The organism is Enterobacter sp. AN-K1, from assembly GCF_020971765.1.
Taxonomy (GTDB): Bacteria; Pseudomonadota; Gammaproteobacteria; order Enterobacterales; family Enterobacteriaceae; genus Enterobacter; species Enterobacter hormaechei_C.
Window position 1 is genome coordinate 1,547,319 of the sequence record NZ_CP087390.1, and the last position, 56,211, is coordinate 1,603,529.

The following is a 56,211-nucleotide window of genomic DNA, read 5'->3' on the forward strand; positions in this document are numbered from 1 at the left end:
GGCGGTCTGCGGCGTGATGATGTTTAAGACTGAAAATCGCCTGCTGCTGGCGGTGCCAGCCCTGGCGATGTTCCACGGCTGGGCGCACGGCGTGGAGATGTCCGGCCACAGCTTCTGGCTCTTTACAAGCGGGTTTATGTTAGCCAGCGCCACGGTGCTGTGCGCCAGCTTCGCGGCAGGGCTGCTGCTGCGCCGTCACGACGGCCTGCGTAAAACCTTCGGCGGCGGGCTGATCGTCTCCGCCCTGCTGGCGCTGATGAGCTGATGGAGCACGCCCGCCAGCGGCTGCGCCTGATGCAGCTCTCCAGCAGTAGCCTGCCGGTCGGATCGTTTACCTGGTCGCAGGGGCTGGAGTGGGCCGTTGAGGCCGGGTGGGTCACGGACGCTGAGGCCTTCAGGCGCTGGCAGATCCAGCAGATGGAGCAGAGCTTTTTCTGCGTCGACCTGCCGCTGTTTATCCGCCTGTATCGTGCCTGCGAGAAGCAGGACGTCGCGACAGCAAAACGCTGGACGGCATACCTGCTCGCCTGTCGGGAAACGCGCGAGCTGCGCGATGAAGAACGCAACCGTGGGGCGGCCTTTACGCGCCTGATTAAAAGCTGGGAACCCGCCTGCCCGCCAGAATGGCTGCCGCTGTTGATGCGAAGCCAGCTCGGCGGCATGGCGTGGCTCGGCGTGCGCTGGGGCATTAGCGCGCGCGAGCTGGCGCTGAGCCTGGGCTACAGCTGGATAGAGAGCGCGGTGATGGCGGGCGTCAAGCTGGTGCCGTTTGGGCAGCAAGCCGCACAACAGCTGATTATCGACCTGAGCGACCATTTTGCCGCCGGGTTTGAACAGGCATTTTTACGTGGCGACGACGCGCTGGGGGCCGCTACGCCGCTGTCGGCCATCGCCTCCGCGCGCCATGAAACCCAATATTCACGACTATTCCGTTCCTGAGGAGTCAACATGGCTGATTACAAACATCCCCTGCGCGTGGGCGTGGGCGGCCCGGTAGGGTCGGGCAAAACCGCCCTGCTGGAAGCGCTCTGCAAGGCGATGCGCGACACCTATCACCTGGCGGTGGTGACCAACGATATCTACACCAAAGAGGATCAGCGCATCCTGACCGAGGCGGGTGCGCTGGAGCCAGAGCGCATCGTGGGCGTGGAAACGGGCGGCTGCCCGCATACCGCCATCCGCGAAGATGCCTCAATGAACCTGGCGGCGGTGGAAGCGTTGAGCGAGAAGTTCGGCAATCTGGATCTGATCTTCGTGGAAAGCGGCGGGGATAACCTGAGCGCGACCTTCAGCCCGGAGCTGGCGGACCTCACCATCTACGTCATCGACGTGGCCGAAGGGGAAAAAATCCCGCGCAAGGGCGGGCCGGGGATCACCAAATCCGATTTTCTGGTGATCAACAAAACCGACCTCGCGCCGTACGTCGGTGCGTCGCTGGAGGTAATGGAGCGCGACACTAATCGCATGCGCGGCGAGCGTCCGTGGACGTTTACCAACCTGAAAGCGGGTGACGGGCTGGCGACGATCATTGCGTTTCTGGAAGAGAAAGGAATGTTGCGGGTGTAGAGCCATGATCCCCTCTCCCTGTGGGAGAGGGTTAGGGTGAGGGTTACGCCTCCGGCAGTTCCGCCAGCGGCCAGCGCGGACGCACAGACACGCTCAGGTCAGCCGTTGCGCCGGCGTTCAGACGCACCATCCCGGCGTAGGCGATCATCGCCCCGTTATCGGTACAGAACTCCGGACGCGCATAGAACACTTCCCCGCGACGCTTTTGCATCATCTCAGCAAGCTTCGCGCGCAGCGTGCGGTTAGCGCTGACGCCACCGGCCATCACCAGGCGCTTAAAGCCGGTCTGATCCAGCGCGCGCTTGCACTTGATCATCAGCGTATCCACCACCGCGTCTTCGAACGCACGGGCGATATCGGCACGGGTCTGCTCACTGTCGTCATTATTGCGGATAGTATTGGCCGCGAAAGTTTTCAGGCCAGAGAAACTAAAGTCCAGCCCCGGACGGTCGGTCATCGGCCGCGGGAAGACAAAGCGCCCTTCCGTTCCCTGCGACGCCATTTTCGACAGCATCGGGCCACCCGGGTAATCCAGCCCCAGCAGCTTGGCGGTTTTATCGAAGGCTTCACCGGCAGCATCGTCGATCGACTCGCCCAGCAGCGCGTACTTGCCAATGCCCGTTACGCTAATCAGCTGGGTATGCCCACCGGAAACCAGCAGCGCCACAAACGGGAACTCTGGCGGATTGTCTTCCAGCATCGGCGCCAGAAGGTGCCCTTCCATATGGTGAACCGGAATGGCCGGAACATCCCACGCGAAGGCCAGCGAACGCCCTACCGTTGCGCCGACCAGCAGCGCGCCGACCAGGCCCGGCCCTGCGGTATAGGCCACGGCATCAATATCTTTTGCACTCAACCCGGCCTCTTTAAGCGCCGCCTGAATCAGGGGAACCGTTTTACGCACGTGGTCACGAGAGGCCAGTTCAGGCACGACGCCGCCGTAGTCAGCGTGCAATTTCACCTGACTATACAGCTGGTTGGCCAGAAGCCCTTTTTTGTCGTCGTAAATCGCGATGCCGGTTTCATCGCAGGATGTTTCAATACCCAGTACACGCATGACTTGTTTTACCTCGTTTCAATACCGCGCAGTGTAGAGCCTGGGCGGATTGTTGTAAAACTTTGTTCGCCCCAGGAAGAAGCCTCGTGTATACTCCTCACCCTTATTAAAGTCCCTTTCAAAATCGCATCGGTGCTTTACAAAGCAGCAGCATTTGCAGTAAAATTCCGCACCATTTTGAAATAAGCTGGCGTTGATGCCAGCGGCAAACCGAATTTATTAAAGGTGAGAGTTACATGCCGGTAATTAAAGTACGTGAAAACGAGCCGTTCGACGTAGCACTGCGTCGCTTCAAACGTTCATGCGAGAAAGCAGGTGTTCTGGCTGAAGTTCGTCGTCGTGAGTTTTATGAAAAACCAACGACCGAACGTAAGCGCGCTAAAGCTTCCGCTGTGAAACGTCACGCGAAGAAACTGGCTCGCGAAAACGCACGCCGTACTCGTCTGTACTAATCTGTTGAGGGCCACAGCCCTCAATTGACAGACAGAGTTGTAGTCGTAAGGCCGTGCTTCCGGAAGGAATGCGCGGCTTGTTTTCGTTTATAAGTCGCTTAAATTTTTGGGGCATATGGCCGGAAGAATCCCACGCGTTTTCATCAATGACCTGCTTGCCAGAACCGACATCGTCGATCTCATCGACGCGCGGGTGAAGCTAAAAAAGCAGGGCAAGAACTACCATGCGTGCTGTCCGTTCCATAACGAAAAAACCCCCTCTTTCACCGTAAACGGTGAAAAACAGTTCTACCATTGCTTCGGCTGTGGCGCACACGGTAATGCCGTCGATTTTTTGATGAACTACGACAAGCTCGAGTTCGTTGAAACCGTCGAAGAGCTGGCGGCGATGCATAACCTTGAAGTGCCGTATGAAGCAGGCAGTGGGCCAAGTCAGATCGAGCGCCATCAGCGGCAAACGCTGTACCAACTGATGGATGGCCTGAATTCGTTTTACCAACAGTCTCTTAAGCACTCTGCGGCTGAGCCTGCGCGTCAGTATCTGAACAAGCGCGGACTGAGTGACGATGTGATTGCGCGTTTCGCTATTGGTTACGCCCCGCCCGGCTGGGACAACGTGTTAAAGCGTTTTGGCGGCAATAGCGAAGATCGTAAATCCCTCATCGACGCAGGCATGCTGGTCACCAACGACCAGGGACGAAGCTACGACCGCTTCCGTGAACGGGTGATGTTCCCGATCCGCGACAAGCGTGGCCGGGTGATAGGTTTTGGTGGTCGCGTGCTGGGTGATGCCCTGCCGAAATACCTTAACTCCCCGGAAACCGATATTTTCCATAAGGGCCGCCAGCTTTACGGCCTTTATGAGGCACAGCAGGATAATGCGGAACCTCCGCGTCTTCTGGTCGTCGAAGGCTATATGGATGTTGTTGCGCTGGCGCAGTACGACATTAACTATGCCGTTGCGTCGCTGGGAACGTCCACCACGGCGGACCATATCCAGCTGCTGTTCCGCGTCACCAACAACGTGATTTGCTGTTACGACGGTGACCGCGCAGGACGCGACGCCGCCTGGCGAGCGCTGGAAACCGCGTTGCCGTATATGACCGACGGGCGTCAGCTACGCTTTATGTTCCTGCCCGACGGTGAAGACCCGGATACGCTGGTGCGTAAAGAGGGCAAAGCGGCGTTTGAAGCGCGGATGGAGCAGGCTCAGCCGCTCTCCACGTTTCTGTTTAACAGCCTGATGCCGCAGGTTGATTTGAGTACCCCTGACGGGCGCGCGCAGCTCAGCACGCTGGCGCTGCCGTTAATCAGCCAGGTGCCCGGCGAAACGCTGCGCATCTATCTGCGTCAGGAGTTAGGCAACAAGCTCGGCATTCTGGATGACAGCCAGCTTGAACGTTTAATGCCGAAACAGGCTGAAAACGGTACGGTTCGCCCCGCGCCTCAGCTAAAACGCACAACCATGCGTATACTGATAGGGTTGCTGGTGCAAAACCCCGAACTTGCTCCGCAAGTGCCGTCGCTGGCGGGTTTGAACCACGAAAAATTGCCCGGGCTTGGCTTATTTTCAGAATTGGTCAACACTTGTTTGTCTCAGCCAGGTCTGACCACCGGACAACTTTTAGAGCATTATCGCGGCACAAAAGAGGCCGCAACCCTTGAAAAACTGTCGATGTGGGACGATATAGCAGATAAGGATATCGCAGAAAAAACGTTCACCGACTCACTCAACCATATGTTTGATTCGATGCTTGAGTTGCGCCAGGAAGAGTTGATAGCTCGCGAGCGCACCCATGGACTGAGCAGCGAAGAACGCCGGGAACTCTGGATGATTAACCAGGAACTGGCGAAGAAATAAGTCAAAGACAAAAGTATTTAACGGCTTAAGTGCCGAATATCGATCGGGAAGCCCCCGGCAGCCGCACTGAGAGGCAGCGGCAAAAATATAAGTACGCCCTCGCTTTAAAGGTTGGCAGCCCATCGCCGACACCAATCAAACGAATTAAGTGTGGATACCGTCTTATGGAGCAAAACCCGCAGTCACAGCTGAAACTTCTTGTCCAACGCGGTAAGGAGCAAGGCTATCTGACCTATGCCGAGGTCAATGACCATCTGCCGGAAGATATCGTCGATTCAGATCAGATCGAAGATATCATCCAAATGATCAATGACATGGGCATTCAGGTGATGGAAGAAGCACCGGATGCCGATGATCTGTTGCTGGCTGAAACCTCCAACAACACTGACGAAGATGCGGAAGAAGCTGCTGCACAGGTCCTGTCCAGCGTGGAATCTGAAATCGGGCGTACCACTGACCCGGTCCGCATGTACATGCGCGAAATGGGTACCGTTGAACTGTTGACCCGCGAAGGCGAAATTGACATCGCAAAACGCATCGAAGACGGGATCAACCAGGTTCAGTGCTCTGTTGCCGAATACCCGGAAGCGATTACCTATCTGCTGGAGCAGTACGATCGCGTCGAAGCGGAAGAAGCGCGTCTGTCCGATCTGATCACTGGCTTTGTCGACCCGAACGCTGAAGAAGATATGGCGCCAACCGCCACTCACGTCGGGTCTGAGCTGTCTCAGGAAGAGATGGATGACGACGAAGACGAAGATGAAGAAGAAGAGGACGACAGCAGCGACGATGACAATAGCATCGACCCTGAACTGGCGCGTGAGAAGTTTGCCGAGCTGCGTACCCAGTACGAAGTGACGCGTGACACCATCAAAGCGAAAGGCCGCAGCCATGCCGCCGCTCAGGAAGAGATCCTGAAGCTGTCTGAAGTGTTCAAACAGTTCCGCCTGGTGCCAAAACAGTTCGACTACCTGGTGAACAGCATGCGCGTGATGATGGATCGCGTACGTACCCAGGAACGTATCATCATGAAGCTGTGCGTTGAACAGTGCAAAATGCCGAAGAAGAACTTCATTACCCTCTTCACCGGCAATGAAACCAGCGAAACCTGGTTCAACGCCGCTATCGCGATGAACAAGCCGTGGTCTGAAAAGCTGCACGACGTGAAAGAAGACGTACAGCGCGGCCTGCAAAAACTGCATCAGATTGAAGAAGAGACCGGCCTGACCATCGAGCAGGTGAAAGACATCAACCGTCGTATGTCCATCGGTGAAGCGAAAGCCCGCCGTGCGAAGAAAGAGATGGTTGAAGCGAACTTACGTCTGGTTATCTCTATCGCCAAGAAATACACCAACCGTGGCCTGCAATTCCTGGATCTGATTCAGGAAGGCAACATCGGTCTGATGAAAGCGGTAGATAAGTTTGAATACCGTCGTGGTTACAAGTTCTCCACCTATGCTACCTGGTGGATCCGTCAGGCGATCACCCGCTCTATCGCAGACCAGGCGCGCACCATCCGTATTCCGGTGCATATGATTGAGACCATCAACAAACTCAACCGTATCTCTCGCCAGATGTTACAGGAGATGGGCCGCGAGCCGACGCCGGAAGAGCTGGCTGAACGCATGCTGATGCCGGAAGACAAGATCCGTAAAGTGCTGAAAATCGCTAAAGAGCCAATCTCCATGGAAACGCCAATCGGTGATGATGAAGATTCGCATCTGGGTGATTTCATCGAGGATACCACCCTCGAGCTGCCGCTGGACTCTGCCACCACCGAGAGCCTGCGTGCCGCTACGCACGACGTGCTGGCTGGCCTGACCGCCCGTGAAGCCAAAGTGCTGCGTATGCGTTTCGGTATCGACATGAACACCGACCACACGCTGGAAGAAGTGGGTAAACAGTTTGACGTTACCCGCGAACGTATCCGTCAGATCGAAGCGAAGGCGCTGCGTAAGCTGCGCCATCCGAGCCGCTCTGAAGTGCTGCGTAGCTTCCTGGACGATTAATCGGTCCTGAAATGAAAAAGCTCCCAATCGGGAGCTTTTTTTTTGTTTATTCCCTCTCCCTGTGGGAGAGGGTCAGGATGAGGGCATCAAGCCGCAGAGGAGCTAAAGCCCCCTCACCACCAGCGCCTCATCCAGTTCCCGATACGCCTCCACCAGCTTGTCCAGCGTCGCCCTGTTCAGCCCGCTCGGGTTTGGCAGCACCCACACCTGCGTTACGCCAATGGTAATGTTCTGCTTACCCCAGCTGGCGCCGCGCTGGCTGAACGCCTGCTCGTAGGCCTGCTTGCCGAGGATCGCCAGCGCCGCGGGCTGATAGTCTTCAATTTTCGCGATCAGCTCACGCCCGCCAGCGCGCAGCTCATGCAGATTCACTTCGCTTGCCTGTACCGTGGGTCGCTCGACCAGCATGGTGATGCCACAGCGCGTATCCAGCAGCTGCTGCTCTTCTTCCGGCTTAAGCTGTTTGTCGGTAAAACCGGCCTGGTGGATCACCTTCCAGAAGCGATTTCCCGGATGAGCAAAGTGAAAACCAGTGTGCGCCGATGACTTACCCGGATTGATACCGCAGAACACCACCCGCAGGCCAGGGGCCAGAATATCGTTGATCATCTCTACTCCTGTCTATGCATCTTAAGATAAGTATAAAGGATTGATTATGCATTGTTTATAAAAACAGCAGGCAGGTGTGAATGGCTGGATTGCTGAGGGGAGTTACTTTATAATTCACCGCCACGGCCCCTTAGCTCAGTGGTTAGAGCAGGCGACTCATAATCGCTTGGTCGCTGGTTCAAGTCCAGCAGGGGCCACCAAATTTTAGCTTTAGAATCATCCAGTTAAGCCACTCAATTGAGTGGCTTTTTTGTAAGTAATCCACCACACGTAGCCCGGCCTGTCGCTTCCCCTCACAAACCCTAAAAACTAAAGAAATCCCCCATCGCGCCGATCATCATCCGTGTGTATTATTTCCTGTAGCTTTTACAACAACTAACCTTAACTCAAATACTTAAGCGCCAGAGCGAAAGGCATCATGAGCACACCGATCAAACGGCTAGAAATCATTAAAAATGCCATTGAGCTGGAAGATGACGACATCATCCGGAGCCAGCTGAAACGTCTCAAAGAGGAAGCCTTTGACGATGAACTCCTGTCCATCGTCGCGGCGCTTGAGCAGAAAAACTACACCGCAGCCCTTCGCGCTATCACCGCCTGGCTGCAAAGCCAGCGCGCCGTTACCCCGTGGCGTGACCCACAGCTGGCGGCCAGCAAGCTGGAGCTGAAAGCCCTGGAAGAGCGTCTGCGCGATCTGATTGATCGCCGTAACGCCCGGGTACAGCAGCTAGATGAGTTCAACGATCTCTATTTCTCCCGCCTCGGGCCGTTGATGCAGCAGATCCTCGCCCTGCGTAAAACGCTGGCGGAGCTTAACCTGCGTCGTCAGCAGGCGGAGACGCGTCGTCGGGAAGAGGATTACCGCCGCTGCCAGGACTATATGGCGCAGGCCGTAGAGGTTCTGACAACGCTCACCCGGCGCTGGCGAGATCTGCCTGCGGATTCCGTTCAGGCGGCAGAGGCGCGCAAACATCTTCAGCAGCAAAGCAATCTGATTGCCAACCTGCTGGCCGAAGCAATGGAGCTGGAGACCGGTTTAACGCGTGAAGAAGAGCCGGCACGTCAGGCGCGCGATGAGGCCAACGAAGAGTACAAGAAGTATCGCGAACAGCATCATGATGCCGAAGTTCGCCTGCGTAAAGGCAAGGATCTCTCTGAAGAGGATCGGAACGAGCTGAAGCGGCTCTGGCGTCAGGCGAGCAAGCTATGCCACCCGGATCTGGTTGCCGATGATTTAAAAGAGGAAGCCAACAGGATGATGGTGCAACTCAACCAGGCCAAACAGCGCGGCGACGTGAAGGCCATTCGCTCGCTGGTCGCCCGTCTGCAACAAGGATTCGAACCGATGATGGCAAGCGACAGACTGAACGACCTTGAACGTATTCGAAAAAAGATGGCGCAGGTGCGTGAGCAAATCGACACCCTGGTGAACGAGCTGGCAGAGCTGGAGAAGGAAGAGTCCTGGCTGCTCGTCTCGTCGCTCAGCAATATGGAAGCCTACTTTGCCCAGCAGGAGAAAGCGCTGAAAGAGGTATGCGCCTCGCTCGAACATCAGGTGAGCGAAGCGCAGCTGGATCCCGCTGCCTGATTATTTGGCGTGCCAGTACGCGCTGGCACGCACCAGCTGCGGGTCAATTGCGTCGCTTTCAAACTGACGGCTCAGGCGTTTCACCACCTTCCCCTCCCCGGTCAGCCAGATAAAGTAATCCTCTTCCGGCACGGCCAGCGCGGCAAGATGGTCGGCCATCGCCTGCTCGTTGTGGCCGATAACCCAGGTGATGTTGAACCCGCTCAGGTGTGCCAGATAGTCCTGATACGCCGCATCGCCCACGGTGACGATGGCGTGGATCGCCGGGCGAACAGGCAGTTTTGCGATGCCTTCTAAACGGCGGCGCAGCGCGGGCATCCCCGACTCGTCGCACACGTACAGCTGCCAGGCGTAATCTTCCGGCACCACCAGCGAACCGCGCGGCCCGCCGATGGTCAGCTTGTCGCCCACCTTAGCCTCTACCGCCCAGTTGCTGGCAATGCCGCCATCATGAACGAAGAAATCGAGCGCCAGCTCATGTTTTTCGTCATCGTACAGCGGGGTATAGTCACGTGCCTGCGGACGCGTGCCGTCGCCCCAGTCGATGCCTTCATCGGTCACCACAGGCGGCACGAAAGTGGTGCCCGGTGCCGGGAAAAAGACTTTGGTATGGTCGTCAAAGCCGCGAGAGCTAAAGCCCTCCAGCGCCTCGCCGCCTAGCACAATGCGCTGAAATCCTGCGCTGACTCGCTCAGTGCGCAGCACGTTCAGCTCACGAAAACGCAGGTCATTGCGGACACGTTGAGGGTAACGGGTAGATGCCATGTTGATGCCCTTCTCAGGTGAATACGATATATCGGAATGAATTTTTAATGATAATGATTGCTATTAACTAAGAAATCAAGATTTTTTAGATTACATCTGAATATATCTTAGATATAGTTTAGATATATCAAATTGAGGGAAAAACATGCGACACGAACACGACGGCGGCGGACGCCGGCCACGATTTTTTGGTCATGGCGATTTGCGGCTGGTGATCCTGGATATCCTGACCCGCAACGCGAGCCATGGTTACGAGCTGATTAAAGAGATCGAAAACCTGACGCAGGGACATTACACGCCTAGCCCTGGCGTGATCTACCCGACGCTGGATTACTTGCAGGATCAGGCGCTTATCACTATTACCGAAGAAGAGAACGGCCGGAAGCGGATTGCGATTAATGCCGCCGGACAGCAATGGCTGGATGACAACCGGGAACAGCTGGAGCAGATCCAGACGCGTATCAAGGCGCGCTCCGTCGGGTTCCAGCTGCGCAAAAACCCGCAGATGAAGCGGGCGCTGGATAACTTCAAAGCGGTACTGGATCTGAAGGTTAATCAGGGAGAGCTCAGCGACGCGCAGTTGAAACAGATTATCGGCGTGATTGACCGCGCGGCGCTGGAGATCTCCCAGCTGGATTAAGCCAGCACGCCGTCGCTCACGCGGAACACCCGGACCAGCTCTTTCAGGTGCATCGCCTGTTCGTTAAGGGATGCCGCCGCCGCAACGGACTCCTCCACCAGCGCGGAGTTCTGCTGGGTGGTGGCGTCTATCAGGCCAATCGCGCTGTTGATCTGCGAGATGCCTTCCGTCTGTTCATGGCTGGCCTGGCGAATCTCACGCAGGATTACGTCCATCTCCTCCACGTTGCCGACCATGCCGTTGATAAGCCCGCTGGCTTTCTCCACAAGGTTCATGCCGTCCTGCGTCTGGCTTGTGGAGCTTTCAATCAGCTGGCGGATCTCACTCGCAGATGTTGCACTTTTCTGCGCGAGCTGGCGTACCTCGCCCGCCACCACCGCAAAGCCGCGACCATGCTCACCCGCGCGCGCCGCTTCGACCGCCGCGTTTAGCGCCAGAATATTAGTCTGGAAGGCAATGGCGTCGATCAGGTCGATAATGTCGGACATCCTGTTCGATGTTTCGTTAATCAGGCGCATCTTGCTGGTGACCTGCTTCATCATCTCGCCGTTGTTTTTGACCACGGCAGCCGCATCGGCAGACAGGTTCGTCGCTTCTCCGGTGTGGGACGCGGTGTTCTTCACCGTAGCGGTGATCTGCTCCATCGACGCGGCCGTTTGTTCAACGGAACTGGCCTGCTCCTCCGTGCGGGCAGCCAGATCCTGGTTTCCCGCGACAATCTGCGCGGCGGCGCTGGAGATGTTTTCCGATCCGGTTTGCACCTGCTGCACAATCTCCAGCAGGCGCGTTTTCATCTCCATCAGTGCGGTGAGTAGCAGTCCGGTTTCATCTTTACCGTGCGAGATAATGCTGCCGGTGAGATCGCCATCGGCAATGGCCTCCGCAAAATTCACCGCGTCGTTCAGCGGTCGGGTAATGGATCGCACAATGAACCAGCCAGTCAGGCTGGCTGCCGCGACGCTGAAAAGCGTAATCAGGACCAGCAGGAGACGATTGGTGCGGAAATCGCCTTCCACCTGCTCGCCCGCACTCTGCATTTCATGGTCCTGGATCGCAATCAGCGCCTGCACTTTCGCTTTATAGGACTGTTGCAGATTCAGGGTGTTGGTCATCATTTCGTTTATCGCGCCCGCACGGTCGTTATTCTGCACGGCCTGCAAAATGCGGTAGCGCGAGTCAAGATATTGCTGGCGTACGCCGTGGATATCGGCCAGCACCTGTTGGGATTTTTTATCCTTGAGAGCGTTGTCCAGCTCGCTCAGGATTGAGGAGATGCGCTCGCTGATCGCCTTCAGACGCTGCTCTGATTGCGCCGTGTACGTCCCCTGTTCGTCCAGCAGCATGAGCTGCTGCGTGCTTATAAATTCCTGGAAGTTGTCGATTAACTGGTTCGCTTTTACCGTCGTTGGATAGTCGCTGGTAAGGATGGTTTGCATTCCATTGTTTGCCCGATTCAGGCTCATCAGAGACAAGCTTGCGCTGACGACCATCAGGACAATAAATAATCCAAACGCCAGAAATAATTTCGTGCCGATCTTTACGTCATGTATGAACATATTTACCCCATCGATGTGATTATTTCTCAGACGATCGCTGTTATCGACAGGAAACACGCTAACTTTATGACTTTGATCGTTTTTTTATTTTTCACTCTCAATGAATCTGGATTGTAACAATTAAAAACCGGGCGCTTTTTTTAGTTACTTAATATTTCATTAACAACATAACTTATTCTGAAAAACAAAAAAGCCGTTTATCCCGGAGGAATAAACGGCTTTATCGAAGCATACATTTCTTAATGCAGCACGGTAACCGCATCTTCAAGGCGTCCGGCCCGGTGCTTAACCATCGCGGAAATCTGCGCGCTCTCTTCGACCAGGTCAGCATTTTTCTGCGTAATGCTGTCCAGCTCTGCCACAGCACGGGTCAGCTCTGTCAGGCCTGTCGCCTGCTCTGAGGTGGCGTGACTGATCTGCGCGATGAGCTGCGTGACGTTTTTCACCTGCTCGACAATATCATCCATAGTACGTCCCGCGGCGTGGACCTGATCGGCGCCCGACTGCACTTTGCTGGCGCTGGCGTCGATCAGCTTGCGAATATCGTTAGCCGCGTTCGCGCTGCGGCTGGCAAGATGACGCACTTCGCCCGCCACCACCGCAAAGCCTTTACCCTGCTCACCTGCGCGTGCCGCCTCAACCGCGGCGTTCAGCGCCAGAATATTGGTCTGGAAGGCGATGTCATTGATAAGCGAGGTAATAGAGCCAATGCGCTGGGTACTGTCGGCAATGTCATCCATGGTTTTCACCACGGTCTGCATCACGGTGCCCCCCTGCGTGGCCGCGCTGCTGGCGGCCATCGATAGCTTGTCGACTTCGGCTGCGGTCTCAGAGTTACTCTGCACCGACGCCGCCATCTGGTTCATTGTTGCCACGGTCTGCTGCACGTTAGCCACGGTCTGGCGCGTGCGGTCGTTGAGATCTTCATTGCCCTGCGCCAGCCTGTCGCTGCCGTCGCGCACGCTCACCACCTGGCTGGAGACGTCGTTGATCAGCCAGCGGCACATCAGCCCCAGCTGTCCGACGGCCCGCAGCGTTAGCCCCAGTTCATCGCTGCGGTTAAGATGCTGCACGCTGTTACGCTCTCCTGTAGCGACCCTGAGCGCCTGCCGTGCGACGTTTTCCACCGGGCGGACAATCTGTTGCTCAAACACCAGGGTGCCAAGCAGCATCACCACGGCTGCCGCCGCCAGCGAAGCCCAGCCCGCGGCACTGGCAACCAGCGTTGCGGCCATCACCGCGAAAAGTACCGCCATTACGCTACGCACGCGCCAGCGCAGCGGCATCGCCGGTAATTTGCCGAGCCAGCCTTTGCGCACCACCAGCCCTTTATGAATGCGTTTTTTGCAGCGTCCTTCGTTGAGCGCCTTATAAAGCGGCTCCACCGCGGCGACCTCGTCCTGCGTGGCGCGGGTACGAATGGACATATAGCCCGTCATCTGGCCGTTACGCACCATTGGTACCGCATTGGCACGTACCCAATAGTGATCGCCATTTTTACGTCGGTTTTTGACAATCCCGCTCCAGGGTTCGCCCTTTTGCAGCGTGTACCACATGTCGGCAAAAGCCGCTTTCGGCATATCCGGATGACGCACAATGTTGTGCGGTTGCCCGAGCAGCTCCTGGAGCGTAAAGCCGCTCACTTGCACAAAGGTGTCGTTAGTGTGGGTCATGTAGCTGTGGAGGTCGGTGGTCGACATAAGCGTGGTGTCATCGTCCAGCGGATATTCATTCTGGGTGACATAGTCAGGAGAGGACATAGTGAGCATCCCTTGCAGGTTATTTGAATGTTAATTTTGTGGCTTATGTTTTTTCGGCGATAAAAAATTTATCTTTAGTTGTTAAATATGATTGAGATCGCAAATCTCGGTTAAACCGCACTTTTCGTACGTTTTTCTAATTAATTGATTTAAAATACTTTCGGCATGAAACTACCTACAAAGCATGATACCCCGGTGCACACTTAAGGCGCATTCCCTGCCCTGGAGCAGTGCAATTGACGACACCCCATCCCCGGCTCGTTATCCCTTATCCCGTGCGGCGCGCAATGGCATGATTAAATATTGTGCAAATTTGATTTCACCTGGCGTTTATCCCGATTTTTGTTAAGGCATCTGAGGTGGCGTAATCCCTGCAATACTTAACTCAGTATCATGTGATACGCGATCCCCGGGAGCATATTTTGAACAGGTTACCTTCCAGCGCCTCGGCTCTTGCCTGTACCGCGCACGCACTGAATCTCATTGAGAAGCGAACGCTTGATCATGAGGAGATGAAACAACTTAACCGTGAGGTCATTGATTACTTTAAGGAGCATGTGAATCCAGGTTTTCTGGAGTATCGCAAATCTGTTACCGCCGGCGGGGATTACGGAGCCGTAGAGTGGCAAGCGGGCAGTCTGAATACGCTTGTCGACACCCAGGGACAGGAGTTTATCGATTGCCTGGGTGGTTTTGGTATTTTCAACGTGGGGCACCGTAATCCAGTTGTGGTTTCCGCCGTACAGAATCAACTTGCGAAACAACCTCTCCATAGCCAGGAACTGCTCGATCCGCTTCGCGCCATGCTCGCGAAAACGCTGGCAGCCTTAACGCCCGGTAAGCTGAAATACAGCTTCTTCAGCAACAGCGGCACCGAATCGGTCGAAGCGGCGCTCAAGCTCGCTAAGGCGTACCAGTCACCGCGCGGGAAATTTACCTTTATCGCCACCAGCGGCGCGTTCCACGGGAAATCCCTGGGCGCTCTGTCGGCGACCGCTAAATCTACCTTCCGCAAGCCGTTTATGCCGCTGCTGCCGGGCTTCCGCCACGTGCCGTTTGGCGACATCAACGCCATGCGCATCGTGCTGAGTGAATGCCGTAAAACCGGCGACGACGTGGCGGCGGTGATCCTGGAGCCGATTCAGGGTGAAGGCGGCGTGATCCTCCCGCCGCAGGGCTATCTGCCCGCCGTGCGTCAGCTGTGCGATGAGTTTGGCGCGCTGCTGATCTTCGACGAAGTGCAGACCGGGATGGGGCGCACCGGCAAGATGTTCGCCTGCGAGCACGAGAACGTTCAGCCGGACATTCTGTGCCTGGCGAAAGCGCTCGGTGGCGGCGTGATGCCGATTGGCGCAACGGTCGCCACTGAGGAGGTCTTCTCGGTGCTGTTCGATAACCCGTTCTTACATACCACCACCTTTGGCGGTAACCCGCTGGCCTGTGCGGCGGCGCTGGCCACCATCAACGTGCTGCTGGAGCAAAACCTGCCCGCGCAAGCGGAGCAGAAAGGCGACATGCTGCTGGACGGCTTCCGTCAGCTGGGCCGGGAATATCCGGATCTGGTACAGGATGCGCGCGGGAAAGGGATGCTGATGGCGATTGAGTTCGTTGATAACGAAACCGGTTATAGCTTCGCGAGCGAGATGTTCCGCCAGCGGGTACTGGTGGCGGGAACGCTTAACAACTCGAAAACCATCCGCATTGAGCCACCGTTGACGCTTACCATTGAGCAGTGTGAGCAAGTGCTGAAGGCGGCGCGTAAGGCGCTGGCGGCATTACGTATTGCCGTAACATCCGCCTGAGCATTTATTTTTCCTGCCCTTTTAGCAGTATCAGGGCGATATGCAAAGAAATCCCTGGGATACGCCAGGGATTTCTTTATGCAGTCAGACTGAGGAATAATGTGCATAAGTGCAAACACGGTTCATCATATAAATTTAAAATATTTCTTTATGTAATATCAGATTGTAAAAGCAGCCGGATAATAACACCAACGCATTCCCAACGCATGTCCGAATAATGACAGCCGTAACGTCTTGCATTATTAACAAAACCACGATGACATTCATCGCAGACATTAATAAAACCGACCAGCGAATAGAAAATGCGGTTCTGACGGCGTGCAATATCATTCAAACAAATAAATTATGAGTTAATTTTATATTTAGTAAAACTAATAAAACATCAACCCATTATCACATTGATATAATATTATTTAATCCGTAGAATCCCCTCATTCATCAGCGCAGTGGCGGATGATATAAAACCAGTAACAACGCCCTGGGTAAAAATAATATATTAATCTAAAAACATATCCTATACCACTGCCTCGAAAAAAGATTCACATGACATTGTGAATATATTATTTCAATTGACAGCATGATGTTTATCTAAAAAGGATTTGTATGAAAAAGCAAGTTATAGCAATGGCTGTTGCCGGCGCGCTGGCTGGTGGCATGGCAACTAATGCGCAGGCCGATACCGTTACCGTTTCCGGCGGGACCGTCAACTTTGTCGGCCAGGTGGTAAACGCCGCCTGTTCCGTCGCGGCTGACTCCGTAGACCAGACAGTTACCCTGAGCCAGGTGCGTACCGTCAAGCTGACAACGGTCGGCATGCAGGCCAACCAGAAAGAAGATTTTAAAATCGTTCTGGAAGATTGCGACGCCACCGTTAGCCAGAATGCCGCCGTGATCTTTAACGGCCAGCAGGACCCTGCTGTAGAAGGCAGCCTGGCGAACACCGCTGGCGCAGGCTCGGCCAAAAACGTTGCGCTGCAACTGTTCGGGCCGGACGGCCAGGCGCTGAACATTGGCGATACCTCCTCCAACGTAAAGCTGATCAACGGCGAAAACATCATCCCGCTGAGCGTGGATTACGTGGCCACAGGCGCGGCCGAGCCGGGCAACGTCTCCTCCGTCGCAACGTTCCAGATGGTTTATTCCTGATTCGTTAGCCGATCTCGCTTCTTCGCCTGCGGGCGGAGAAGCGTTGTCCGGCAAGCGTTAGAGAGTTCGCAATGCAGCAATCCATAAATCGGGCGCTGCTGATAGCCGGCACTGCGCTTTTTGCCGTATTGCCAGCCGCGGCAAAGGACGATGGAAGCGTGACCTTTCAGGGTCAGGTCGTCAATGCGGCCTGTTCCGTCAGCATGGATTCCCAGGATCAAATCGTGCATATGGGACAGGTACGCAATAGCCAGTTCATCGCCGCCGGTGACTGGGCCAAACCGGTACCCTTCTTCATCACGCTGGAAGCATGCGACACCAGCGTAAGCCAGCGCGCCGGGGTGCTGTTTAGCGGCGAGTCTGACAGCAACGATCCCCAGGTTTTTCGCGCGGGCTATGGGCCTGGCGCCGCCACCGGGATTGGTATCGGTCTATTCGATGCGATGGGGAACCTGGTAAAGCCAGACACCGCGCCCCCCTGGTACAGACCTTTGCAGGACGGTGAAAACCGGCTGAGCTATATCGCCAGGTATCGCGCCACCGAAGATAGCGTCAACGCTGGTACCGCGAACGCGCAGGTCTGGTTCATCGTTTTTTACCAATAACTGACTCACAGGCAAGAAGCCTGACACATGAGAAACTGAGGGAACAATGCGTATCATTACATCACGCTGTAAACTGACTTGTCTGATAGCTGGCGCGCTAACGGCTCTGTTCGCGATGGGGGTGGCCGGTTCTGCCAGCGCAGGCGGTATCGCGCTCGGGGGAACCCGGGTGATTTATCCCCAGGGTGATAAGCAGGCTTCATTAGCCATTATTAACTCTTCAACGAATACCACTTTTTTAATTCAGAGCTGGGTGTCCAATGCCGAAGGGGCAAAATCAGCGGATTTTGTCATTACGCCGCCGCTGTTTGTTATCCATCCTAAAAAAGAGAATACCCTGCGTATTATGTACGTGGGCCCCGATCTGCCTGTCGATCGTGAAAGCGTTTTTTATCTGAACAGCAAAGCCATTCCTTCCGTCGAGAAAAATAAGCTTTCCGGTAATACGCTACAAATTGCCACCCAGAGCGTTATTAAACTTTTTATCCGGCCGAAAAAATTGCCGTCGCTCTCTATTGATGCGCCCAAAACATTAACCTGCTCAGTCACCAATGGAAAAGTCACTATTACCAATCCATCGCCTTATTACGTTTCGTTGGTTCAGTTTTTCGTCGGCAGCACGCAACTGGCAAATAACATGGTAGCGCCCAAAAATAACCTGGTGGTGGAGATCCCCGGTGGCGGCACTGGCAGCGTGAGGTTTCAGACCGTTAATGACTTTGGTGCCAACACGCCCGTTCAGTCATGCGCGAAATAAGTCGTATACGGCGTTACGTATGACGTTTTGTCATTAAAAGCCTCGCAGGTAAGGGAAGACATGAAGCGTGTTCAGCCACGAAGATTTAACGCGCTCGTCAGAGCGTCGCTAACGCCGCTGGCGTTGACGATTGCGGGACTCCTTTCGTCCATCACCGTGCGCGCGGAGTATTTTTTTAACCCGGCATTTTTGTCGAGCGATCCTTCCGCCGTGGCGGATCTCTCCCGTTTTTCAACAAATGGCCAGGCGCCGGGCGTCTATCGCGTGGATCTCTGGCTGAATGGGACATTTGTCACCACCCGCGATATCAACTTTATCGCCAGAACCGTAACGGACGGAGCCGTACAGGGCGACGACACGGGGCTAATGGCCTGCCTGACGCCCAAAGCGTATGAAAACCTGGGCGTCAACGTTCAGGCATTCCCGGCGCTGGCCGCCGCGAAAGCCGACAGCTGCGTGGACATTGCCGCCATTATTCCGGCCGCTGCCACTCTCTTTAATTTCGAACAGCAGCGTCTGGAAATCAGCATTCCGCAGGCCGCATTACGCAACAACGCGCGCGGCTATATCCCGCCAGAGCAGTGGGATGAAGGTATTAACGCTCTGCTGCTGAACTATAACTTTAGCGGCTCATACAGCCGCGATCGCAGCGAAAACGGCACACCCCACAAAAGCTATTTCCTCGGCCTGAACAGCGGGGTGAATCTTGGTGCGTGGCGTCTGCGGGACTACTCGACGTGGAACTACTATAACAGCGACGAGAACCGCCATAGCGAATGGGAACATATCAACACCTATCTTGAGCGGACGGTGATTCCGCTAAAGGGCAGACTGACGGTGGGCGATAGCTATACCTCGTCGGAAATCTTTGACAGCCTTCCCTTTCGCGGCGCGCAGATCGCCTCGGACGACAACATGCTGCCAGACAGCATGAAAGGCTTTGCGCCCACCATTCGCGGAATTGCCAAAAGCAACGCGCAGGTCACCATCAAGCAGAACGGCTATAGTCTTTACCAGAGCTACGTTCCGCCCGGCGCCTTCGCCATTAACGATCTCTTCCCAACCTCCTCCAGCGGCGACCTCACGGTAGAAGTGAAGGAGACGGACGGCAGTATCTCCCGCTATTCCGTTCCTTACTCCGCCGTACCGCTCCTCCAGCGCGAAGGGCGGGTGAAGTATGCCCTGACGGCGGCACAGTACCGCAGCAATAACGGTCAGCAGGACGAGGTGAATTTTGCCCAGGGCACGCTGATTTGGGGGCTACCGCAGGGCGTAACCGTCTATGGCGGCTCACAGCTTTCCGGCGATTATTACGCGCTGGCTCTTGGCGCTGGCCTCAATATGGGCAACTTTGGCGCCGTCTCTTTCGACGTTACCCACGCGCGCAGTACGCTGGCCGACGACACCAGCCATACGGGGCAGTCTCTTCGTTTCCTGTATGCCAAATCCCTCAACAAGATGGGTACGAACTTCCAGCTGCTGGGCTACCGCTACTCCACGTCCGGGTTCTATAACCTGGATGAGACAACCTACACACATATGCAGGGCTATACGGGCGATGCGGAACAGGATGACGCGAATGAGGCCACTAACTGGCTGGACTACTACAACCTCAACTGGACTAAACGCGGCAAGCTTCAATTCAATATTTCGCAGCAGCTAGGCGGGCTCGGCTCGCTGTTCGTGACCGGAAGCCAGCAGAGCTACTGGCACACGGACGACAAAAACACGCTCGTCCAGGTGGGATACAGCGGTACCTGGGCCGGGATCTCATACAGCCTGACCTACAACTACAACAAATCGCCGGGCATGTCGGATAGCGATGAGATTTATGCGATTAACCTTTCCTTCCCGCTTAGCCAGTGGCTTTCACCTGCCAATGACGTCAGTCAGAAGCGGAACTACGCCTATGCCACCTACGGCATGAGCGCCAATAAACATGGAGAAACATCTCAGAACGCGGGGATTAACGGCACGCTGCTGGCGGAGAACAACCTTAACTACAACGTGCAGGAAGGTTATGCCAGCCAGGGGGCTGGCTCGCAAGGTTCCGCCAGTCTGGAATACGATGCCGCCTACGGCAACGCCAGCCTGGGCTACAACTACAGCGATAACGGCGATTATCGGGAAGTAACCTACGGCCTGAGCGGAGGCGTGGTAGCCCACCGCAACGGCATCACCTTAAGCCAGCCACTGGGTGATACCAACGTGCTGATTGCCGTACCGGGCGCAGCGGACGTCAGCGTCGAGAATGAACCCGGTATCCATACCGACGGACGCGGCTATGCGGTGGTGCCTTACGCCTCGGCCTACCATCTGAACAGGATGGCGCTGGACATTAACTCCCTCTCAGACGCCATGGATATCGATGATGCCGTCACCAGCGTGGTGCCGACCCACGGCGCCATCGTGCGCGCCACGTTTAACGCCCGTCTGGGCGCACGCGCGCTGGTAACGCTGCGCTACCACGGCAAGCCGGTGCCGTTTGGCGCCATGGTTTCCCGCGACGATAACGGCAGCGACACCATCGTAGGCGAAGAAGGCGAAACCTACCTCTCCGGCCTGAGCCAAAAGGGAGTGTTGAAGGCGCAATGGGGAGAAGGGGCGGATAAGCGCTGTACGGCCAACTACCACTTACCTGAAAGCAAACAGCCGCTGCTGCGGATCACCATGGAGTGTTCATAAATGAAATTAAGGATGATGCTTCTCTCTGCCGCTGGGCTACTTTTTTCGCTGAGCAGCCTGGCCGCAACGTGCAAAAACGCTAACGGCGGAATTTCCATGGTGAATTACGATCTGACCACCACGCTCACCACGGATCAAAACATCAAGGGCAACGGTACAGAGCTGAACCGAACCCAGGATATCCACGTCAACGCCACCTGTCCCCCAGGCAACTGGGAGAAGCGCACCTATCGTACCTATATCTCACCTTTCCCCGTGGTCAAAACGGAAGGCGAGTGGAAATATTTACAGCTTGATCCGGATTATATTATCGGTGCGATGAAAATCCATGATGCCACCATCGGCGATTTTTATCCGCCGGTGGAGTATGTCCACATGGGGGGGCACGAAGAGGTGGATACGGGCGGCGTCTTCCCGGTGAACGACAGCAATCTGACCTTCAAAATACAGATTGTCAGGCCGTTCATCGGCTCGGTCGTGATCCCGCCGAAACTGATGTTTAACGTCTATGTCACCACGACGGAAAATGACCGGCCCACCGTAATCGTTTATCAGATCACCTACAGCGGCGTAATAACCGTCCCGCAAAACTGCGTGATTAACGCCGGGCAAACCGTCACCGTCGATTTTGGGGCACTCTACCACGGCGATTTCACCCAGGCCGGACAGCGACCCGACAGCGTAGCGCCAAAAACCTTTACCGTGCCGATCGAATGCAACGCTGATGTCAACTCACCGGCGCAGCTCACCCTGCGGGTACAGGGGACGGCAGACGCTCGTTTCGCCAACGCGCTGGCGACGGATAACCCGGACGTGGCCGTCGTCGTGACCAGCCCGCAGGGCGAGATCCTGCGGCCAAACGTGTTCTCAAGCAGCGTCCCCTTTACCACGGATATGTCAGGACGCGCGGACGTGACGCTGCAAGCCTACCCCATCAGCACCACCGGGCAGTCGCCAGAGCTGGGCGTCTTCAGGGCGCTGGCGCTGTTACGCATTGATTTCGCCTGAGGAAGCGTAATGACCATTTCATGGAAAAACACCGTATGGCTGAGCGTGGCCCTGTTAAACCCGCCGCTGGTGAAGGCTGACGACACAAGCTTTAACGTGCAGTTTATCGGCACCATCGTTGGGGAATCCTGTAACGTCGATACTAACAGCGCAGAGCAAACGATCGACCTGGGTGAATTTACGACAGAGGAATTTCCGCGCGTGGGCGCCACGACACCGGAAAAGCAGTTTGCCATCACGCTCAAAAACTGCACCCGCGCAATCGGCGGCACGACCGTCTGGTTTACCGGCGACGCGGACGCCAACGATCCCACGCTGCTTGCCCTCTCAGATACGGGAAAAGGGACGCAGCACATGATGGCGACCGGACTGGCAGTCGAGCTGCTCGACAGCGCGCGGGCGTCTGTCCCGATCAATAATACCGAGTCGCCGCTATATCCCCTGCTGCCGGGCGATAACACGCTGACCTTCTTCCTGCGCTATAAATCTACGCTGCCGACGGTCACCACCGGCAACGCCACCGCCGTGATGTATTTCGATCTGCTTTACCAGTAAGGAGACAGAATGACGATCCTGAACAGGTTATTTATCTGTTGCGCGCTGCTGTTGTCAGGCAAGACGCTCGCCCATGACGGCACGGTCTATATTACCGGCGTGGTGAAAGGCAAAACCTGTATTGTCTCCCCCGGCTCGGAACAGCTGGTAGTGGAGATGCATGATGTGGCGGCCCGCCAGCTGGCCGGGCAAAAAAACGAAACGCCCTATGAGCCGTTCACTATTAACCTTGAAGCCTGCGGCGCCGGGTTATCCGCCGTCAGCACCCATTTTGAAGGCACGCCGGACGGTAACAATAGCGATCTGCTGGCCCTGACCGGCGGGCCGGACTATGCAACCGGCGTGGCTATCGGCCTCTATAATCCTGATAAATCGCTGATCGCCATGGGGGATGAAAGCCTGCCGTTCGCGCTAAGCAATGACCAGACCACCCTGGCGCTGCATTTTTACGCCCGCTACCTCGCCGTGACGAACGCCGTTACGCCGGGGGTGGCTAACGCTGCCGCCACCTTTGTGCTGACCTATGCGTGAGGCCAGCCTGCTGAAAAAAGCGGAGATAGCCCTGCTGACCGCCGCGTCTTTCTGGCTCTTGCCTGCTCAGGCCGGGGTGGTGATTGGCGGCACGCGGTTTGTTTATCCTCAGGATCAGCGCGCTATCAGCGTCACCGTGCGCAATAAGTCCTCGCTGCCGTATCTGATTGGCACAAAAATTTATCGCGGCGGCCGATGGCCGGGGGCGCAGCAGCCCCCCGAAGCGGCCACCGCGTGGTTTACCGCGACGCCGCCACTTTTTGCACTCCAGCCCGGACGTGAGAATAAGATCCGTCTGTTTCGCGCCGATGCGCCGCTTCCTGCCGATCGCGAAACGCTTTTCACGCTAAGCATTGCCTCCATTCCGGCCAGCCAGCGTCACAGCGATAACGTTCAGATGGCGGTACGTTCCAGCATGAAGTTTATCTATCGCCCGGAGGGGCTTCAGGGCGAACCGGCGCTGGCCTATCGTCAGCTACGCTGGCAGCTGACCGCCGACGGGCTGACGGTTGAAAACCCGTCGCCTTATTACGTCACGCTGTATCAGCTTTCCGTTAACGGAACGCGGGTGGATAACGCCGGCGTTGTCGCCCCTCTGAGCCAGCGACAAACGGACTGGTGTAAAGGGACTGCCAGGTGCCAGCTCACCTGGCAGTCGCTGAGCGACGAGGGGCGGATATTGCCCTCGATCGCCCGCACGGTGAAATAATTGCTCGCGGGGGTATCCTGGCAGCGGACCGACACTAGCGGTGAAACTCCGCTACCGTCATGGTAAAGCGCAGCACTTTTTCTCCCTCATTGGCATAGCCGTGCGCCGCTTCCGTTTTCGCTACCGCCGACGCGCCAGCATTAACCTGTACCACCGTCTCGTCCACCGTCAGGGTTAATACGCCTTCGTTCACGTGCAGCAGCTCAAACGTTCCCGCCGGATGTCCCGGAGAGGTGAAAGTCTCTCCCGGATGCATCTCCCACTGCCACAGCTCAATCATGTCGGGGCCTGCGGTGCCTGCCAGCAATCTGGCATAACCGCCCTGTGCGCCCTGCCACAGAACCGGGATCGCCTCTTCCTGAATAATGTGTATCTGCGGCTCGCTGGAGACGTTAACGATGTCTGCCACCGAGACGCCAAGCGCGGCGGCCAGTTTGCACAGAATGGCAATGCTGGGGTTGGCAGCCCCTTTTTCGATCTCCACCAGCATGCCTTTGCTGACGCTGGCGCGGCGGGAAAGCTCGTCCAGCGACAGCTTTTTCTCTTTCCGCCAGCTGCGGATACGGTTCGCCACGGCCAGGCTTACCTGGGCAACATCGGCGCCCGCATCGGTCATTATATTGACTTTATCAGTCATTGGTCACTACCATGGTATAAAACAGTCAATACAGGATTATTTATGTCTCTTCTAACACCGTCAATAGATTCGCGACTTGTCGGGATCGCGCCCGGCTTTCGGGCGCTGAGCATTCTGGTTGAAGCTGCCCCGATTACCCAACCGGAGGTTGCGCCCGCTGCGCTGGCGCAGGCCTGCCAGCAGATGCTCAATGATGATGTGCCCTGGGCAGAAAATCATCTCGCCGCCTGGGATGAGGTGTTTAAAGCCTTTGGTGCAAAACCCAAACGTACGCCCTGCTCGGCCTCGGCCCTGCGCAAGCGCGTGATGAGAGACGGTTCGCTGCCGCCGCTCGACCCGGTGGTGGATGTCTATAATGCCATCAGTATCCGCTACGCTATTCCGGTAGGGGGAGAAAATCTGGCGGCTTACTCGGGAGCGCCGCGCCTGACGCTGGCCGACGGCAGCGAGCCGTTTGATACCTTTAAAGAAGGTGAGCCGGTTGTAGAAAATCCGGAGCCAGGCGAAGTTATCTGGCGTGACGATCTCGGCGTCACCTGCCGCCGCTGGAACTGGCGACAGGGGGTACGCACGCGTCTGGACAGTCAGGCGCAGTCCATGTGGTTTATTCTCGAAAGCCTGCCGTCGATGCCGCTGGCGGCATTACAGGAAGCTGGCGATGAGCTGGTGAGCAATCTGCAAAAGCTGATGCCGGGCGCGACTGCGCGTATTCAGTTGCTGGAGCTGGCGTGAACAACGCCGGGTGGCGCTTCGCTTACCCGGCCTACAAATACTGCATATGTAGGCCCGGTAAGCGCAGCGCCACCGGGCAAAGCCGCTACTCCGGCAACAACCCCACAAAACAGCGTTTTTTGCGCGGCTCTGACATCAGCTCTTCAAGCTTATCCACGCACGCCAGATAGTGTGGCGTTTGCTTATGCGCCAGCACCGCCGCTTCGTCTTTATAGGCTTCGTAGATAAAGAAGCGGGTTTTCACCCGCGGGTCCTGCAAGACATCAAAGCGCAGGTTGCCCGGCTCCTTGATCGCCCCCTCGTGGTTGGCGCGAAATACCTCCAGAAACTCGTCCACCCGCTCGGGCTTGATGTTGATCTCCACTAACGTCACGTTCATTTTGCTTCTCCCTGTTTCTCTTCCTGCCAGAACTGAAACGCCTCCCGGGCGCTCATGTTCTCGTGAACGACTTTCTTCACCGCCTTCAGCATGGCGAGTGGCGCGCTGGACTGGAAGATGTTGCGCCCCATGTCCACGCCGGATGCGCCCTGGTCAATCGCCCGCCAGCACATCTCCAGCGCCTCGTGCTCCGGCAGCTTTTTGCCCCCGGCGATAACAATCGGCACCGGGCAGCTGGCGGTCACTTTTTCAAAGCCCTCGTCCACGTAGTAGGTTTTGACGAACTGCGCTCCCATTTCGGCGGCGATGCGGCTGGCAAGCGAGAAATAGCGCGCGTCACGCGCCATCTCTTTCCCCACGCCTGTCACCGCCAGCGTCGGCATGCCGTAGCGCGCCCCCGCATCCACCAGCTTGATGATGTTGTTGATCGACTGATGCTCAAACGGGCTTCCGATATACACCTGCGCCGCCACCGCGCAGACGTTCAGGCGCAGGGCGTCCTCCATCGCCACCGCCACGCACTCGTTGGACAGCTCGCCCAGAATTGAGTTACCGCCGGAGGCGCGCAGCACCACCGGTTTGTTCGTGGCGGCTGGCACCTGGCTCCTGAGGATGCCGCGGGTGCACATCAGCACGTCGGTTTCGCCAAACAGCGGTGCAATCGAAAGATCGATGCGCTCAAGGCCGGTGGTTGGCCCCTGAAAGTAGCCGTGGTCAAAGGCCAGCATCACCGTGCGGTTGCTCTGCGGGTTGAAGATGCGCGCAAGCCTCGACTGCATGCCCCAGTCCAGCGAGCCGCAGCCCTTCAGGGTGTAAGGCACGTTCTGCTGCGGCGTGCCGATGCCAAAATCCTTGCCGTCTTTGATGTCGTCTAAATCAGCCATTTTCTCCCCCGTCAGAAATCGTATTTGCTGATGTTCTCTTTGGTGAACACCACCCGCTCCGGCAGCAGCACGATGCCGTTGCCCTTCGCCTCATACTGGTAGCCCTGCACGCTGTTCGGCTCGACCTTCAGCGTCCCGATATCTTTCACGTCGACGCTGTCGCCAGGGTTAAGATCGCCTTTTTTCAGTAAACGATCGGCGACATTGACCGCAATTTTGCCCTGTTGCACCACATCCCACAGGCCGAAGGCTTTCACCGTGCCGCGCTCAACGTACGGGCGCATCACGTTCGGCGTGCTGAAGCCGACAATCGCCACCCCTTCCCGTTTCAGGTTTTCCGCCGCCTGTGCCGCGGCTGGCAGGGCGTTGGCGTCCGGGGCGATGATCGCATCCAGATCCGGATAGGCTTTTAAGATCCCTTCGGCGGTTTGCAGAGATTTGGTGGCGTCGTTATAGCCAAACTGAGTTGTCACAATCTGCCACTGAGGATGAACTTTCTCGATTTTGGCCTTCGCCTCTTTCACCCACTGGTTCTGGTCGGTAACGGTCGGGCTGGAGTAGAAGAACGCCACTTTCGCGTTCGGTTTGGTGACCTGCTTGCCCGCCATGTCCACCAGCAGACCGCCGAGCTGTTCCGGCGTGCCCTGGTTGATATAGATGCTGCGGCACTCCGGTTTGGTGTCGGAGTCCCAGGTCAGGACCTTCACGCCGCGCTGCATCGCGCGCTTCAGCGCCGGGCAGAGACCGTCCGGCGACACGGCAGAGACGATGATGGCGTTATAGCCCTGGTTGACGAAATTATTGATGAGCTGCACCTGGCCGGAGACGCTCGGCTCGGTCGGGCCGTCGTAGGTCACGTCCACGCCAAGATCTTTCCCCGCCTCTTTCGCGCCGTTGCCGCCGCTGGTGAAGAATCCCACGCCTACCAGCTTCGGGATAAAGGCAATGCGGTCCGCCGCCTGCGCCGAAGCGAAGCTGAGGGCCATTGCCAGGACGAATAGTTTTGTTTTCATCTTACGCTCCGGATAGTTTTCTGAAGAGAGAACGCACCCATTCGCGGTGCAGACTCAGCGAACGCCCCATCACCACCACAACCAGCAGCGCCCCTGACAGCGCGCTCGACACCTGGTTGGGGATGCCGACCATCTGTAAACCCTGTTGCAGGTACCCCACCAGCAGCGCCGCCAGCGCCGTACCGACAACCGAACCTGACCCGCCGTAGATATTTGCCCCGCCGAGTACGGCGGCGGTGAGTGCAGGCATCAGTAAATCACGCCCCAGATCCGAGCGCGCGGAACCGAAATAGGAAACCATCACCAGCGCGGCAACCGCCGAGGCCATCCCCACCAGGCCATACAGCGCGTACGGCATGCCGTTCACCGACAGCGCCGCATAGCGCGCCGCGCGCGGATTCTGGCCGATTAAAAACAGATGCCGACCAAAGCGCCCGCGGTGGGTAATCAGCCAGAAGAAAGCGGTAATCACCGCGAACAGCACCAGCGGGATCGGCAGGCCCACCACCGTGAGGTTAGCGAAGGTGGTAAAGCTGTCCGGGAAGCCGCCGATCCCCTCGTAGCCCGTCGCCCCCGCCATGCCGGAGAGCAGCAGCGCCCCGCCGCCGTAGAGGTAGAGCGTGCCGAGGGTAATGACCAACGGGCTGATGCCGGTGTAGTGGATCAGCGCCGCATTCACCAGCCCGCACAGCAGGCCGAGCAGCAGCGTCAGAGGGATGGCAACCGCCATCGGCCACCCTGCCTGCATCATCACCCCCAGCGCGATGGCGCACAGGCCGATGGTTGAGCCGAGGGAAATATCGATCCCGCCGCTGATAATCACAAGCGTAAGCGGCAGCGCCACGATGCCAATGCAGATAAAGTCGCTGGTGCTGAACAGCAGCATGTTGATATCAAGCATGCGCGGGTTGATGGCGCCGAAGAGCAGGATCTCCAGCACCAGTAAAATCAGCAGCGCGCTTTCCCAGTTAAGCCTCATTTACGCCACCTCTTTTTTGCGTTTCGGAAACGGGGTAACGTGCTTTCCCCCTTTGTTACCCGGCTGGAAACGGCTGTATTTCAGCGCCCGCTGATGCCGTGAGAGCGCCTGACGCAGCCGCCCGTCGAGCACCAGCACACCCAGCAGCACCAGCCCGGCGATAAAGTCGTTCCACCACGCCGGGAGCCTGAACAGCACCAGCACGGTATCGATTTGGGTGAGGAAGAACGCGCCGAGTAAGGCGCCGACCAGCGTGCCGGTGCCGCCCAGCAGCGAGATGCCACCGAGCACGCAGGCGGCGATGGCCTTCATCTCCAGCCCGCTGCCGGTCTGGTTCGGCACGAAGCCAATCTGTGAGGCAAACACAATCCCGGCGCAGGCCGCCAGCATGCCGTTGAGGGTAAAGGCGATCATGCGGGTGCGGTTCACCGCCACGCCCAGCTGGCGCGCGGCGGCGAGGTTATCCCCCACGGCGTAAAAATCACGTCCAAAGGCGGTGCGCGACAGCGTCCACGCGCCGATGGCCGCGATAATCAACACCAGTATGCCGAGCGGCGAAATGCCGACGGCGGCGGGCTCAGAGAGAGATTTCAGCCCCGGCGGCAGCCCTTCTATCCACTTCCCGCCGGTCCACAGCAGCATCGCCCCACGATACAGCCCCAGCGTGCCGAGGGTGGCGACAATCGCCGGAATGCGCAGGCCCACCACCAGAAAACCGTTGAACGCCCCCGCCAGCGCGCCGAGCGACAGCGCGAAGAGAATGGAAACGGGCAGGCTGTAGCCGCCGTTCAGCGCCACGCCGACGGCAATAGCGGAAAGCCCGACGGTGGAGCCGACGGAGACGTCAATATTGCGGGTCAGCATCACCAGCGCCGCGCCGATAGCCAGCAGGATCAAGATCTGCGAGCTGGCGAATATCATCCCCAGCGTCTGTAAGCTCAGGTAGGACGGGTTCAGCGCCACCAGCACGGCAAAGAGCGCCAGAATGGCGAGAAATGCGCTCAGCTCGCGGTTTTTCAGTAAGATCTTCATGATTGCCCTCCAAACGCCAGCGCCATCATCCGGTCGAGGCTGACGGCCTGGCGCGGCAGCTCGCCGCTGAGTACGCCCTGGTGCATTACCAGCACCCGATCCGCGAGGCCGGGAAACTCATCGAGATCGCTTGAGATCATCAGCACCGCCACGTTCTGCGCCGCCACGCTTTTCAGCAGCTGATAAATATCAGCGCGCGCCGATACGTCCACGCCGCGCGTCGGTTCATCGACGATCAGCAGCAGCGGGTTGGCCTCAAGACAGCGCGCCAGCAGCACCTTCTGCTGATTACCACCGGAGAGCGTGCGCACGGTTTGATCCGCATGGTTGAGCTTGATCCCCAGCGCCCGGTGATAGCGTTCCACTACCGCAGACTCCCGCTTTCGCTGCTGCCAGAGCGACGGCTCGTTCAGCGCCACGGTGTTCCAGCGGATCGGCGCGTCGAGAAACAGGCCGGACACCTGCCTGTCTTCCGGCAGATAGACCAGCCCTTTTTGCAGGCGTGAACTGACCGGATCGGCGGTGATCTCCTGGCTCTCCAGCCACACCCGCCCGCCGCGAACCGGACGCAGGCCGTAGAGCGTTTCGGCAAACTCGGTGCGCCCGGACCCCACCAGCCCGGCCAGACCAACGATCTCCCCGGCGTAAATCTCAAGGCTGAGATCGATAAAGCCCTCCCCGGTGAGCGCTTCCACGCGCAGCACGGGAAAATCCTGCGCCTGGGTGCGGCGGTTGCCCGGCAGCGCCAACCACAGCTTTTGCGTATCGCTCAGGGATGCTTCCCGGCTTACAGGCGTCATGGCGGCGATCAGGGCGTTATCGTCAAAATGCGCAGTTTCGCCGCTGAGCACCACCGCGCCGTCGCGCATCACTGAGACGTGACTCGCCAGCTGTCGAATCTCCGGCAGCTTATGCGAGATAAAAACAATCCCGACGCCAAGATCCTGCAAGGCGCGGATCTGGCGAAACAGCCGTTCGGTTTCACCGGGCGTCAGCGAGGCCGTGGGTTCATCAAGGATCAGAATTCTGGCGTTGCGCATCAGCCCGCGCAGGATCTCCACCATCTGCTGGTCCGCCACCTCGAGGGTGCTGGCGGTAGCGTCGAGGTTAAGCTGGCATTGCAGCTGCCGGAGTTTTTCCGCCAGGCGTTTTTCCCGATCGCGCTCTCGCGGCAGACGAAACAGGATGTTTTCCCGCACCGTCAGGTTGGGAAATAGCAGCGGCTCCTGCGGCACCAGATAAATGCCTAACCTGTGCGCCTGCGCCGGGGTAAGCCGTGCAAAAGACTCACCCGCCACCGAAAGTTCACCGCTATCCGGGGTTTCTACCCCGGCGATGATCTTCATCAGCGTCGATTTTCCCGCGCCGTTACCGCCCATCAGCGCATGCACCTGCCCCGCAAGCAGCGTGAAATCAATGCCTTTTAAGACCGGTACGCCTGAAAACTGCTTGCTGATATCACGCGCGTCGAGAAGTGGTGTCATCATCGCTCCGCTATTGAACAAATGATTTTTAGATTTAATAATGTTCAAAAGCGTAGACGGTGAACTATATTTACAACCGTGCAGGGATCACAGTTTTATCGATTGAGATTCAGATAAAGCGGAAACGATCGAAAAGATCCGTTTTGTCGCGTGGCTCACATTTTCACGTCGCACCATCACGAACATATGATCTAAATTTTTATAAGAGTTCAATTATGAGCGATAAACGCACTGCGGAAGAAGGACGGTTTGCCGGGCTGGCACTGGCGGAAGAGGAGCTGGTGGCGCGCGTGGCCTGGTGCTACTACCACGACGGGCTGACCCAGAACGACATCGGCGAACGGCTCGGGCTGCCGCGCCTGAAGATCTCCCGCCTGCTGGAGAAAGGCCGTCAGTCCGGGGTGATCCGCGTGCAGATCAACTCCCGCTACGAGGGCTGCCTGGCGCTGGAAACCGAGCTGCAACAACGATTTGGCCTGAAGCTGGTGCGCGTGATGCCCGCCCTGAATACGCCGCCGATGAACGTGCGGCTGGGCATTGGCGCGGCACAGTCGCTGATGGGCGTACTGCAACCCGGCCAGCTGTTAGCGGTGGGCTTCGGTGAAACCACCATGAGCAGTCTGCAACACTTAAGCGGCTTTATCAGCTCGCAGCAGATCCGCCTGGTGACGCTCTCCGGCGGCGTCGGGCCGTATATGACCGGTATCGGCCAGCTGGATGCAGCCTGTAGCGTCAGCATGATCCCCGCCCCGCTTCGCGTGTCATCCGCTGAAGTCGCCGGGATCTTAAAGCGCGAAACCAGCGTGCGGGACGTGATCCTCGCCGCCACCGCGGCTGACGTGGCGGTGGTCGGGATTGGCTCGGTAAACCAGCGCCGTGACGCGACGATACTGCGCTCCGGCTATATCAGCGAAGGTGAACAGCTGATGTACGCCCGTAAAGGCGCGGTGGGCGATATCCTTGGCTATTTCCTCAATGCCGAAGGGGAATGCGTTGAGGAGCTGGAGATCCACAAAGAATTACTGGGCGTCACGCTCGATGAACTGGCGCAGCTGCCCACCATCGTAGGCGTGGCCGGAGGGGAAGAGAAAGCCGATGCGATTTATGCCGCACTGAAAGGTCGCCGTATTAATGGCCTGGTGACGGAAGAGACGACAGCCCGCGCGGTGCTGGCTCTGGCCGGATAAGAGCAGCCCTGCGCCTGACACGAGGCAAGCTCATGAGTTACCTTTTAGCGTTAGATGCAGGGACAGGCAGCGTTCGCGCCGTGATTTTTGATTTACAGGGCAACCAGATTGCCGTTGGCCAGGCCGAGTGGAAGCACCTGAGCGTGGAGAACGTGCCGGGCTCGATGGAGTTCGACCTCGACACCAACTGGCGGCTGGCCTGCCGGTGTATTCATCAGGCGCTGGAGCGCGCACGCCTGAGCGCGGCGGATATTCAGTCCGTCGCCTGCTGCTCGATGCGCGAAGGGATTGTGCTGTACGACCGCAACGGCGAGGCTATCTGGGCCTGCGCCAACGTCGACGCCCGCGCCAGCCGCGAGGTGGCTGAACTCAAAGAGATCCACGACTACCGGTTTGAATCCGAAGTGTATGATGTTTCCGGCCAGACGCTTGCCCTCAGCGCCATGCCGCGCCTGCTGTGGCTGGCGCACCATCGTCCGGATATTTATCGTAAAGCCGCCACCATCACCATGATCAGCGACTGGCTGGCGGCGAAGCTCTCCGGTGAGCTGGCGGTCGATCCGTCCAATGCGGGCACCACCGGCATGCTGGATCTCTTCTCCCGCGACTGGCGTCCGGCGCTGCTCGACATGGCCGGGCTGCGCGCCGATATTCTCTCTCCGGTGAAAGAGACCGGCACCGTGCTGGGCGCTGTCACCAAAGAGGCCGCGCAGCAGAGCGGCCTGCGCGAAGGCACACCGGTGGTGATGGGCGGCGGCGACGTGCAGCTGGGCTGTCTGGGGCTGGGCGTGGTGCGCGCCGGACAAACGGCGGTTCTCGGCGGCACCTTCTGGCAGCAGGTGGTGAATCTGCCGCAGGTGCGCACCGACCCTGAGATGAACATCCGCGTAAACCCGCACGTCATCCCCGGCATGGCGCAGGCGGAGTCGATCAGCTTCTTTACCGGGCTAACCATGCGCTGGTTCCGCGACGCCTTCTGCGCCGAAGAGAAGCTGATTGCCGAACGAATGGGAATGGACACCTACTCCCTGCTCGAAGAGATGGCGAGCCGCGTCCCGGCGGGCTCCCACGGCGTGATGCCGATCTTCTCCGACGCGATGCATTTTAAGCAGTGGTATCACGCAGCGCCGTCGTTTATTAACCTCTCCATCGACCCGGAAAAGTGCAACAAAGCGACGCTGTTCCGCGCGCTGGAAGAGAACGCGGCCATCGTCTCGGCCTGCAACCTGGCGCAGATTTCGCGCTTCTCCAGCGTGACGTTTGAGAGCCTGGTGTTTGCGGGTGGCGGGGCCAAAGGCGCCCTATGGAGCCAGATTTTAAGCGACGTTACCGGGCTGCCGGTGCGCGTGCCGGAAGTGAAGGAAGCAACGGCGCTGGGTTGCGCGATTGCGGCAGGTGCTGGCGCGGGGTTGTTTGCGGATATGGCCTCGACGGGCGAGCGGCTGGTGAAGTGGAGCCGCGAGTTCACGCCGAACCCGCAGCACCGCGAGCTGTACGACGGCATGATGCAGAAATGGCAGGCGGTGTATGCCGACCAGCTTGGGCTGGTGGACAGCGGGCTGACGACGTCGATGTGGCAGGCGCCGGGGCTGGTGCGGGCAGCGGCGCCGTAAAATACGCCGGATGGCGCTGCGCTTATCCGGCCTACGGTTTGTAGCCCCGGTAAGCGCAGCGCCACCGGGGGAGTTCTTTGAGATCTATCACAATCATTCGATCCCGCTTTTACCTTTCCGCTGCCGCTGGCTAAATTAGTAACTCATCCGACCACATAACAATAATTTTACACTGGAAGAGACTATGAGCCGCTACCCGTCGTTATTCGCCCCGCTCGATCTGGGGTTTACCACCCTTAAAAACCGCGTGTTAATGGGCTCGATGCACACCGGGCTGGAGGAGCGTCCGGACGGGGCTGAACGTCTGGCAGCCTTCTATGCCGAGCGCGCGCGCCACGGGGTGGCGCTGATTGTCACCGGCGGCGTAGCCCCTGCCCCTTCCGGCGTGACGATGGAGGGCGGCGCAGTGTTGAACGATGCGTCACAGCTGCCGCATCACCGCATTGTGACCGACGCGGTCCACCGCGAGGGCGGCAAAATCGCCCTGCAAATTCTGCATACCGGGCGCTACAGCTATCAACCGAACCTGGTTGCCCCCTCGGCTATTCAGGCGCCGATTAACCGCTTTGCTCCCCATGCCCTCAGCCACGACGAGATCCTGGCGCTGATAGACGATTTTGCCCGCTGCGCCGCGCTGGCGCGGGAAGCGGGCTACGACGGGGTGGAGGTGATGGGCTCGGAAGGCTACCTGATCAACGAATTCCTCGCCGCACGCACCAACCAGCGCGACGACGAATGGGGTGGCGACTATGGCCGCCGGATGCGTTTTGCCGTGGAGGTGGTGCGTGCGGTGCGTGAACGTGCGGGTACGGATTTTATTATCATCTTCCGCCTGTCGATGCTCGACCTGGTGGAGGGCGGCGGCGCGTTCGACGAAACCGTGCAGCTGGCGCAGGCGATTGAAGCCGCTGGCGCCACCATCATCAACACCGGGATTGGCTGGCACGAAGCGCGCATCCCGACCATCGCTACGCCGGTGCCACGCGCGGCGTTCAGCTGGGTAACGCGCAAGCTGAAAGGTATAGTCTCCGTTCCACTGGTCACCACCAACCGCATTAACGATCCGCAGGTGGCGGAGGATGTGATCTCACGCGGCGATGCCGATATGGTATCGATGGCGCGCCCGTTCCTCGCGGATGCCGAACTGCTCTCCAAAGCGCAAAGCGGCCGTGCGGACGAGATTAATACCTGCATTGGCTGCAACCAGGCGTGTCTGGATCAGATCTTCGTCGGCAAGGTCACCTCCTGCCTCGTTAACCCCCGCGCCTGCCATGAAACCAAAATGCCGATCGTTCCTGCGGTCAACAAGAAGCGTCTGGCCGTGGTGGGTGCAGGGCCGGCGGGCCTGGCGTTTGCAGTCAATGCCGCCTCGCGCGGGCACAGCGTGACGCTGTTTGATGCGCTGGCGGAAATCGGCGGGCAGTTTACTATCGCCAGACAGATCCCCGGCAAAGAGGAGTTCTACGAAACGCTGCGCTATTACCGCCGGATGATCGAGGTGACGGGCGTCGATCTGCGGCTTAAACAGTTTGTCAGCGCGGCGGATCTGATCGGTTTCGACGAGGTGATCCTCGCGAGTGGGATCGCCCCGCGCACGCCTGCGATCGAAGGCATCGATCATCCGAAGGTATTGAGCTATCTGGATGTATTAAGGGACAAAGCGCCGGTTGGCGAGAAGGTGGCGATCATCGGCTGCGGCGGGATCGGTTTTGATACCGCGATGTATTTAAGCCAGCCGGGCGAAGCCACCAGCCAGAACATCGCTGAGTTCTGCGTGGAATGGGGCATTGATACCAGCCTCAGTCAGTCCGGTGGTTTACGCCCGGAAGGTCCGCAGCTGCCGAAAAGCCCGCGTCAGATCGTGATGCTCCAGCGTAAAGCCAGCAAGCCGGGTGAAGGTCTGGGAAAAACCACGGGCTGGATCCACCGCGCCACCCTGCTCTCGCGCGGGGTGAAGATGATCCCGGGGGTGAGCTACCAGAAGATTGACGACGACGGGCTGCACGTGCTGATCGGCGGCGAACCGCAACTGCTGCGCGTGGATCATGTGATTTTGTGCGCCGGGCAGGAGCCGAAGCGGGATCTGGCGGATCCGCTGCGTGAGGCGGGGAAAACGGTGCATTTGATCGGCGGGTGCGATGTGGCGATGGAGCTGGATGCGCGGCGGGCAATTGCGCAGGGGACAAAACTGGCGCTGAGTATTTAACGGCATCGCCCGGTGGCGCTTCGCTTACCGGGCCTACGAGTCCGAGGCCATTGTAGGCCCGGTAAGCGAAGCGCCACCGGGCATCAGACCGCACACTACGTAGGCCTGTGCAAGCGAAGCGCCGCCAGGCAAAGCGATCTTACCGACGACGCCCCAGCTTCACCGATTTCAGCACCACGAATTTGTTATTGGTGGCAATGGTGACGCAGTTGCCGAAAATCTTCTTCAGCTTGTGGAAGTAGTCCAGGTGGCGGTTCGCCACGATATACAGCTCGCCGTTGATTTTCAGGCAGCGGCGCGCGTGGTGGAACATCTCCCACGCGACGTTATCCGTCAGGGCGTGCTTCTGGTGGAATGGCGGGTTACAGAATACCGCGTTGAAGCGGAAAGGCTCTACGCCCGACAGCGCGTTATTGATCATAAACTCGCAGCGATCCAGTGCCTCCGGCAGGTTGGTTTCCACGTTCAGACGGCTGGACGCCACCGCCATTGGCGATTCGTCGCTGAACACCACGCTGGCCTCCGGGTTCTTCGCCAGCAGCGTCAGGCCAATCACGCCATTACCGCAGCCGAGATCAACGATTTCCCCTTCCAGGTTTTCCGGCAGATGTTCCATAAAGAAGCGTGCGCCGATATCCAGACCGGTACGGGAGAAAACGTTCGCGTGGTTGTGGATGGTCCAGTCGGTGCCTTCCAGCTTCCAGCTCAGCGTCTCCGGCGCGTCGGCCAGCGCCGGTGCGCTGAAGGTACAGTTGATCAGGCGCGCTTTTTTCCAGGCAAGCGTCGTGGTGGTCGGGCCGAGCACTTTCTCGAACAATTCCAGCGTCGAGGTGTGAATATCGCGCGCTTTGGCACCCGCGATAATACGCGTATCCGGCATCACGACCTTACGCAGCGCGCGAAGCTGCTGCTCCAGCAGCGCCATGGTTTTGGGCACTTTAATCAGCACCACGCCCGGCGCCTGCGGGTAGTCCGCGGTGCTGTCGAGGAACTTCACGCTGGATTCTTCGATATCGTTGTGACGCAGGTTTTCACGCGTCGCCAGCTCGCTTAAGTAAGAATCGCCGATACTGTAAGGCGCATGTTCCGCCAGCGCGCAGGCCAGCGCGCCAAACGCGTCATTCAGGATCAGAACCGGGCCGCTGATTTCAGTCCCATCCAACTGTTGCAGCAGATATTCATCCGCCGCTTCCCACGCCTGAAGCGGGTTAACGTCGTCCGTTTCCGGGAAACGTTTAAGGTTGAGTGAACGGAAACCGTTGTCTAAGTGGCTCATCGGCCCTCCTGAATGGTAAAATTTGGCGTATCCCTGAAAAGGGTGCGTGAGTATACCCGTTTTCACACTATTTTGGGGTTTTGATGAACCAGCTGACTTATCTCCAGGGCTATCCGGAGCATTTACTTTCCCAGGTTCGTGACCTGATTGCCGCGGGAAAGCTCGGTGCGGTGCTGGAAAAACGCTACCCGGGCACGCATGATTTCGCGACTGACAAAGCCCTCTGGCAGTATACGCAGGATCTGAAAAACCAGTATCTTAAGAGCGCTCCGCCGATCAACAAGGTGATGTACGACAATAAGATCCACGTGCTGAAAAACGCGCTCGGCCTGCATACCGCCATCTCCCGCGTACAGGGCGGCAAGCTGAAGGCCAAAGCGGAGATCCGCGTCGCGACCGCCTTTCGCAATGCGCCGGAAGCCTTTCTGCGGATGATCGTGGTGCACGAGCTGGCGCACCTGAAAGAGAAAGAGCACGACAAAGCGTTCTACTCACTGTGCTGCCATATGGAGCCGCAGTACCACCAGCTGGAGTTTGATACCCGTTTGTGGCTGACGCATTTATCGTTAAAGAGTAATGCGCAGTAGCGCACGCGAAATGTCATGATGACGTGCTACAGTGGCTTTAGGTTCCCTGCTACGGAGTACGTAAACGTTTATGATACGTTTCGCAGTCATCGGTACGAACTGGATCACGCGCCAGTTCGTCGACGCCGCCCACGAAACCGGCAAATATAAGCTCACCGCAGTCTATTCCCGCAGCCTTGAGCAGGCGCAGAGTTTTGCGAATGACTACCTGGTTGAACATCTGTTCACCTCGCTCGATGAGATGGCGCAAAGCGACGCCATTGACGCGGTCTATATCGCCAGCCCGAATTCTCTGCACTTCCCGCAAACGAAGCTGTTCCTCAGCCACAAAAAGCATGTGATCTGCGAGAAGCCGCTCGCCTCGAATATTGAGGAAGTGGAAGCCGCCATTGCGCTTGCCCGCGAAAACCAGGTGGTGCTGTTTGAAGCGTTCAAAACCGCCAGCCTGCCGAACTTCCTGCTGTTGCAGCAATCGCTGCCGAAAATTGGCAAAGTGCGTAAAGCCTTTATCAACTACTGCCAGTATTCCTCGCGCTACCAGCGCTACCTGGACGGCGAAAACCCGAACACCTTTAACCCGGCCTTCTCGAATGGCTCGATTATGGATATCGGTTTTTACTGCCTGGCCTCTGCGGTCGCCCTGTGGGGTGAACCGCACGGCGTAACCGCCACCGCCAGCCTGCTGGAAAGCGGCGTGGATGCACACGGCGTTGTGGTGCTGGACTACGGTGATTTTAGCGTGACGTTGCAGCACTCGAAGGTCAGTGACTCCGTACTGCCAAGCGAAATTCAGGGCGAAGACGGCTCGCTGGTGATCGAAAAAATCTCCGAATGCCAGAAGCTAAGCATCGTTCCCCGCGGCGGCAAAGCGCAGGAGCTGACGCAGCCTCAGCATATTAACACTATGCTCTATGAGGCAGAGGTCTTCGCCCGTCTGGTAGAAGACAACGAAGTGAACCACCCGGGGCTGGCGATCAGCCGCACCACGGCGAAGCTGCAAACGGAGATCCGCCGACAGACTGGCGTGATCTTCCCCGCAGACGGCGTGAATGTGGAAGCCGTCGCGTAAAACTGTGTAATGAAATCGTGCAGACCATTGACGAAACCGATGGTCTGACATAATTTGTTACCTGCAAAGGGGAGTAACTTCTTCGCCGGTGGATCGTCATTACGATGCGTGCAAAACCGCATCCGGTCGCCGGGCAACCTTCGTGGTTGTAAGTGAGACCTTGCCGGAAGGCGAGGTCTATGCATAAAAAGCTAACGGCTATCGTCTTCTGACCATGGCCGTTTTTGTTTTTTATGTGTAAGGAAAATAGTATGCATTCTGTCGGCACTCCAATGCTGTGGGGCGGATTCGCGGTTGTCGTGCTCATCATGCTGGCAATCGACCTCTTTTTGCAGGGTCGTCGCGGCGAGCACGGCATGAGCGTCAAGCAAGCCGCCGTCTGGTCGCTGGTATGGGTTACTCTCTCACTCCTCTTCTGCGCCGCCTTCTGGTGGTATCTGGCCTCAACCGAAGGCCGCGCGGTGGCCGATCCTCAGGCACTCGCCTTCCTCACCGGCTATCTGATTGAAAAAGCGCTGGCGGTTGATAACGTCTTCGTCTGGCTGATGCTGTTCAGCTACTTCGCCGTGCCTGCGGCTCTGCAACGTCGCGTGCTGGTGTACGGCGTGCTGGGCGCTATTGTCCTGCGTACCATCATGATCTTCGCCGGTAGCTGGCTGATTACCCAGTTCGAATGGCTGCTGTATGTATTTGGCGCGTTCCTGCTGTTCACCGGGGTAAAAATGGCGCTGGCGAAAGAAGACGATACCGGGATCGGTGATAAGCCGCTGGTGAAGTGGATCCGGGGTCATCTGCGCATGACGGACAAGATCGAGAGCGAGCATTTCTTCGTGCGTAAGAACGGCCTGCTGTTCGCCACCCCGCTGCTGCTGGTGCTGATTCTGGTCGAACTGAGCGACGTGATTTTCGCGGTGGACAGTATCCCGGCTATCTTCGCGGTCACTACCGACCCGTTCATCGTGCTGACCTCAAACCTGTTCGCCATCCTCGGCCTGCGTGCGATGTACTTCCTGCTGGCGGGTGCGGCAGAGCGCTTCTCAATGCTGAAGTACGGTCTGTCGGTGATTCTGGTGTTTATCGGTATCAAGATGCTGATCGTCGATTTCTACCATATTCCGATCGCCATTTCGCTCGGCGTGGTGTTTGGCATTCTGCTGGTGACGCTGATTATCAATACCTGGGTTAACCGCCAGCACGATAAGAAGCAGCAGGCTTAGTGCGTTTTGCCCGGTGGCGCTACGCTTACCGGGCCTACAACGTCACCCCGTAGGCCGGGTAAGCGCAGCGCCACCCGGCACTTTCGTTAACCAATAGTTAAAAAACATGACGCAACACGTAAAATCCAGCATTTTACGCTTCCGCCTTTCGCTGCTTTCCCTGATACTCAACCAGGCAAACAAATACTTACATCCGGACACAAATGTGACTTAGAGCACATCCAGGATGGAACGCAATTTCACTCAGGAATAACGTATGAGCACACAATCACGCGGTCTGTTCGCGCGCCTGGCGCAGGGCAGTCTTGTAAAACAAATTCTGGTCGGGTTGGTACTGGGTATTCTGCTGGCGATGGTGTCAAAACCTGCCGCGGAAGCGACGGGGCTGCTCGGCACCCTTTTCGTTGGCGCACTGAAGGCCGTCGCCCCGGTACTGGTGCTGATGCTGGTGATGGCGTCGATTGCCAACCACCAGCACGGACAAAAAACCAACATTCGCCCTATTCTGTTCCTGTATCTGCTGGGAACCTTCTCTGCTGCCTTAACGGCCGTGGTGTTTAGCTTCCTGTTCCCGTCCACGCTGCACCTGACCAGCGCGGCCGGTGATATCACCCCGCCGTCCGGGATTGTGGAAGTGCTTCGCGGTCTGCTGATGAGCATGGTCTCTAACCCCATCACCGCGCTGATGAACGCGAACTACATCGGCATCCTGGTCTGGGCGATCGGTCTGGGCTTCGCGCTGCGTCATGGTAACGAGACCACGAAAAACCTGGTGAACGATATGTCCAACGCTGTCACCTTTATGGTGAAGCTGGTGATTCGCTTTGCGCCAGTCGGGATCTTTGGTCTGGTCTCCTCCACGCTGGCAACCACCGGTTTCGATGCACTGTGGGGCTACGCGCAGCTGCTGGTCGTCCTGGTCGGCTGTATGCTGCTGGTGGCGCTGGTGATCAACCCGCTGCTGGTGTTCTGGCAGATCCGCCGCAACCCGTATCCGCTGGTGCTGACCTGCCTGCGTGAAAGCGGCGTGTATGCCTTCTTCACCCGCAGCTCGGCGGCAAACATTCCGGTCAACATGGCGCTGGCGGAGAAGCTGAATCTGGATCGCGATACCTATTCGGTGTCGATTCCTCTGGGTGCAACCGTGAACATGGCAGGTGCGGCGATCACCATCACCGTGCTGACGCTGGCGGCGGTGCATACGCTGGGCATTCCGGTGGATCTGCCAACCGCGCTGCTGCTGAGCGTCGTTGCATCACTGTGTGCCTGTGGCGCCTCCGGCGTGGCGGGCGGCTCGCTGCTGCTGATCCCGCTGGCCTGTAACATGTTCGGTATTCCGAACGAGATTGCCATGCAGGTTGTCGCGGTCGGCTTCATTATCGGCGTATTGCAGGATTCCTGCGAAACCGCGCTGAACTCCTCTACCGACGTGCTGTTTACCGCAGCGGCCTGTCAGGCGGAAGACGCGCGTTTAGCGAAGAACGCCCTGCGCAGTTAAAAAGAAAAGCCCGGTGGCGGCTACGCCTTACCTGGCCTACAGGGTTCAGTAGGTCGGGTAAGCGCTAGCGCCACCCGACAAAGCACTTATAGCGTCACACCACTCTTAAAGATCGCCAGCTCGCGGAAGTCGTTCTTCTCGTTGCAGGTCTGCCTGCCGCTGGCAAATTCCACAATCGTGTCCACGAATTCGCTCAGCAGCTGCGGCATCGCTTTGCCGTGGATCAGCTGGCCGGCATCAAAGTCGATCCAGTGTTTTTTCTTCGCCGCCAGCTCGCTGTTAGTGGCGATTTTCACCGTTGGCACAAATCCGCCGTACGGCGTGCCGCGCCCGGTACTGAACAGCACCATGTGACAGCCCGCTCCCGCCAGCGCACTGGTGGCGACCGCATCGTTGCCCGGTGCGCTCAGCAGGTTCAGACCGTGCGTTTTCAGCCGTTCACCGTAGCGCAGCACGTCCACTACCTGGCTGGCGCCCGCTTTCTGGGTGCAGCCCAGGGATTTCTCTTCCAGCGTGGTGATCCCGCCCGCCTTGTTACCCGGCGACGGGTTCTCATAAATCGGCTGGTTATGGGCGATGAAGTACTGTTTGAAATCGTTGACCATGGTGACGGTCTTCTCAAAGGTCTCTTCGTCGCGGCAGTGGCTCATCAGAATGCGCTCTGCGCCGAACATCTCCGGCACTTCGGTCAGCACCGTGGTGCCGCCGTTGGCGATGACGTAATCTGAGAAGCGGCCCAGCATCGGGTTAGCGGTAATGCCGGAAAGCCCGTCAGATCCGCCGCACTCCAGGCCAAACTTCAGTTCGCTCAGCTTGCCCGGCTCGCGCTTGTCGTGACGCATCACCTCATACAGCTGGTGCAGCTGTTCAACGCCCGCTTCCACTTCGTCGTCCTGGTGCTGACACACCATAAAGTGCACGCGCTCAGGATCGAACTCGCCCAGCGTGTCGCGGAAGGCGTCGACCTGATTGTTTTCACAGCCGAGGCCAATCACCAGCACCGCCCCCGCGTTCGGGTGACGCACCATATTTTGCAGCATGGTGCGGGTATTGATGTGGTCGTCGCCCAGCTGGGAACAACCGTAGGTATGGCTGAACAGATGCACGCCGTCGGTGCCTTCAGCATTGTTGGTCTCTTTCAGGAAACGCGTCTGAATTTGACGCGCGATCCCGTTCACGCAGCCGACGGTCGGGAGGATCCACAGTTCATTGCGGATCCCCACCTCCCCGCTGGCGCGGCGGTAGATCTGCACCTCACGATCGGCCGCCTGTCCTTCTTCTGCCTGGAAGTCAGGTTGATAGCTGTACTCGTCCAGATCGCTGAGATTGGTGCGGGTATTGTGGGAATGAATGTATTCACCCGGCGCAATATCCGCCAGCGCATGACCGATGGGCAAACCGTACTTCACCACGTTCTCCCCTTTCGCGATGGGGATCAGGGCAAACTTATGTCCACGTCCAATGGCCTGGCGTAACGTCACCGACTGGTTGTCGAAGGTCACTTCCGTCCCTTCGGCTAAATCGGCCAGCGCGACGGCAACGTTATCCAGCGAATGGATTTTGATGTATTGCATATCAACCTCAAACGGCCTTAGTTCAGTTCAATGGCGAAGTAGTCACGCGCATTGTTAAAGCAGATGTTTCTCACCATTTCGCCCAGCAGCTGGATATCCGCTGGCGCTTCGCCCGCGTGCACCCAGCGGCCAATCATCTGGCACAGAATGCGGCGGAAATATTCATGGCGGGTATAGGAGAGGAAACTGCGGCTGTCGGTCAGCATGCCAACGAAGCGGCTCAGCAGGCCGAGCTGCGCCAGCTGCGTCATCTGACGCTCCATGCCGTCTTTCTGATCGTTAAACCACCAGCCGGAACCGAACTGCATCTTGCCCGGCATCCCTTCGCCCTGGAAGTTGCCGATCATAGTGCCCAGCACTTCGTTATCGCGCGGGTTCAGGCAGTACAGAATGGTTTTTGGCAGCAGGTTTTGCTCGTTCTGTTTGCTCAGCAGTTTTGACAACTCTTCCGCCATCGGACGGTCGTTGATGGAGTCAAAGCCTACGTCCGCGCCCAGCAGTTTGAACTGACGCTGGTTGTTATTACGCAGCGCGCCGATGTGATACTGCTGAACCCAGCCGCGGCGGGCATATTCCGCACCGAGGAACACCAGCACCGCGGTTTTAAACTGCGCCACTTCGTGCTCGCTCAGGGCTTCGCCGGAGAGACGACGCGCCAGAATACTGTCCAGCTCAGCTTCACTGGATTCCGCGAACAGCACTACGTCCAGCGCGTGGTCAGACACTTTACAGCCGTGTGCGGCAAAGTGATCCAGACGTTTGGTCAGCGCGGTTTGCAGATCGCCAAAGCGACGAATGTCGGTATCCGAAACTTCCGCCAGCTTCGCCATGTAGTCGTTAAAGGTCGGCAGCTCGATGTTGAAGGCTTTATCCGGGCGCCAGCTTGGCAGCACTTTGATGTCAAACGTGCTGTCCTTCGCGACAACCGCGTGATGTTCCAGAGAGTCGACCGGATCGTCGGTGGTGCCCACCATCTTCACGTTCATCTGCTGCATGATGCCGCGCGCCGAGAAGCTATCCTGCGCCAGCAGTTCGTTGCACTGATCCCAGATTTCATCCGCCGTGGCGGGAGAGAGCAGCTTGCCGGTGATACCAAACGGACGACGCAGTTCGAGGTGCGTCCAGTGGTATAACGGGTTACCGATGGTGTGAGGAACGGTAGCGGCCCAGGCGTCAAACTTCTCGCGATCGGTCGCGTCGCCGGTACACAGGCGCTCGGCCACGCCGTTGGTGCGCATTGCGCGCCACTTATAGTGGTCACCCTTCAGCCAGATATCATACAGGTTTTTGAAACGGTAATTTTCGGCAACCTGCTGCGGCGGTAAATGGCAGTGGTAGTCGAAAATCGGCTGGTCTTTTGCGTAGTCGTGGTACAGGCGGCGAGCAAATTCGGTATCTAGCAGAAAATCGTCGGTCATAAACGGTGTCATTATCGTCTTCCTCATTACGGGAGCGTCAGAAAGCTTATGTTCAGATGCTGCAAAGTTATCACACCAATTTCCAGAGTCCGACGTTTTTTTCGTGAGTTAGATCAATAAACGTCGACAAATAAATTACCCTCAAAGGGGTAAACCCTCTCGCAGACCGCGCCAGCTCTGGCTTTGCGCACGCCGCATAATGTCCCTACAAAGATTCACACTTTTGTGATGTCACTCACCTTTTAAAGTTGTATGACAAGTTATCTTTTCGCCGTCGCAAACTATAAGCCGACGGAATGCATTACCGGTGTTTGATACATCGGATTTAACGGTACGGAAGCCGACTTAGCACGATTACTTATGGCAAGGTTCGGGCCGTTCCGGGACAGGTTCCCGGTTACGCCCCTCCCGTTACAGAACAGCTCCCGGCAACGGTTGAGTTGTTGCCGTGTCCCGACACGGAAATAACATAACGATGAGGTTTTACATGCGTAAAATTAAAGGGTTACGTTGGTACATGATCGCACTGGTGACGCTCGGCACCGTGCTGGGCTACCTGACACGTAACACCGTGGCAGCAGCGGCGCCAACGTTGATGGAAGAGTTACATATCTCCACGCAGCAATACTCTTACATCATTGCGGCTTACTCTGCCGCTTACACCGTAATGCAGCCTGTTGCAGGTTATGTTCTTGATATTCTGGGTACAAAAATTGGTTATGCCTTCTTCGCTGTAGCCTGGGCCGTCTTCTGTGGGGCGACCGCGCTGGCCGGCAGTTGGGGCGGACTGGCGCTGGCGCGTGGTGCGGTAGGTGCTGCCGAAGCGGCGATGATCCCCGCAGGTCTGAAAGCCAGCTCTGAATGGTTCCCGGCAAAAGAGCGTTCAATCGCTGTCGGTTACTTCAACGTGGGCTCCTCCATCGGGGCGATGATTGCTCCGCCACTGGTGGTGTGGGCGATTGTGATGCACAGCTGGCAGATGGCGTTCATCATCTCCGGTGTGCTGAGCTTTGCCTGGGCCATGGCGTGGCTGATCTTCTATAAACACCCGCGCGATCAGAAAAAGCTGTCTGACGAAGAACGTGACTACATTATCAATGGTCAGGAATCTCAGCATCAGACCGACAACGGCAAAAAGATGTCCGTCTGGCAGATCCTGGGCACCCGTCAGTTCTGGGGTATCGCCCTGCCACGCTTCCTGGCAGAACCGGCCTGGGGTACGTTTAACGCCTGGATCCCGCTGTTCATGTTTAAAGTTTACGGCTTTAACCTGAAAGAGATCGCGATGTTCGCCTGGATGCCAATGCTGTTTGCAGACCTGGGCTGTATCGTCGGCGGCTACCTGCCACCGCTGTTCCAGCGCTGGTTTGGCGTGAACCTGATTGTGTCCCGTAAGATGGTGGTCACCATGGGCGCCCTGCTGATGATCGGCCCGGGCATGATCGGCCTGTTCACCAGCCCTTACGTGGCTATCGCCCTGCTGTGTATCGGGGGCTTTGCTCACCAGTCTCTTTCCGGTGCGCTTATTACGCTCTCGTCCGACGTGTTTGGTCGTAACGAAGTCGCTACCGCCAACGGCCTGACCGGGATGGCCGCCTGGACCGCAAGTACCCTGTTTGCGCTGGTGGTCGGCGCGCTGGCAGATACCATTGGTTTCAGCCCGCTGTTCGCGGTACTGGCTATCTTCGACCTGATGGGTGCGGTGGTTATCTGGACGGTGCTGAAGAGCAAATCCGCCGATGAACTGGAGAAAGAGTCCCTTGGGGGACCGGCGACGCAGAGTTAGCGTTGTTGTGCCGGGTGGCGGCTCCGCCTTACCCGGCCTACAAAACCCAATAAAATCGTAGGCCGGGTAAGCGCAGCGCCACCCGGCAAAATCTTCTCAAAAGCCGCCTACGGGCGGCTTTTTTCATGGTGAAATCTGGAGAGTGGCACGCAAAAGTGGTATAACAAATCATTCGCCGTACCCTGCCTGGAGCGCATATGGAAATCACCGAATCACGTCGTTTATATCAACAACTTGCCGCCGAGCTGAAAGATCGCATCGAGCAAGGGGTCTATCTTGTCGGTGATAAACTTCCCGCTGAGCGTTTCATTGCGGATGAAAAAAGCGTCAGCCGTACGGTGGTCCGCGAAGCCATCATCATGCTGGAAGTGGAAGGATATGTTGAGGTACGCAAAGGTTCCGGCATTCATGTGATTTCCAGCCAGGCGAAACACTCCCCCACCCCGGACGAAAGTCTGGAGTTTGCCAGCTACGGTCCGTTTGAGCTTCTCCAGGCTCGCCAGCTGATTGAAAGCAACATTGCGGAATTTGCTGCGACGCAGGTGACCAAGCAGGACATCATGAAGCTGATGGAAATCCAGGATCATGCGCGTAAAGAAAAATGTTTCCGCGATTCCGAATGGGACCTGCAATTCCACGTCCAGGTCGCCCTTGCGACTCAGAACACGGCGCTTGCGGCAATCGTTGAAAAAATGTGGACTCAGCGCGTTCACAACCCGTACTGGAAGAAATTGCACGATCACATTGATTCCCGTACGGTAGATAACTGGTGTGACGACCACGACCAGATTCTTAAGGCTCTGATTCGTAAAGATCCGCATGCGGCGAAACTGGCAATGTGGCAGCACCTGGAGAACACTAAACAGATGCTGTTTAATGAAACAAGTGATGACTTTGAATTTAACGCTGACCGCTATCTTTTTGCCGATAATCCGGTCGTTCACCTCGATACCGCGACCAATCTCGCAAAATAACGCCCCGAACTGCTGGCAGGCGCACCGCCGCGCCTTCCGGCCAGACAGGGTAAGAAAACCTCTATAGTGTCAGCCTTTGTAAAATTTCTCGCTCCCCTCCGTGGCTTACGCCAAAATCGTGTTTCCCCTCAAATTCTGTGACGCAGAACGTCGGGCTTTGTTACAATTGGATTCACTTCGTTATTTTGTAAGTTAGTGCTTGCTAACCAGCCAATTAACAGGGAACAGTGTTGGCCACACATCAATGTGTCCGCGAGCGACCATAATGAAATCATAACAATGTCGCCGTGCTGTTTTCCCGAATGACAGGCGTGACGTTAACCGATTTCCAGGAACACTGAATGGAACTTTTGACCCAACTACTGAACGCCCTCTGGGCTCAGGATTTCGAAACGCTGGCCAACCCGTCCATGATTGGCATGCTCTACTTTGTGTTATTTATGATCCTGTTCCTTGAGAACGGTCTGCTGCCTGCTGCCTTTTTACCCGGCGACAGCCTGCTGGTGCTGGTCGGGGTGCTCTGTGCAAAAGGGGCGATGGCTTTCCCGCAAACGGTCCTGCTTTTGACCATTGCCGCCAGCCTGGGCTGCTGGGTGAGTTACATTCAGGGGCGATGGCTGGGTAACACGCGAATCGTTCAGAACTGGCTTTCGCACCTTCCGGCCCATTACCACCAGCGAGCGCACCACCTTTTCCATAAGCATGGGCTTTCCGCCTTACTGATCGGCCGCTTTATCGCATTCGTACGCACCCTGCTGCCCACCATTGCGGGCTTGTCCGGCCTGAGCAGTACGCGCTTCCAGTTCTTTAACTGGATGAGCGGCTTGCTGTGGGTGCTGATCCTGACCACGCTCGGCTACGCGCTGGGTAAAACGCCGGTCTTTATGAAATATGAAGATCAGCTGATGTCTTGCCTGATGCTGCTGCCCGTCGTTCTGCTGGTGTTTGGCCTGGTCGGGTCCCTGGTCGTACTGTGGAAGAAGAAATACGGAGCCAGGGGTTAACGATGGTTATCTCCCCGCTCGCGCTGCGCCGCTTCTCTTACGCTATCGTCGCGCTGATGATGTTCAGCGCTCTTATCCTGCTGTGGTCTGCGCTACAGCATCAGGAGTCGACGCTGGCTATCCGTCCTGTGAGCCAGGGAACCAGCGTGCCGGATGGTTTTTCCATCTGGCATCATCTGGACGCAAACGGGATCCGCTTTAAGAGCATCACGCCGCAAGACGATGTGCTGCTGATAAAATTTGACTCCAGTGCGCAAAGCGCCGCGGCGAAAGCCGTGCTGGACCGCACGCTGCCGCAGGGTTACATCATTGCGCAACAGGATGATGACAGCCACGTAGCCTCCTGGATGTCACGGTTACGCGACACGTCGCATCGATTTGGTTAACGACTAAGATTCCGAATATTTTCACCTACTTTGGTGAAACTCCCGTTTACTTACTATGCTTAAGTACGCGGAGCACCCCTCAGATGTTCTCCGCATAGTTCTGGAACACGGTTTACGCCGTAACACAATGGAAGGTTTCTATAATGAAATACCGCATCACTCTGGCTCTGGCCCTTTTTTCTTTAAGCACAGCTTCCTTCGCTATGTCTCTTTGTCAGGAGAAAGAACAGGATATCCAACGCGAAATCAGTTATGCCGAAAAGCATAACAATCAGCACCGGATCGACGGGCTGAAAAAAGCGTTGAGCGAAGTGAAAGACAACTGTACGGACAGCAAGCTGCGTGCCGATCATCAGAAAAAAATCGCTGAACAGAAGGACGAGATAGCCGAGCGCCGTCAAGACCTACAGGAAGCGAAAGAGAAAGGTGATGCGGAAAAAATTGCCAAGCGCGAGAGGAAGTTGCAAGAGGCGCAGGACGAACTGAAAGCGCTGGAAGCTCGCGATTATTGAGTTAACGGAAATCTCAACAGGAGAGAATCATGTCAAAAGATACAACTTCAGAAAATCTGCGCGCTGAACTGAAATCCCTGGCGGACACCCTGGAAGAGGTGCTGAACTCTTCTGCGGATAAATCGAAAGAAGAAGTAAGTAAACTGCGCAGCAAAGCGGAGCAGGCACTGAAAGAGAGCCGTTACCGTCTGGGTGAAACCGGTGATGCGCTGGCGAAACAGACCCGCGAAGCGGCAGCGCGCGCAGACGAATATGTACGTGATAATCCATGGACGGGTGTGGGTATTGGCGCCGCAGTGGGTGTGGTGCTGGGTGTCCTGCTGACGCGTCGTTGATTATGGAAGATCCACGTCACGCACAAGGGCCTGCTAAAAACGTCCTCGGCATCGGCCAGCGTATTCTGACAACGCTGGTCGGGATTGCCGAAACGCGCGTCCGGCTTGCGGTAGTGGAGCTGGAAGAGGAGAAAGCCAACCTCTTCCAGATGCTGCTCATGCTTGGGCTTACGATGCTCTTTGCCGCGTTTGGTCTGATGAGCCTGATGGTGTTAATCATCTGGGCTATCGATCCCCAATATCGTCTGAACGCGATGATTGCGACTACCGTGGTTCTGCTGGTGGCGGCGCTGATAGGCGGTATCTGGACCCTGCATAAAGCGCGCACGTCGACCTTCCTGCGCCATACGCGCCAGGAGCTGGCCAACGACCGCGCCCTGCTGGAGGATGATAAGTCGTGAGCGACAAAGCCGAACGTCAAAAGCGGAAAGCGTATCTGTTGAGCCAAATCCAGCAGCAGCGGCTGGATTTGTCTGCCAGCCGTCGAAACTGGGTTGAAGCCACGCATCGGTTTGACCGCGGCTGGAACACGGTCCTGAGCCTGCGCTCATGGGCGCTGGTCGGCAGCAGCGTGATGGCGATCTGGTCGGTTCGGCATCCTAACATGCTGATCCGCTGGGCACGCCGCGGCTTTGGCGCCTGGAGCGCCTGGCGGCTGGTGAAAACCACGCTGCGACAACAGCAGTTGCGCTAGCCTTCTTGCCGGGTGACGCTGCGCTTACCCGGCCTACGATTGCGTGTAGGCCGGGTAAGGCGTAGCCGCTACCCGGCAAAACCCCCTCCCTTACTCAATATCTTTGAAGAAGATTAACAGTTTTCCTTGCTAACATTTGCCATCCGCCCCGTTTACACTCCTCTCCATCGACAGCAAAGACGCGGTATCTACCCGAATTTGCACACAAATAACGTTTAGCCGCTGATGTGGTTTCCTGGAGAGTAAAATGAAAAAATTAGAAGATGTTGGTGTACTGGTAGCGCGTATTCTGATGCCTGTTCTGTTCATCACCGCAGGCTGGGGCAAAATTACCGGCTATGCGGGCACTCAGCAGTATATGGAAGCGATGGGCGTACCGGGGTTCCTGCTGCCACTGACCATTCTGCTTGAGTTCGGCGGCGGCCTGGCAGTGCTGTTCGGTTTCCTGACCCGCACCACGGCGCTGTTCACCGCAGGCTTTACCCTGCTGACCGCGTTCATCTTCCACAGCAACTTTGCGGAAGGCGTGAACTCCCTGATGTTCATGAAAAACCTGACCATCGCGGGTGGCTTCCTGCTGCTGGCTATCATGGGCCCGGGCGCCTACAGCATCGACCGTCTTCTGAATAAGAAGTGGTAAGCACGCTATACTGATTACATTCAAAGCGAGGAGACATCTCCTCGCTTTTGCTATCTGACGGAGGAGTAAAAAATGGGACAACTCGTAGACGGCGTCTGGCAGGATGTCTGGTATGACACCAAATCCACCGGTGGACGCTTTAAGCGCTCTGTTTCGGCCTTCCGTAACTGGCTGACCGCCGACGGCGCACCCGGCCCGAGTGGCGAAGGGGGCTTTGCGGCGGAAAAAGATCGTTATCATCTGTATGTTTCTCTCGCCTGTCCGTGGGCGCACCGCACGCTGATTGTGCGCAAACTTAAAGGTCTCGAATCGTTAATTCCGGTTTCGGTGGTTAACCCGCTGATGCTGGAAAACGGCTGGACGTTCGACAGTGACTTCCCGGCCGCGACGGGTGATGAGCTTTATCATCACGATTTCCTGTATCAGCTCTATCTGCGCGCCGATCCGCACTACACCGGACGCGTAACGGTGCCTGTGCTGTGGGACAAGAAAAACCAGACGATCGTCAGCAATGAATCCGCTGAAATCATTCGCATGTTCAATACCGCGTTTGACGCACACGGTGCCCGCGCCGGGGATTACTACCCGGTTGAGCTGCGTGAGAAAATTGACGAGCTGAACGGCTGGATCTACGACAACGTCAACAACGGCGTCTATAAAGCAGGGTTTGCCACCAGTCAGGAAGCGTACGACGAAGCGGTCGGCAACGTGTTTAGATCCCTGGAGCGCCTGGAGCAGATCCTCGGCCAGCATCGTTATTTAACGGGCGATCGCCTCACCGAAGCAGACATCCGCCTGTGGACGACGCTGATCCGCTTCGATCCGGTGTATGTCACCCACTTCAAGTGCGACAAGCACCGCATCAGTGATTACCTGAACCTGCACGGTTTCCTGCGCGACATCTATCAGATGCCAGGGATTGCGGAGACGGTCAATTTTGACCATATTCGCACCCACTATTTCCGCAGTCATAAGACCATCAACCCAACGGGCATTATCTCCATTGGCCCGTGGCAGGATCTGGATGAACCGCACGGGCGCGACGTGCGTTTCGGATAATTATGTAGGGAATCAATTGATTCCCTTTTTTAATTCACGGCATACATCTATCCTTACCTCGATCGCTTAGAAAACAAGTGATTGACTGATTAAGAGGCAAGGAAAAATGGACTGGTATTTAAAGGTACTGCGCAACTATTTTGGTTTTGGTGGCCGCGCCCGCCGCAAAGAGTACTGGATGTTCGTTCTGGTGAACTTCGTCCTGATTATGGTGCTGGGCATTGTGGACAAGATCCTCGGCTGGGAACGCGAGGGGGGTGAAGGCATTCTCACCACCATTTATGGTGTGTTAGTTCTGCTGCCTTCATGGGCCGTACTGTTTCGTCGTCTCCACGACACCGATCGTTCGGCGTGGTGGCTGCTGTTGCTGTTGATCCCGCTTATCGGCTGGATCGTGATTTTGATTTTCAACTGTCAGAGCGGAACGCCGGGCGAAAACCGCTTTGGTCCGGATCCTAAAGCAAGCGCGTAAATTCTGCCCGGTGGCGCATACGCTTACCGGGCCTACGCTTATTTGTTGTGGTGGGCAAAGAGCTTGGGAATTTCACGCAAACACCAAGATTTGGCTTCGCCCATGCTGTCACGACGCCACGCCATAATGATATCCACTTCGCTGGTGTATTCCGGGCTGACGACGCGCAGCCGCCCTTCTGCAATGTCCTTTTCGACAAACGGGTACGGCATCGTCGCCACGCCCAGCCCCGCCAGGAGCGCCTGACGCTTATCTTCCAGCGACGTTACCGTCAGTCGCGGCTGTTTATCCAGCAACTGTACCGTTAACACCGGGCGCTCTCGGGCGGTATCCGCGACCGCCACGCCGCGGTATTTCACGCGCGTGACCTCAGAGAGCGGCTCCGGCTCCTGATGGATAGGGTGATCCGGGGCGGCGACGTAGACGTTCATCACGCTGTACAGTTTGCGCGAATTGATTTCTGACGATGAGCGGAAATGCATGTCCGGCGCAATCACGATATCCGCCCTGCCCGTCTCAAGACGCTCCCACGCCCCGGCCAGCACCTCAGTGATGATCGACAGCTGGGTATTGGCTTTCGCGGCCAGTCTGTCCACCAGCGGGAACAGCGCCTCGGTGGGCACCAGCGCTTCGGTCACCAGCGTCAGATGGGTTTCCCAGCCGCGGGCCAGCGCTTCGGCATCCGTCGTCAGCTTATCCGCCGCTTCCAGCAATACGCGGCCGCGCTCCAGCAGCATCCGCCCAACGTTGGTGAATTTTGTTCGATGACCGGAACGGTCAAAGAGCACAACATCCAGCTCCTCTTCCAGCTTTTGCATGGTATAGCTCAGGGCAGACGGAACGCGCCCCAGTTCATCTGCCGCCGCGGCAAAACTGCCGCGCCTGTCAATCGCGTCCATGACGCGAAGCGCCTCAAGCGTCAATGCTCTCTCTTTAGCCATCTCGTTCTCATTCAGGAAATTTGAACATACCAGGCAGAATATCTGGCTAACAATGCAGCGTCCATACCTTTACCATTGATTTAGTGTAAAGAGAGGTCAAGTTTATGATTACGACAAGAACAGCGAAACAGTGCGGACAAGCCGATTTCGGTTGGTTGCAGGCCCGCTACACCTTTTCCTTTGGACACTACTTTGACCCTAAACTCCTCGGTTACGCTTCACTGCGCGTATTGAATCAGGAAGTGCTCGCCCCGGGCGCGTCCTTCCAGCCGCGCACGTACCCTAAAGTCGATATCCTGAACCTGATCCTGGAAGGCGAGGCAGAATACCGCGATAGCGAGGGCAATCATGTCCAGGCGAAGGCTGGCGAGGCGCTGTTAATTTCCACGCAGCCAGGTATTAGCTACAGCGAGCATAACCTCAGCAAAGATAAAACGCTGACCCGCATGCAGCTGTGGCTGGATGCCTGTCCGGAGCGGGAAAATCCGCTGGTGCAAAAAATCGATCTGAAGGGCGGTAAACAGCAGCTGATTGCCTCGCCAGACGGCAGCAAAGGCAGCTTGCAGTTGCGCCAGCAGGTGTGGCTGCACCATATCGAACTGAAAAAAGGTGAACAGGCGAGCTTCCAGCTTCATGGCCCGCGTGCCTATTTGCAGTCCATTCACGGAACGGTGCATGCGGTCACGCATACGGAAGAGAAAGAAGCGCTCACCTGCGGTGACGGGGCGTTTATTCGTGACGAAGCGAATATCACCCTGGTTGCCGATACGCCGCTGCGCGCGCTGCTGATTGATTTGCCGGTTTAAGATCAACACGCCCCCTCGCTCGATCGGTTCCCTCTCCCTATGGGAGAGGGTTAGGGTCAGGGGTAACGGGTTGGATTAAATCACAACATCTTACTCGCCATAATCTCAATGATCTGCCGGTCCGTCGCCTGCATTGAGCGGCACGCCAGAGCGCACAGGTTAGAGATAGACTGTTCCACGTCGTGCGCCACAATCCCCTCGTTACCCGTCACGGCAGTATCATCCAGCGCCATCATCACGGCTTTCCAGGCGCTGGTGACGCTGGTCGAGACCTTCATTGCGCAGCTGTTAGAGGCCCCATCGCAGATCATCCCGCTCACGTCGCCGATCATACTGCCGATCGCCATGGCAATGGTCTGGTAAGATCCGCCCATCAGCCACGCCATCCCCGCCGCTGCCCCCATTCCGGCCGTTGTCGCCGCGCACAACGCGGACAAGCGCGGAAGCTGGTAATGGATATAGATAGCCGACAGATGCGAGAGCATCAGCGCCCGCGCCAGCCGTTCGTCATCGGCCTGAACGTGCTCAGCCACCACCACTACCGGCATGGTGGCGGTGATGCCCTGATTCCCGGAACCCGAGTTGCTCATCGCCGGCAGCGTCGCGCCTCCCATGCGGGCATCCGAGGCTGCGCTGGTGCGGATAATAATGTCTGATCCCAGATCCTGCGCCATCCAGCCGCGTGCGCGCTGTTTATCGAGCGTCGCGCCAATATGCAGCCCCCAGTTGCCACGCAAACCTTCGCGGGAGAGCGCATCGTTCAGCCGCCCCGCATCGAGGATAAAGCGGATCGCGTCGAACGGCACCTGCTCTACAAACTCAAGGATCTGCGACAGCGTGGTGGTCGAGAGCACCGCCAGCGGATCGTCGTTGTTCTGGCTCTGACGATCGTCAAGCCTGAAGCGCGTTTCGCCCTGACAAACTACCTCCACCACGCGAGTGTGCCCGCCAGCGATGGTCACCATCGCCGAGGATTCACCGACGTAAACGCAGGCGCGTGAATAGAGGATCTCCTCGCACGGCTCCTGCAATTTCACCTGCACCAGACCTGCGTTCAGCAGTGCTTTGGCGCGCGTTAGCGCCTCGGCCGATACGTCTTTCAACACCTCCAGCCCGGCGTGTGCATTACCGCCTGTCGCCCCCAGCGCGGCCGCGATGGGTAAACCGACCATACCGGTGCCGGGCACCGTTACGCCAAGCCCGTTTTTCATCAGGTTCGGCGATACCCACGCCTCGATACGCGTCACCTCACCGTCAAGCTGTCCGGCAGCCATCGCGCACGCCAGCGCCAGCGAGACGGGTTCGGTACAGCCCAGCGCAGGCTTTACCTCTTCCTGCACAGCGCGAATAAAATGGTTCCATAAAGGATTAATTTGCTCAGACATCGTTACGACCTTATTTAACCTCATGAGAAGGCGAGGAAAGGAGAAACACAAAGCAGCAGCCCGGTAATCACAATAATCACCAGCGATACGCCTTTATATTTATGAAGTGCGGGCACTTTGTAGACCAGCCACGCCGGAATTAAGCAACCCACCATCCCGAAAATAGGGCTACAGATGGAGGTGAAGCTCAGCACCGGCGCGTTTAACACATTCGCGCTCCAGGCCAGCAGGATAGCGAACAGCATAATCCCGCGCTGGACGGTGCTTTCATTGATTTTCTCCGCCGGCATTTTGCGGCGCAGGATGTTCATCACGATGCCCTGCGTCGCCTCACGAAAGCCGAGATAGACGCCAAAGAACGCGGTCATCACGGCAAAAATGTTGAGGATCACGCTGACGATTTTGACCCAGCCCGCACCGTCACCGCTGATGAACTGTGCTGCGATTGCCAGGGCGGAAATATTCTGCTCGTAGGCTTTTACCGCCTCGTCGTGCCCCATCGCCAGCGTAAAGGAGACCGCGTAGAAAAAGACCGTCACAAACAGCACGCCAAAAGCGATATTCATTGCCCGCAGCGCTTTATGACGCGCCACCTCAACGGATTTTTCCCGTGAACGATAGGAAATCACCATCGGGCTTAATGTCTGAATAAACAGAATGGAGGTTAAGGTGAAAGGCAGCGTAATAATGGCGTTTTTAATCAGCAGGCCCATCGGCGGCAGCATACCGACGTTGGCTAAATGCCAGAGGCCAATCATCGAAAGCCCCAGC

At 57.2% G+C, this 56,211-nt stretch carries 55 protein-coding genes and 1 tRNA gene (2 of these 56 running past the window's edge); 38 read left to right on the top strand and 18 right to left on the bottom strand.

All coding sequences use genetic code 11. The features are described from left to right. The 3 genes in view from LOC22_RS07425 to ureG are tightly spaced (at most 9 nt apart) and all read left to right on the top strand, a layout consistent with a single transcriptional unit that may run on beyond the window. Positions 1–265: the 3' portion of a HupE/UreJ family protein gene (locus LOC22_RS07425; RefSeq protein WP_230239468.1), read on the top strand. Its footprint begins 275 nt before the window's first position; 265 of the gene's 540 nt are visible here — the last part of the coding sequence; its start codon lies off the left edge, out of view; it ends in the stop codon at positions 263–265. After that, the gene (locus tag LOC22_RS07430) at positions 265–939 is read left to right on the top strand and encodes an urease accessory protein UreF (RefSeq protein ID WP_017692647.1); all 675 of its coding nucleotides are present in this window, start codon (positions 265–267) and stop codon (positions 937–939) included. Before LOC22_RS07425 ends, LOC22_RS07430 begins: the two co-directional genes overlap by 1 nt. A 9-nt stretch (positions 940–948) precedes the next feature. Next, positions 949–1,566 (top strand): urease accessory protein UreG, encoded by a 618-nt coding sequence (gene ureG, locus LOC22_RS07435; protein WP_014071813.1) that lies wholly within the window; start codon positions 949–951, stop codon positions 1,564–1,566. A 43-nt stretch (positions 1,567–1,609) separates the two neighbouring features. Here the strand turns inward: ureG and tsaD are convergent, their stop codons facing one another. Further along, positions 1,610–2,623 carry a tRNA (adenosine(37)-N6)-threonylcarbamoyltransferase complex transferase subunit TsaD gene (gene tsaD, locus LOC22_RS07440; protein ID WP_230239469.1) on the bottom strand — a complete coding sequence of 338 codons (1,014 nt, stop codon included), beginning with the start codon at positions 2,621–2,623 and terminating at the stop codon, positions 1,610–1,612. A gap of 236 nt (positions 2,624–2,859) precedes the next feature. Between tsaD and rpsU the strand changes: the two genes are divergently transcribed. The 3 genes from rpsU to rpoD all read left to right on the top strand — a co-directional run bounded on the left by rpsU (position 2,860) and on the right by rpoD (position 6,945). After that, the gene (rpsU, locus tag LOC22_RS07445; protein WP_001144069.1) at positions 2,860–3,075 is read left to right on the top strand and encodes a 30S ribosomal protein S21; all 216 of its coding nucleotides are present in this window, start codon (positions 2,860–2,862) and stop codon (positions 3,073–3,075) included. 115 nt (positions 3,076–3,190) lie between these two features. Then, on the top strand, positions 3,191–4,936 hold the full coding sequence (dnaG, locus tag LOC22_RS07450; RefSeq protein WP_003862574.1) for a DNA primase: 1,746 nt from the start codon (positions 3,191–3,193) through the stop codon (positions 4,934–4,936). 164 nt (positions 4,937–5,100) lie between these two features. Further along, positions 5,101–6,945, top strand: a complete 1,845-nt coding sequence (gene rpoD / locus LOC22_RS07455) for an RNA polymerase sigma factor RpoD (RefSeq protein ID WP_015571912.1) — start codon at positions 5,101–5,103, stop codon at positions 6,943–6,945. A gap of 102 nt (positions 6,946–7,047) precedes the next feature. Here the strand turns inward: rpoD and mug are convergent, their stop codons facing one another. Then, the gene (mug, locus tag LOC22_RS07460; RefSeq protein ID WP_017384024.1) at positions 7,048–7,554 is read right to left on the bottom strand and encodes a G/U mismatch-specific DNA glycosylase; all 507 of its coding nucleotides are present in this window, start codon (positions 7,552–7,554) and stop codon (positions 7,048–7,050) included. Positions 7,555–7,678: 124 nt separating this feature from the next. On the opposite strand from mug, the gene LOC22_RS07465 reads away from it, so the two are divergent. Further along, positions 7,679–7,754, top strand: a tRNA-Ile gene (locus LOC22_RS07465). Positions 7,755–7,972: 218 nt separating this feature from the next. Further along, entirely contained in the window at positions 7,973–9,142 is a 1,170-nt protein-coding gene (locus LOC22_RS07470; RefSeq protein ID WP_015571915.1) for a molecular chaperone DnaJ, read from the top strand. Here the strand turns inward: LOC22_RS07470 and LOC22_RS07475 are convergent, their stop codons facing one another. Beyond that, complete coding sequence (locus LOC22_RS07475) at positions 9,143–9,907, bottom strand: siderophore-interacting protein (RefSeq protein ID WP_017692642.1); 765 nt, start codon at positions 9,905–9,907, stop codon at positions 9,143–9,145. It lies immediately after the preceding gene. A gap of 145 nt (positions 9,908–10,052) precedes the next feature. Here LOC22_RS07475 and LOC22_RS07480 point away from each other — a divergent pair, with 145 nt between their 5' ends. After that, a complete protein-coding gene (locus LOC22_RS07480) occupies positions 10,053–10,547 on the top strand; it encodes a PadR family transcriptional regulator (protein ID WP_017382401.1) in 495 nt (164 codons plus the stop codon). Here LOC22_RS07480 and LOC22_RS07485 read toward each other — a convergent pair. Together LOC22_RS07485 and LOC22_RS07490 are read right to left on the bottom strand one after the other, a co-directional pair. Next, a complete protein-coding gene (locus tag LOC22_RS07485) occupies positions 10,544–12,103 on the bottom strand; it encodes a methyl-accepting chemotaxis protein (RefSeq protein WP_032618958.1) in 1,560 nt (519 codons plus the stop codon). The genes LOC22_RS07480 and LOC22_RS07485 overlap by 4 nt on opposite strands. Before the next feature lie 239 nt (positions 12,104–12,342). Further along, a complete protein-coding gene (locus LOC22_RS07490; protein WP_045348131.1) occupies positions 12,343–13,863 on the bottom strand; it encodes a PAS domain-containing methyl-accepting chemotaxis protein in 1,521 nt (506 codons plus the stop codon). 422 nt (positions 13,864–14,285) lie between these two features. Between LOC22_RS07490 and ygjG the strand changes: the two genes are divergently transcribed. The 9 genes from ygjG to LOC22_RS07535 all read left to right on the top strand — a co-directional run bounded on the left by ygjG (position 14,286) and on the right by LOC22_RS07535 (position 23,661). After that, a complete protein-coding gene (gene ygjG / locus LOC22_RS07495; protein WP_045906837.1) occupies positions 14,286–15,665 on the top strand; it encodes a putrescine aminotransferase in 1,380 nt (459 codons plus the stop codon). A 603-nt stretch (positions 15,666–16,268) separates the two neighbouring features. Continuing rightward, on the top strand, positions 16,269–16,811 hold the full coding sequence (locus LOC22_RS07500; protein WP_040118130.1) for a fimbrial protein BcfA: 543 nt from the start codon (positions 16,269–16,271) through the stop codon (positions 16,809–16,811). 71 nt (positions 16,812–16,882) lie between these two features. Continuing rightward, on the top strand, positions 16,883–17,416 hold the full coding sequence (locus tag LOC22_RS07505) for a fimbrial protein (protein ID WP_015571921.1): 534 nt from the start codon (positions 16,883–16,885) through the stop codon (positions 17,414–17,416). A gap of 46 nt (positions 17,417–17,462) precedes the next feature. Further along, the gene (locus tag LOC22_RS07510; protein WP_023304467.1) at positions 17,463–18,173 is read left to right on the top strand and encodes a fimbria/pilus periplasmic chaperone; all 711 of its coding nucleotides are present in this window, start codon (positions 17,463–17,465) and stop codon (positions 18,171–18,173) included. A 60-nt stretch (positions 18,174–18,233) separates the two neighbouring features. Next, entirely contained in the window at positions 18,234–20,858 is a 2,625-nt protein-coding gene (locus LOC22_RS07515; protein WP_230239470.1) for a fimbrial biogenesis usher protein, read from the top strand. Further along, positions 20,859–21,866 (top strand): fimbrial protein, encoded by a 1,008-nt coding sequence (locus tag LOC22_RS07520; protein WP_023295472.1) that lies wholly within the window; start codon positions 20,859–20,861, stop codon positions 21,864–21,866. 9 nt (positions 21,867–21,875) lie between these two features. Further along, positions 21,876–22,421 (top strand): fimbrial protein, encoded by a 546-nt coding sequence (locus tag LOC22_RS07525; RefSeq protein ID WP_015571924.1) that lies wholly within the window; start codon positions 21,876–21,878, stop codon positions 22,419–22,421. A 9-nt stretch (positions 22,422–22,430) separates the two neighbouring features. After that, positions 22,431–22,952 (top strand): fimbrial protein, encoded by a 522-nt coding sequence (locus LOC22_RS07530; protein WP_017692635.1) that lies wholly within the window; start codon positions 22,431–22,433, stop codon positions 22,950–22,952. Further along, on the top strand, positions 22,945–23,661 hold the full coding sequence (locus LOC22_RS07535) for a fimbria/pilus periplasmic chaperone (protein WP_045333637.1): 717 nt from the start codon (positions 22,945–22,947) through the stop codon (positions 23,659–23,661). The genes LOC22_RS07530 and LOC22_RS07535 overlap by 8 nt, the downstream gene beginning before the upstream one ends. A gap of 34 nt (positions 23,662–23,695) precedes the next feature. Here LOC22_RS07535 and LOC22_RS07540 read toward each other — a convergent pair whose 3' ends face one another. Next, the gene (locus LOC22_RS07540) at positions 23,696–24,298 is read right to left on the bottom strand and encodes a helix-turn-helix domain-containing protein (RefSeq protein ID WP_023295474.1); all 603 of its coding nucleotides are present in this window, start codon (positions 24,296–24,298) and stop codon (positions 23,696–23,698) included. Between the two features lie 42 nt (positions 24,299–24,340). On the opposite strand from LOC22_RS07540, the gene LOC22_RS07545 reads away from it, so the two are divergent. Continuing rightward, positions 24,341–25,030: a B3/4 domain-containing protein gene (locus LOC22_RS07545; protein ID WP_017382414.1), complete on the top strand. Its 690-nt coding sequence runs from the start codon at positions 24,341–24,343 to the stop codon at positions 25,028–25,030. Positions 25,031–25,115: 85 nt separating this feature from the next. Here the strand turns inward: LOC22_RS07545 and lsrG are convergent, their stop codons facing one another. The 6 genes from lsrG to lsrA are packed head-to-tail and all read right to left on the bottom strand — an operon-like array spanning position 25,116 to position 30,801. Then, entirely contained in the window at positions 25,116–25,409 is a 294-nt protein-coding gene (gene lsrG, locus LOC22_RS07550; RefSeq protein ID WP_023295476.1) for a (4S)-4-hydroxy-5-phosphonooxypentane-2,3-dione isomerase, read from the bottom strand. Continuing rightward, entirely contained in the window at positions 25,406–26,293 is an 888-nt protein-coding gene (gene lsrF / locus LOC22_RS07555; RefSeq protein ID WP_017694299.1) for a 3-hydroxy-5-phosphonooxypentane-2,4-dione thiolase, read from the bottom strand. The genes lsrG and lsrF overlap by 4 nt, the downstream gene beginning before the upstream one ends. A gap of 11 nt (positions 26,294–26,304) precedes the next feature. Further along, positions 26,305–27,306, bottom strand: a complete 1,002-nt coding sequence (gene lsrB / locus LOC22_RS07560; protein ID WP_063946012.1) for an autoinducer 2 ABC transporter substrate-binding protein LsrB — start codon at positions 27,304–27,306, stop codon at positions 26,305–26,307. Position 27,307: 1 nt separating this feature from the next. Next, positions 27,308–28,285 carry an autoinducer 2 ABC transporter permease LsrD gene (gene lsrD, locus LOC22_RS07565; RefSeq protein ID WP_063946013.1) on the bottom strand — a complete coding sequence of 326 codons (978 nt, stop codon included), beginning with the start codon at positions 28,283–28,285 and terminating at the stop codon, positions 27,308–27,310. Next, positions 28,286–29,317 carry an autoinducer 2 ABC transporter permease LsrC gene (lsrC, locus tag LOC22_RS07570; RefSeq protein WP_032655182.1) on the bottom strand — a complete coding sequence of 344 codons (1,032 nt, stop codon included), beginning with the start codon at positions 29,315–29,317 and terminating at the stop codon, positions 28,286–28,288. Then, positions 29,314–30,801, bottom strand: a complete 1,488-nt coding sequence (gene lsrA, locus LOC22_RS07575; protein ID WP_032655185.1) for an autoinducer 2 ABC transporter ATP-binding protein LsrA — start codon at positions 30,799–30,801, stop codon at positions 29,314–29,316. Before lsrA ends, lsrC begins: the two co-directional genes overlap by 4 nt. Before the next feature lie 215 nt (positions 30,802–31,016). Between lsrA and lsrR the strand changes: the two genes are divergently transcribed. From lsrR to LOC22_RS07590, 3 genes are all read left to right on the top strand, one after another. Continuing rightward, on the top strand, positions 31,017–31,988 hold the full coding sequence (gene lsrR, locus LOC22_RS07580; RefSeq protein ID WP_015571933.1) for a transcriptional regulator LsrR: 972 nt from the start codon (positions 31,017–31,019) through the stop codon (positions 31,986–31,988). A gap of 32 nt (positions 31,989–32,020) precedes the next feature. Beyond that, positions 32,021–33,601: an autoinducer-2 kinase gene (gene lsrK, locus LOC22_RS07585; protein WP_047741495.1), complete on the top strand. Its 1,581-nt coding sequence runs from the start codon at positions 32,021–32,023 to the stop codon at positions 33,599–33,601. 184 nt (positions 33,602–33,785) lie between these two features. Beyond that, the gene (locus LOC22_RS07590; RefSeq protein WP_230239471.1) at positions 33,786–35,807 is read left to right on the top strand and encodes an NADPH-dependent 2,4-dienoyl-CoA reductase; all 2,022 of its coding nucleotides are present in this window, start codon (positions 33,786–33,788) and stop codon (positions 35,805–35,807) included. 139 nt (positions 35,808–35,946) lie between these two features. Here LOC22_RS07590 and rlmG read toward each other — a convergent pair whose 3' ends face one another. Continuing rightward, complete coding sequence (rlmG, locus tag LOC22_RS07595; RefSeq protein WP_047719106.1) at positions 35,947–37,083, bottom strand: 23S rRNA (guanine(1835)-N(2))-methyltransferase RlmG; 1,137 nt, start codon at positions 37,081–37,083, stop codon at positions 35,947–35,949. Between the two features lie 83 nt (positions 37,084–37,166). Here rlmG and LOC22_RS07600 point away from each other — a divergent pair, with 83 nt between their 5' ends. The 4 genes from LOC22_RS07600 (at position 37,167) to sstT (ending at position 41,454) form a co-directional block, all read left to right on the top strand. After that, a complete protein-coding gene (locus LOC22_RS07600; RefSeq protein WP_017694291.1) occupies positions 37,167–37,670 on the top strand; it encodes a YgjP-like metallopeptidase domain-containing protein in 504 nt (167 codons plus the stop codon). A gap of 70 nt (positions 37,671–37,740) precedes the next feature. Next, positions 37,741–38,739: a Gfo/Idh/MocA family protein gene (locus LOC22_RS07605; RefSeq protein WP_003862623.1), complete on the top strand. Its 999-nt coding sequence runs from the start codon at positions 37,741–37,743 to the stop codon at positions 38,737–38,739. Between the two features lie 251 nt (positions 38,740–38,990). Further along, positions 38,991–39,956, top strand: a complete 966-nt coding sequence (locus LOC22_RS07610; RefSeq protein WP_017382424.1) for a TerC family protein — start codon at positions 38,991–38,993, stop codon at positions 39,954–39,956. A 256-nt stretch (positions 39,957–40,212) separates the two neighbouring features. Beyond that, positions 40,213–41,454 (top strand): serine/threonine transporter SstT, encoded by a 1,242-nt coding sequence (gene sstT / locus LOC22_RS07615; protein ID WP_230239472.1) that lies wholly within the window; start codon positions 40,213–40,215, stop codon positions 41,452–41,454. An 86-nt stretch (positions 41,455–41,540) separates the two neighbouring features. Here sstT and LOC22_RS07620 read toward each other — a convergent pair whose 3' ends face one another. Next, positions 41,541–43,028, bottom strand: a complete 1,488-nt coding sequence (locus tag LOC22_RS07620) for a UxaA family hydrolase (RefSeq protein WP_015571940.1) — start codon at positions 43,026–43,028, stop codon at positions 41,541–41,543. Positions 43,029–43,045: 17 nt separating this feature from the next. Further along, entirely contained in the window at positions 43,046–44,458 is a 1,413-nt protein-coding gene (gene uxaC, locus LOC22_RS07625) for a glucuronate isomerase (RefSeq protein ID WP_017382427.1), read from the bottom strand. Positions 44,459–44,933: 475 nt separating this feature from the next. Between uxaC and LOC22_RS07630 the strand changes: the two genes are divergently transcribed. From LOC22_RS07630 to LOC22_RS07680, 11 genes are all read left to right on the top strand, one after another. Next, positions 44,934–46,232: an MFS transporter gene (locus LOC22_RS07630; protein ID WP_230239473.1), complete on the top strand. Its 1,299-nt coding sequence runs from the start codon at positions 44,934–44,936 to the stop codon at positions 46,230–46,232. Between the two features lie 197 nt (positions 46,233–46,429). Next, positions 46,430–47,206, top strand: a complete 777-nt coding sequence (exuR, locus tag LOC22_RS07635) for a transcriptional regulator ExuR (protein WP_003862635.1) — start codon at positions 46,430–46,432, stop codon at positions 47,204–47,206. Between the two features lie 341 nt (positions 47,207–47,547). Then, positions 47,548–48,210: a DedA family general envelope maintenance protein YqjA gene (gene yqjA, locus LOC22_RS07640; protein ID WP_003862638.1), complete on the top strand. Its 663-nt coding sequence runs from the start codon at positions 47,548–47,550 to the stop codon at positions 48,208–48,210. Positions 48,211–48,212: 2 nt separating this feature from the next. Continuing rightward, positions 48,213–48,596 (top strand): EnvZ/OmpR regulon moderator MzrA, encoded by a 384-nt coding sequence (gene mzrA, locus LOC22_RS07645; protein WP_003862640.1) that lies wholly within the window; start codon positions 48,213–48,215, stop codon positions 48,594–48,596. Between the two features lie 143 nt (positions 48,597–48,739). After that, a complete protein-coding gene (locus LOC22_RS07650; protein WP_032655197.1) occupies positions 48,740–49,108 on the top strand; it encodes a DUF1090 domain-containing protein in 369 nt (122 codons plus the stop codon). 29 nt (positions 49,109–49,137) lie between these two features. Next, positions 49,138–49,443 (top strand): DUF883 family protein, encoded by a 306-nt coding sequence (locus LOC22_RS07655; RefSeq protein WP_003862645.1) that lies wholly within the window; start codon positions 49,138–49,140, stop codon positions 49,441–49,443. A 2-nt stretch (positions 49,444–49,445) separates the two neighbouring features. Further along, the gene (locus tag LOC22_RS07660) at positions 49,446–49,844 is read left to right on the top strand and encodes a phage holin family protein (RefSeq protein WP_003862647.1); all 399 of its coding nucleotides are present in this window, start codon (positions 49,446–49,448) and stop codon (positions 49,842–49,844) included. Then, a complete protein-coding gene (locus tag LOC22_RS07665; protein ID WP_230239474.1) occupies positions 49,841–50,137 on the top strand; it encodes a YqjK-like family protein in 297 nt (98 codons plus the stop codon). Before LOC22_RS07660 ends, LOC22_RS07665 begins: the two co-directional genes overlap by 4 nt. Before the next feature lie 247 nt (positions 50,138–50,384). Further along, complete coding sequence (locus LOC22_RS07670; RefSeq protein WP_045141796.1) at positions 50,385–50,777, top strand: DoxX family protein; 393 nt, start codon at positions 50,385–50,387, stop codon at positions 50,775–50,777. A 72-nt stretch (positions 50,778–50,849) separates the two neighbouring features. Then, the gene (locus LOC22_RS07675; RefSeq protein WP_063133874.1) at positions 50,850–51,836 is read left to right on the top strand and encodes a glutathione S-transferase family protein; all 987 of its coding nucleotides are present in this window, start codon (positions 50,850–50,852) and stop codon (positions 51,834–51,836) included. 106 nt (positions 51,837–51,942) lie between these two features. Then, positions 51,943–52,308, top strand: coding sequence for a DUF805 domain-containing protein (locus LOC22_RS07680; protein ID WP_000384149.1), 366 nt, complete (start codon positions 51,943–51,945; stop codon positions 52,306–52,308). Positions 52,309–52,346: 38 nt separating this feature from the next. On the opposite strand, the gene yhaJ is transcribed toward LOC22_RS07680, so the two are convergent. Beyond that, a complete protein-coding gene (yhaJ, locus tag LOC22_RS07685) occupies positions 52,347–53,249 on the bottom strand; it encodes a DNA-binding transcriptional regulator YhaJ (RefSeq protein ID WP_003862655.1) in 903 nt (300 codons plus the stop codon). A gap of 104 nt (positions 53,250–53,353) precedes the next feature. Here yhaJ and LOC22_RS07690 point away from each other — a divergent pair, with 104 nt between their 5' ends. Next, positions 53,354–54,055: a pirin family protein gene (locus tag LOC22_RS07690; RefSeq protein ID WP_017382430.1), complete on the top strand. Its 702-nt coding sequence runs from the start codon at positions 53,354–53,356 to the stop codon at positions 54,053–54,055. Positions 54,056–54,135: 80 nt separating this feature from the next. Here LOC22_RS07690 and LOC22_RS07695 read toward each other — a convergent pair whose 3' ends face one another. Further along, positions 54,136–55,440 carry a serine dehydratase subunit alpha family protein gene (locus LOC22_RS07695; RefSeq protein ID WP_230239475.1) on the bottom strand — a complete coding sequence of 435 codons (1,305 nt, stop codon included), beginning with the start codon at positions 55,438–55,440 and terminating at the stop codon, positions 54,136–54,138. 20 nt (positions 55,441–55,460) lie between these two features. Continuing rightward, positions 55,461–56,211 carry the 3' portion of an amino acid permease gene (locus tag LOC22_RS07700; protein ID WP_230239476.1) on the bottom strand. Its footprint extends 581 nt past the window's final position, so only the last 751 of its 1,332 coding nucleotides appear in the window; its start codon lies beyond the right edge, outside the window — the gene reads right to left on this strand; the stop codon is at positions 55,461–55,463.

What these genes read in the sequence shown, in the direction of transcription:
- LOC22_RS07430 (WP_017692647.1), top strand. Translation starts at nt 265, where the DNA reads ATGGAGCACGCCCGCCAGCGGCTGCGCCTGATGCAGCTCTCCAGCAGT.
- ureG (WP_014071813.1), top strand. Translation starts at nt 949, where the DNA reads ATGGCTGATTACAAACATCCCCTGCGCGTGGGCGTGGGCGGCCCGGTA.
- tsaD (WP_230239469.1), bottom strand. Translation starts at nt 2,623, where the DNA reads ATGCGTGTACTGGGTATTGAAACATCCTGCGATGAAACCGGCATCGCG.
- rpsU (WP_001144069.1), top strand. Translation starts at nt 2,860, where the DNA reads ATGCCGGTAATTAAAGTACGTGAAAACGAGCCGTTCGACGTAGCACTG.
- dnaG (WP_003862574.1), top strand. Translation starts at nt 3,191, where the DNA reads ATGGCCGGAAGAATCCCACGCGTTTTCATCAATGACCTGCTTGCCAGA.
- rpoD (WP_015571912.1), top strand. Translation starts at nt 5,101, where the DNA reads ATGGAGCAAAACCCGCAGTCACAGCTGAAACTTCTTGTCCAACGCGGT.
- mug (WP_017384024.1), bottom strand. Translation starts at nt 7,554, where the DNA reads ATGATCAACGATATTCTGGCCCCTGGCCTGCGGGTGGTGTTCTGCGGT.
- LOC22_RS07470 (WP_015571915.1), top strand. Translation starts at nt 7,973, where the DNA reads ATGAGCACACCGATCAAACGGCTAGAAATCATTAAAAATGCCATTGAG.
- LOC22_RS07475 (WP_017692642.1), bottom strand. Translation starts at nt 9,907, where the DNA reads ATGGCATCTACCCGTTACCCTCAACGTGTCCGCAATGACCTGCGTTTT.
- LOC22_RS07480 (WP_017382401.1), top strand. Translation starts at nt 10,053, where the DNA reads ATGCGACACGAACACGACGGCGGCGGACGCCGGCCACGATTTTTTGGT.
- LOC22_RS07485 (WP_032618958.1), bottom strand. Translation starts at nt 12,103, where the DNA reads ATGTTCATACATGACGTAAAGATCGGCACGAAATTATTTCTGGCGTTT.
- LOC22_RS07490 (WP_045348131.1), bottom strand. Translation starts at nt 13,863, where the DNA reads ATGTCCTCTCCTGACTATGTCACCCAGAATGAATATCCGCTGGACGAT.
- LOC22_RS07500 (WP_040118130.1), top strand. Translation starts at nt 16,269, where the DNA reads ATGAAAAAGCAAGTTATAGCAATGGCTGTTGCCGGCGCGCTGGCTGGT.
- LOC22_RS07505 (WP_015571921.1), top strand. Translation starts at nt 16,883, where the DNA reads ATGCAGCAATCCATAAATCGGGCGCTGCTGATAGCCGGCACTGCGCTT.
- LOC22_RS07510 (WP_023304467.1), top strand. Translation starts at nt 17,463, where the DNA reads ATGCGTATCATTACATCACGCTGTAAACTGACTTGTCTGATAGCTGGC.
- LOC22_RS07515 (WP_230239470.1), top strand. Translation starts at nt 18,234, where the DNA reads ATGAAGCGTGTTCAGCCACGAAGATTTAACGCGCTCGTCAGAGCGTCG.
- LOC22_RS07520 (WP_023295472.1), top strand. Translation starts at nt 20,859, where the DNA reads ATGAAATTAAGGATGATGCTTCTCTCTGCCGCTGGGCTACTTTTTTCG.
- LOC22_RS07525 (WP_015571924.1), top strand. Translation starts at nt 21,876, where the DNA reads ATGACCATTTCATGGAAAAACACCGTATGGCTGAGCGTGGCCCTGTTA.
- LOC22_RS07530 (WP_017692635.1), top strand. Translation starts at nt 22,431, where the DNA reads ATGACGATCCTGAACAGGTTATTTATCTGTTGCGCGCTGCTGTTGTCA.
- LOC22_RS07535 (WP_045333637.1), top strand. Translation starts at nt 22,945, where the DNA reads ATGCGTGAGGCCAGCCTGCTGAAAAAAGCGGAGATAGCCCTGCTGACC.
- LOC22_RS07540 (WP_023295474.1), bottom strand. Translation starts at nt 24,298, where the DNA reads ATGACTGATAAAGTCAATATAATGACCGATGCGGGCGCCGATGTTGCC.
- LOC22_RS07545 (WP_017382414.1), top strand. Translation starts at nt 24,341, where the DNA reads ATGTCTCTTCTAACACCGTCAATAGATTCGCGACTTGTCGGGATCGCG.
- lsrG (WP_023295476.1), bottom strand. Translation starts at nt 25,409, where the DNA reads ATGAACGTGACGTTAGTGGAGATCAACATCAAGCCCGAGCGGGTGGAC.
- lsrF (WP_017694299.1), bottom strand. Translation starts at nt 26,293, where the DNA reads ATGGCTGATTTAGACGACATCAAAGACGGCAAGGATTTTGGCATCGGC.
- lsrB (WP_063946012.1), bottom strand. Translation starts at nt 27,306, where the DNA reads ATGAAAACAAAACTATTCGTCCTGGCAATGGCCCTCAGCTTCGCTTCG.
- lsrD (WP_063946013.1), bottom strand. Translation starts at nt 28,285, where the DNA reads ATGAGGCTTAACTGGGAAAGCGCGCTGCTGATTTTACTGGTGCTGGAG.
- lsrC (WP_032655182.1), bottom strand. Translation starts at nt 29,317, where the DNA reads ATGAAGATCTTACTGAAAAACCGCGAGCTGAGCGCATTTCTCGCCATT.
- lsrA (WP_032655185.1), bottom strand. Translation starts at nt 30,801, where the DNA reads ATGACACCACTTCTCGACGCGCGTGATATCAGCAAGCAGTTTTCAGGC.
- lsrR (WP_015571933.1), top strand. Translation starts at nt 31,017, where the DNA reads ATGAGCGATAAACGCACTGCGGAAGAAGGACGGTTTGCCGGGCTGGCA.
- lsrK (WP_047741495.1), top strand. Translation starts at nt 32,021, where the DNA reads ATGAGTTACCTTTTAGCGTTAGATGCAGGGACAGGCAGCGTTCGCGCC.
- LOC22_RS07590 (WP_230239471.1), top strand. Translation starts at nt 33,786, where the DNA reads ATGAGCCGCTACCCGTCGTTATTCGCCCCGCTCGATCTGGGGTTTACC.
- rlmG (WP_047719106.1), bottom strand. Translation starts at nt 37,083, where the DNA reads ATGAGCCACTTAGACAACGGTTTCCGTTCACTCAACCTTAAACGTTTC.
- LOC22_RS07600 (WP_017694291.1), top strand. Translation starts at nt 37,167, where the DNA reads ATGAACCAGCTGACTTATCTCCAGGGCTATCCGGAGCATTTACTTTCC.
- LOC22_RS07605 (WP_003862623.1), top strand. Translation starts at nt 37,741, where the DNA reads ATGATACGTTTCGCAGTCATCGGTACGAACTGGATCACGCGCCAGTTC.
- LOC22_RS07610 (WP_017382424.1), top strand. Translation starts at nt 38,991, where the DNA reads ATGCATTCTGTCGGCACTCCAATGCTGTGGGGCGGATTCGCGGTTGTC.
- sstT (WP_230239472.1), top strand. Translation starts at nt 40,213, where the DNA reads ATGAGCACACAATCACGCGGTCTGTTCGCGCGCCTGGCGCAGGGCAGT.
- LOC22_RS07620 (WP_015571940.1), bottom strand. Translation starts at nt 43,028, where the DNA reads ATGCAATACATCAAAATCCATTCGCTGGATAACGTTGCCGTCGCGCTG.
- uxaC (WP_017382427.1), bottom strand. Translation starts at nt 44,458, where the DNA reads ATGACACCGTTTATGACCGACGATTTTCTGCTAGATACCGAATTTGCT.
- LOC22_RS07630 (WP_230239473.1), top strand. Translation starts at nt 44,934, where the DNA reads ATGCGTAAAATTAAAGGGTTACGTTGGTACATGATCGCACTGGTGACG.
- exuR (WP_003862635.1), top strand. Translation starts at nt 46,430, where the DNA reads ATGGAAATCACCGAATCACGTCGTTTATATCAACAACTTGCCGCCGAG.
- yqjA (WP_003862638.1), top strand. Translation starts at nt 47,548, where the DNA reads ATGGAACTTTTGACCCAACTACTGAACGCCCTCTGGGCTCAGGATTTC.
- mzrA (WP_003862640.1), top strand. Translation starts at nt 48,213, where the DNA reads ATGGTTATCTCCCCGCTCGCGCTGCGCCGCTTCTCTTACGCTATCGTC.
- LOC22_RS07650 (WP_032655197.1), top strand. Translation starts at nt 48,740, where the DNA reads ATGAAATACCGCATCACTCTGGCTCTGGCCCTTTTTTCTTTAAGCACA.
- LOC22_RS07655 (WP_003862645.1), top strand. Translation starts at nt 49,138, where the DNA reads ATGTCAAAAGATACAACTTCAGAAAATCTGCGCGCTGAACTGAAATCC.
- LOC22_RS07660 (WP_003862647.1), top strand. Translation starts at nt 49,446, where the DNA reads ATGGAAGATCCACGTCACGCACAAGGGCCTGCTAAAAACGTCCTCGGC.
- LOC22_RS07670 (WP_045141796.1), top strand. Translation starts at nt 50,385, where the DNA reads ATGAAAAAATTAGAAGATGTTGGTGTACTGGTAGCGCGTATTCTGATG.
- LOC22_RS07675 (WP_063133874.1), top strand. Translation starts at nt 50,850, where the DNA reads ATGGGACAACTCGTAGACGGCGTCTGGCAGGATGTCTGGTATGACACC.
- LOC22_RS07680 (WP_000384149.1), top strand. Translation starts at nt 51,943, where the DNA reads ATGGACTGGTATTTAAAGGTACTGCGCAACTATTTTGGTTTTGGTGGC.
- yhaJ (WP_003862655.1), bottom strand. Translation starts at nt 53,249, where the DNA reads ATGGCTAAAGAGAGAGCATTGACGCTTGAGGCGCTTCGCGTCATGGAC.
- LOC22_RS07690 (WP_017382430.1), top strand. Translation starts at nt 53,354, where the DNA reads ATGATTACGACAAGAACAGCGAAACAGTGCGGACAAGCCGATTTCGGT.
- LOC22_RS07695 (WP_230239475.1), bottom strand. Translation starts at nt 55,440, where the DNA reads ATGTCTGAGCAAATTAATCCTTTATGGAACCATTTTATTCGCGCTGTG.